The 41573-nt window shown below is 38.6% G+C and carries 35 protein-coding genes and 2 tRNA genes (1 of these 37 only partly in view); 15 read left to right on the top strand and 22 right to left on the bottom strand.

The genetic code is table 11. The annotated features are described in order from the left end of the window. The 7 genes from A6E06_RS20045 to A6E06_RS12790 form a co-directional block, all read left to right on the top strand. Positions 1-381, top strand: a 381-nt coding sequence (locus tag A6E06_RS20045; RefSeq protein ID WP_218066033.1) for a YadA C-terminal domain-containing protein, incomplete at its 5' end; no start/stop codon positions are given. A 116-nt stretch (positions 382-497) separates the two neighbouring features. Then, positions 498-749 (top strand): hypothetical protein, encoded by a 252-nt coding sequence (locus tag A6E06_RS12815; RefSeq protein WP_065593344.1) that lies wholly within the window; start codon positions 498-500, stop codon positions 747-749. 488 nt (positions 750-1237) lie between these two features. Continuing rightward, positions 1238-2092 carry an MIP/aquaporin family protein gene (locus A6E06_RS12810; RefSeq protein ID WP_065593345.1) on the top strand — a complete coding sequence of 285 codons (855 nt, stop codon included), beginning with the start codon at positions 1238-1240 and terminating at the stop codon, positions 2090-2092. A 77-nt stretch (positions 2093-2169) separates the two neighbouring features. Further along, the gene (glpK, locus tag A6E06_RS12805) at positions 2170-3684 is read left to right on the top strand and encodes a glycerol kinase GlpK (RefSeq protein ID WP_065593346.1); all 1515 of its coding nucleotides are present in this window, start codon (positions 2170-2172) and stop codon (positions 3682-3684) included. Between the two features lie 191 nt (positions 3685-3875). Further along, positions 3876-4643 carry a DeoR/GlpR family transcriptional regulator gene (locus A6E06_RS12800; RefSeq protein ID WP_065593347.1) on the top strand — a complete coding sequence of 256 codons (768 nt, stop codon included), beginning with the start codon at positions 3876-3878 and terminating at the stop codon, positions 4641-4643. Between the two features lie 181 nt (positions 4644-4824). Further along, positions 4825-6372, top strand: coding sequence for a glycerol-3-phosphate dehydrogenase (glpD, locus tag A6E06_RS12795; protein ID WP_065593348.1), 1548 nt, complete (start codon positions 4825-4827; stop codon positions 6370-6372). 159 nt (positions 6373-6531) lie between these two features. After that, positions 6532-7614 (top strand): linear amide C-N hydrolase, encoded by a 1083-nt coding sequence (locus tag A6E06_RS12790; RefSeq protein ID WP_065593349.1) that lies wholly within the window; start codon positions 6532-6534, stop codon positions 7612-7614. A 177-nt stretch (positions 7615-7791) separates the two neighbouring features. On the opposite strand, the gene A6E06_RS12785 is transcribed toward A6E06_RS12790, so the two are convergent. From A6E06_RS12785 to glpA, 5 genes are all read right to left on the bottom strand, one after another. Next, positions 7792-10617, bottom strand: a complete 2826-nt coding sequence (locus A6E06_RS12785) for a PAS domain-containing hybrid sensor histidine kinase/response regulator (protein ID WP_065593350.1) — start codon at positions 10615-10617, stop codon at positions 7792-7794. After that, on the bottom strand, positions 10614-11645 hold the full coding sequence (locus A6E06_RS12780) for a cytochrome-c peroxidase (protein WP_255312088.1): 1032 nt from the start codon (positions 11643-11645) through the stop codon (positions 10614-10616). The genes A6E06_RS12785 and A6E06_RS12780 overlap by 4 nt, the downstream gene beginning before the upstream one ends. Before the next feature lie 170 nt (positions 11646-11815). Continuing rightward, positions 11816-13087, bottom strand: a complete 1272-nt coding sequence (gene glpC / locus A6E06_RS12775; protein ID WP_065593352.1) for an anaerobic glycerol-3-phosphate dehydrogenase subunit GlpC — start codon at positions 13085-13087, stop codon at positions 11816-11818. After that, a complete protein-coding gene (glpB, locus tag A6E06_RS12770) occupies positions 13084-14454 on the bottom strand; it encodes a glycerol-3-phosphate dehydrogenase subunit GlpB (RefSeq protein WP_065593353.1) in 1371 nt (456 codons plus the stop codon). Before glpB ends, glpC begins: the two co-directional genes overlap by 4 nt. Beyond that, positions 14451-16166 (bottom strand): anaerobic glycerol-3-phosphate dehydrogenase subunit A, encoded by a 1716-nt coding sequence (gene glpA, locus A6E06_RS12765; RefSeq protein ID WP_065593354.1) that lies wholly within the window; start codon positions 16164-16166, stop codon positions 14451-14453. Before glpA ends, glpB begins: the two co-directional genes overlap by 4 nt. A gap of 294 nt (positions 16167-16460) precedes the next feature. Between glpA and fdhF the strand changes: the two genes are divergently transcribed. Further along, positions 16461-20621, top strand: a complete 4161-nt coding sequence (gene fdhF, locus A6E06_RS12760) for a formate dehydrogenase subunit alpha (RefSeq protein ID WP_065593355.1) — start codon at positions 16461-16463, stop codon at positions 20619-20621. A gap of 82 nt (positions 20622-20703) precedes the next feature. Here fdhF and pepT read toward each other — a convergent pair whose 3' ends face one another. Both pepT and A6E06_RS12750 read right to left on the bottom strand, forming a co-directional pair. Beyond that, a complete protein-coding gene (gene pepT, locus A6E06_RS12755) occupies positions 20704-21933 on the bottom strand; it encodes a peptidase T (protein ID WP_065593356.1) in 1230 nt (409 codons plus the stop codon). A gap of 140 nt (positions 21934-22073) precedes the next feature. Further along, the gene (locus tag A6E06_RS12750; RefSeq protein WP_065593357.1) at positions 22074-22454 is read right to left on the bottom strand and encodes a helix-turn-helix domain-containing protein; all 381 of its coding nucleotides are present in this window, start codon (positions 22452-22454) and stop codon (positions 22074-22076) included. Between the two features lie 589 nt (positions 22455-23043). Here A6E06_RS12750 and A6E06_RS12745 point away from each other — a divergent pair. Next, positions 23044-23832: a helix-turn-helix domain-containing protein gene (locus A6E06_RS12745; protein WP_065593358.1), complete on the top strand. Its 789-nt coding sequence runs from the start codon at positions 23044-23046 to the stop codon at positions 23830-23832. Positions 23833-23845: 13 nt separating this feature from the next. On the opposite strand, the gene A6E06_RS12740 is transcribed toward A6E06_RS12745, so the two are convergent. Next, entirely contained in the window at positions 23846-24037 is a 192-nt protein-coding gene (locus A6E06_RS12740; RefSeq protein ID WP_065593359.1) for a hypothetical protein, read from the bottom strand. A gap of 63 nt (positions 24038-24100) precedes the next feature. On the opposite strand from A6E06_RS12740, the gene A6E06_RS12735 reads away from it, so the two are divergent. Beyond that, positions 24101-24466, top strand: a complete 366-nt coding sequence (locus tag A6E06_RS12735) for an MmcQ/YjbR family DNA-binding protein (RefSeq protein ID WP_141676964.1) — start codon at positions 24101-24103, stop codon at positions 24464-24466. Between the two features lie 87 nt (positions 24467-24553). Here A6E06_RS12735 and A6E06_RS12730 read toward each other — a convergent pair whose 3' ends face one another. After that, positions 24554-25117, bottom strand: coding sequence for a malate synthase (locus A6E06_RS12730; protein ID WP_065593360.1), 564 nt, complete (start codon positions 25115-25117; stop codon positions 24554-24556). Positions 25118-25278: 161 nt separating this feature from the next. Here A6E06_RS12730 and A6E06_RS12725 point away from each other — a divergent pair, with 161 nt between their 5' ends. Continuing rightward, a complete protein-coding gene (locus tag A6E06_RS12725; protein ID WP_065593361.1) occupies positions 25279-26793 on the top strand; it encodes a DUF3612 domain-containing protein in 1515 nt (504 codons plus the stop codon). Between the two features lie 88 nt (positions 26794-26881). On the opposite strand, the gene A6E06_RS12720 is transcribed toward A6E06_RS12725, so the two are convergent. From A6E06_RS12720 to A6E06_RS12690, 7 genes are all read right to left on the bottom strand, one after another. After that, a complete protein-coding gene (locus A6E06_RS12720) occupies positions 26882-28798 on the bottom strand; it encodes a monovalent cation:proton antiporter-2 (CPA2) family protein (RefSeq protein ID WP_065593362.1) in 1917 nt (638 codons plus the stop codon). Then, a complete protein-coding gene (locus A6E06_RS12715; RefSeq protein WP_065593363.1) occupies positions 28795-29421 on the bottom strand; it encodes an NAD(P)H-dependent oxidoreductase in 627 nt (208 codons plus the stop codon). Before A6E06_RS12715 ends, A6E06_RS12720 begins: the two co-directional genes overlap by 4 nt. A 72-nt stretch (positions 29422-29493) precedes the next feature. Beyond that, positions 29494-29727: a multidrug efflux SMR transporter gene (locus A6E06_RS12710; protein ID WP_255310591.1), complete on the bottom strand. Its 234-nt coding sequence runs from the start codon at positions 29725-29727 to the stop codon at positions 29494-29496. Between the two features lie 134 nt (positions 29728-29861). Further along, positions 29862-30269: an RNA-binding S4 domain-containing protein gene (locus A6E06_RS12705; protein ID WP_065593364.1), complete on the bottom strand. Its 408-nt coding sequence runs from the start codon at positions 30267-30269 to the stop codon at positions 29862-29864. Between the two features lie 87 nt (positions 30270-30356). Continuing rightward, positions 30357-31529: a YcbX family protein gene (locus A6E06_RS12700; protein ID WP_065593365.1), complete on the bottom strand. Its 1173-nt coding sequence runs from the start codon at positions 31527-31529 to the stop codon at positions 30357-30359. A gap of 66 nt (positions 31530-31595) precedes the next feature. Then, entirely contained in the window at positions 31596-32858 is a 1263-nt protein-coding gene (locus A6E06_RS12695) for a HAMP domain-containing sensor histidine kinase (RefSeq protein WP_065593366.1), read from the bottom strand. After that, on the bottom strand, positions 32833-33498 hold the full coding sequence (locus A6E06_RS12690; RefSeq protein ID WP_065593367.1) for a response regulator transcription factor: 666 nt from the start codon (positions 33496-33498) through the stop codon (positions 32833-32835). Before A6E06_RS12690 ends, A6E06_RS12695 begins: the two co-directional genes overlap by 26 nt. An 80-nt stretch (positions 33499-33578) precedes the next feature. Between A6E06_RS12690 and A6E06_RS12685 the strand changes: the two genes are divergently transcribed. After that, positions 33579-34484, top strand: a complete 906-nt coding sequence (locus tag A6E06_RS12685; RefSeq protein WP_065593368.1) for a DUF5666 domain-containing protein — start codon at positions 33579-33581, stop codon at positions 34482-34484. 150 nt (positions 34485-34634) lie between these two features. Continuing rightward, on the top strand, positions 34635-35540 hold the full coding sequence (locus A6E06_RS12680; protein ID WP_065593369.1) for a DUF808 domain-containing protein: 906 nt from the start codon (positions 34635-34637) through the stop codon (positions 35538-35540). A gap of 183 nt (positions 35541-35723) precedes the next feature. Here A6E06_RS12680 and A6E06_RS12675 read toward each other — a convergent pair whose 3' ends face one another. Then, positions 35724-36737 carry an acyltransferase gene (locus A6E06_RS12675; RefSeq protein WP_065593370.1) on the bottom strand — a complete coding sequence of 338 codons (1014 nt, stop codon included), beginning with the start codon at positions 36735-36737 and terminating at the stop codon, positions 35724-35726. Positions 36738-36944: 207 nt separating this feature from the next. Here A6E06_RS12675 and A6E06_RS12670 point away from each other — a divergent pair, with 207 nt between their 5' ends. Further along, positions 36945-37910 (top strand): trypsin-like serine protease, encoded by a 966-nt coding sequence (locus tag A6E06_RS12670; protein WP_065593371.1) that lies wholly within the window; start codon positions 36945-36947, stop codon positions 37908-37910. Positions 37911-37983: 73 nt separating this feature from the next. Here the strand turns inward: A6E06_RS12670 and A6E06_RS12665 are convergent, their stop codons facing one another. After that, positions 37984-39111, bottom strand: a complete 1128-nt coding sequence (locus A6E06_RS12665; protein ID WP_065593372.1) for a fatty acid desaturase — start codon at positions 39109-39111, stop codon at positions 37984-37986. 320 nt (positions 39112-39431) lie between these two features. Here A6E06_RS12665 and A6E06_RS12660 point away from each other — a divergent pair, with 320 nt between their 5' ends. After that, the gene (locus A6E06_RS12660) at positions 39432-39668 is read left to right on the top strand and encodes a DUF3389 domain-containing protein (protein ID WP_065593373.1); all 237 of its coding nucleotides are present in this window, start codon (positions 39432-39434) and stop codon (positions 39666-39668) included. Between the two features lie 130 nt (positions 39669-39798). Here A6E06_RS12660 and A6E06_RS12655 read toward each other — a convergent pair. The 4 genes from A6E06_RS12655 to A6E06_RS12640 form a co-directional block, all read right to left on the bottom strand. Then, a tRNA-Asp gene (locus tag A6E06_RS12655) sits at positions 39799-39875 on the bottom strand. A 38-nt stretch (positions 39876-39913) separates the two neighbouring features. Next, positions 39914-40004: transfer RNA gene (locus tag A6E06_RS12650), tRNA-Ser, on the bottom strand. Positions 40005-40086: 82 nt separating this feature from the next. Beyond that, positions 40087-40584: a RimK/LysX family protein gene (locus A6E06_RS12645; RefSeq protein WP_065593374.1), complete on the bottom strand. Its 498-nt coding sequence runs from the start codon at positions 40582-40584 to the stop codon at positions 40087-40089. A gap of 196 nt (positions 40585-40780) precedes the next feature. Then, positions 40781-41573, bottom strand: partial view of a TerC/Alx family metal homeostasis membrane protein gene (locus tag A6E06_RS12640; protein ID WP_065593375.1) — the 3' portion only. Its footprint extends 152 nt past the window's final position; 793 of the gene's 945 nt are visible here — the last part of the coding sequence; its start codon lies beyond the right edge, outside the window; it ends in the stop codon at positions 40781-40783.

Genomic DNA, 41573 nt, shown 5'->3' with positions numbered 1-41573 from the left:
CATATAGCACTTTCTGCTAATCAAAATACGGTGAATAATGCAGATTTAATCTCATCAAATAGTGATGCAGTAGATAAAAATACAGCTGATATCCAACAAAATACCAATGATATTAAAGATTTAAGAAGTGACTTTAAAGAAATGGGTAAACGTGTAGATGGTACTGCAGCGATGGGAATGGCAACGTCATCATTGTTCCAACCGTATGGCATTGGCAAAGCAAACGTGACTGTGGGGTTAGGTAACTATAATGGAGCAAATGCGGTTGCCTTTGGTTCAGGTATACGTATTGATGAGCATGTTGCGCTTCGTGCGAACGTAGCTTATGTGGATTCTACTAACGATACCGGCTTTGGTGTTGGTGCTTCTTATGAGTGGTAATAGTTAAAATAAATAATCTTATAAAATAGATAGTTATAAAGATACGGACGCAATTTATAATGATGAATTGTGTCTGTATCTTTAAACAGCAGATCAAAAGATTCAAAGGAAAGGAAATGTTACCTACAAAAAAATCGTACTCTATCGCCTTAGTGCTTACGTTATGGTTTGGTCCAATTGGATTAGCCTATTCATCAATTGAGTTATCAATAATTTTAACCATTCTTTCTCTTGCCTTTCTACCCAAAATTATTGTTCTTGTATGTTGTTGGATCAGCTCAATGTTATTAAGCTTTCGCTGTATTGATAAATACAATAATGAAATTGACAAGGAACGTTACCTGATTGAATTTGGGGGAAATTCATAATTGCGATTAAACAAGGTTGAATTTTATGTAAAAAATGCTCGTTTTAATCCGTCATGTTTTAAATCGAGTATTTTTTGTAAAAGATAAAGCAGATCATAATCTAACTGATTATTAACAATTGGTTGCTAAATAGAAATTCATACTTAAGCGCTTAGAGCTTGGCTTAACTAGCATTTATACCTATTTAGGCTTACTTTTTTGTATATCATACCAGCAAATAAAAAAAGCACTCAATCTGGTCTAACCTGTTCGTTTGGTTGTTTTATGCCCTAGATCTTCTTTTTGTTATTCTAACACGCATTTTTTGTGCTCGAACGCTCGTTTCGAATTTACTGGAGTTTAAATTATTAATAAAAGGAGTACATTTCTCGTTGCTTAACGTGAATGCTGTACCTACTTTAATAATAATTTGGCCGTTTATCTTAAGTATATAGAGCGTTTATATACGTTGGATGAAATGAGTACATAACGAAACAAAGGAATGAATCATGGCGAATAATAAACAACATACATTACTTGGACAATGCATCGCTGAATTTATCGGTGCCGGTTTATTAATCTTTTTTGGTGTCGGCTGTGTCGCCGCCTTAGTGTTAACTGGTGCTGAATTTGGCCAGTGGGAAGTTAGTATCATATGGGGTATAGGCGTTGCCATAGCCATTTATTGTACTGCGGGTGTCTCTGGTGCACATCTTAATCCAGCGGTTACCATTGCATTAGCTGCCTTTCATGGGTTTGATAAAGCAAAAATAATTCCTTACATCATTGCTCAAGTACTTGGTGCTTTTTGTTCTGCTGCGTTAGTTTACGCGTTATACAGTAATTTATTTGCTGATTATGAAATTGCGAACGGTTTTTTAAGAAGCAGTGAAGCTGCATTATCAACGGCTGGTATCTTTTCAACTTATCCCCATCCTTCTTTATCGATACTAGGCGCATTTTCTGTTGAATTTGTTATTACTGCGGTTCTTATGTTCGGAATTCTTGCTTTAGGTGATGAACATAATGGCGCTTCTCGCGGCCCTATGAATCCACTTCTTATTGGTTTGCTAATTGCGGTTATTGGTGGTTCTCTTGGTCCTCTAACCGGTTTTGCAATGAACCCTGCGCGTGACTTTGGTCCAAAACTATTTGCTTACTTAGCGGGTTGGGATTACGCATTAACAGGTGCAAAAGAAATTCCTTACTTTATCGTTCCAATCTTAGCGCCAATTGCAGGTGCATGTTTCGGTGGTTGGGCTTACCCAAAAATGATTGGCGCTTATCTACCAACAGCGGGTCAAGGTTGTACCATTCCGAATCAATGTGATTCAGAGGAAGACGCTAAAGCAGCTGAAGCTTAATATAAAAAATAAAAAAACTAACAAATATAACCCTACGAGTTAATACATTATAAACTTATACATAAAAGGATTCCATCATGACTGAGCAAAAATACATTGTTGCACTTGACCAAGGAACTACTAGCTCTCGTGCCGTCATTCTTGACCACGATGCGAATATTGTCAGTGTTTCTCAGCGTGAATTTACTCAGATTTATCCTCAAGCAGGATGGGTTGAGCATGATCCACTCGAAATCTATGCAACACAAAGTTCGACGTTAGTTGAAACCTTAGCGAAAGCGGGTATTCGCAGTGATCAAATTGCTGCAATTGGTATTACTAACCAACGTGAAACGACGATTGTTTGGAACAAAGAAACGGGAAAACCAGTTTACAACGCCATTGTTTGGCAGTGCCGTCGTACTGCGGACACGTGTGAAAAACTAAAAGATGCAGGTCTAGAAGAGTATATTCGTGAAAATACGGGTTTGGTTGTTGACCCATACTTTTCTGGTACAAAAATCAAGTGGATTCTTGATAATGTAGAAGGCGCTCGTGAAGACGCTGAAGCAGGTAAATTGTTGTTTGGTACTGTTGATACTTGGCTTGTGTGGAAGATGACACAAGGGCGTGTTCATGTCACTGATTACACCAATGCTTCTCGTACTATGGTCTTCAATATCAATACATTACAGTGGGATGAAAAGCTGCTGAAAGAACTGGATATTCCTCTTTCAATGATGCCTCAAGTGAAATCGTCATCAGAAGTGTATGGCGAAACAAACATTGGTGGTAAAGGCGGAACACGTATTCCAATTGCAGGTATTGCAGGGGATCAGCAAGCGGCACTTTACGGCCAAATGTGTGTAGAACAAGGTCAAGCTAAGAATACGTACGGCACGGGTTGTTTCTTGCTAATGAACACGGGCAAAGAGAAAGTAACGTCTCGCAATGGTCTATTAACAACGCTAGCATGTGGTCCTCGTGGTGAAGCCTCTTACGCACTGGAAGGTGCGGTATTTATGGGTGGTGCATCAATTCAATGGCTACGTGATGAAATGAAATTACTGGCCGATGCAAAAGATTCAGAATACTTTGCAACTAAAGTGGATTCATCAAACGGTGTTTATGTGGTTCCTGCCTTTACGGGGCTTGGTGCTCCATATTGGGACGCATATGCACGTGGTACGATTGTTGGCTTAACGCGTGGTTGTGGTTCTAACCATATTATTCGTGCAACGTTAGAAAGTATTGCTTACCAAACTCGTGATGTGATTGATGCAATGCAAGCGGATTCAGGTATCAAGTTATCGGCACTTCGTGTTGATGGTGGTGCGGTAGCCAATAATTTCTTAATGCAGTTCCAATCAGATGTATTAGATGTGGCCGTTCATCGTCCACAAGTCACTGAAGTTACTGCTTTAGGTGCCGCTTATCTTGCTGGTTTAGCGGTTGGATTCTGGGGTAGCTTAGATGAATTAGCGGGCAAAGCTGTGATAGACCGTTCGTTTGAACCTCATCATGATGAAGAAAAACGTAATCAACGTTACCGTGGTTGGAAACGAGCAGTTAAATGTGCTCAATCATGGGCAGAGATGCATGACGAAGAGTAAAATCACTCTAATTTGATGATTAAAAAAACAAAAGGAGTGCATTTATTGCGCTCCTTTTTCTTTTCCGAACTTTATTTGATATACATCACGCATATTCACTGCAATTATTTCCAATTTTTATGGCTTCTTTGTACACTGATTTTAGATAAAAAGAATAAGTCGTTGATTGTTCGTAATTAGGAGAGTAATTCGTGAAGCAATTATCAAGACACCAAGAAATCGTAAACCTGGTGCAACAACATGGATATGTTAGTACTGAAGATTTAGTGGAGCAATTCAAAGTCAGCCCACAAACCATTCGTCGTGATTTAAATGAATTGGCAGATGAGAATAAAATTCGCCGTCATCATGGTGGAGCGACCATTCCATTAAGCTCGGTAAACACCGCATACACAACACGTAAAGTGATGCAGTTAAACGAGAAAGACACGATTGCAGAAGCGTTAGCGAAACATATACCAGATGGCGCTACGTTATTTATTGATATCGGTACAACACCAGAATCAGTAGCTAAAGCATTGGTTAAAAATCATAAAGATTTACGAGTCGTAACGAACAACATTAACGTAGCGATGATCTTAATGGCTAACCCTGATTTTAAAGTTATTCTTGCCGGTGGCGAAGTCAGAAATCGCGATGGTGGAATTGTAGGTGAAGCAACGTTAGATTTTATCAAACAGTTCCGTTTAGATTTTGGCATATTGGGGATCAGTGGTATTGATTATGATGGGTCGCTATTAGATTTCGATTATCATGAAGTTCGAGTGAAAAAAGCCATTATTGAAAATAGCCGCAGCGTATACCTTGCGGTTGACCATACGAAATTTGGTCGTAATGCGATGGTTAATTTAGGTAGTATCACTGAATTACAGATGATAATCACAGATCAAGAACCACCAGAAGAGATCGTTGCGATTCTAAAAGATAATGAAATTCCTTATGAAGTAATTTCTAAGTAAGCCTCATTTCTAATAAATAAAAAATCCCTGTTCTTGATTGAGATCAGGGATTTTTTGTATCTCCATCACACTAAATGTTCGTAATCGAAAATATAAAGTGACTCAAAACGAAAGTTAAGTTATCGTTAATTCCCATCAACTAATGTTCGTTCGCTCATTATGAGTCTTTGAGGTCACTACTATGAATAATGGAAACCAAACACACACAGACTGCGCTGTTTTAGATTTAATCGTAGTTGGTGGTGGTATTAATGGCGCTGGAGTTGCCGCTGATGCTGCTGGACGAGGCTTAACTGTTGGCCTATATGAAGCCGCTGATTTTGCTTCTGCCACTTCATCTGCAAGTTCGAAATTAATTCATGGTGGGTTGCGTTATTTAGAGCATTACGAGTTTCGTTTAGTATCAGAATCATTAGCTGAGCGTGAAGTCCTATTAGCTAAAGCCCCTCATATTGCAAAACCAATGCGTTTTCGCTTGCCTCATCGTCCATTTTTACGTCCAGCATGGATGATCCGAGCTGGTCTTTTCCTTTACGATAATTTAGGCAAACGAACTACGCTTCCAGCAAGTCACTCTGTTAATTTAGCTGCATCGGGTTTATTAAAACCTGAAATGACCAAAGGCTTTGAATATTCAGATTGTTGGGTGGATGATGCTCGGTTAGTCATTTTAAATGCAATGGCAGCTGAGAAGAATGGTGCGGAAGTAAAAAACTATTGTCGAGTTGAAAAAGCAATACGTGTTAATAACATTTGGCATGTCACTATGTTTGATGAGCAAACGAACACACGCTTTGAACGTAAAACTAAAGCGTTAGTTAATGCCGCTGGCCCGTGGGTAAAACAATTTTTTGATGACAGTTTAGAAGACGAGTCTCCACGGAATATTCGCTTAGTTAAAGGCTCTCATATTGTCGTGCCAAAAATTCATAACGAAGAGCAAGCGTACATTCTACAAAATAAAGACAATCGCATCGTCTTTGTTATTCCTTACATGGAAGACTTTTCTATCATTGGCACAACCGATGTTGAGTATAAAGGTGACCCAAGAAAAGTTGCAATATCTGAAGATGAAGTAAATTACTTAATTGATGTTGTGAATCAGCATTTTGTTGATCAAATTCAACGTGATGATGTTGTGTGGACTTACAGTGGCGTGCGTCCATTATGTGATGACGAATCTGATTCACCACAAGCAATCACTCGTGATTACACCTTAGAGTTAGAACAAGAATTAGACCAAGCACCGTTATTGTCTATTTTTGGTGGGAAGCTAACGACGTACCGAAAACTAGCAGAAACGGCAATGAAGATGTTAAGCCCATACTTTATGAAGATAGGGACTCCGTGGACCAAAAATGTTGCATTACCAGGTGGTGATTTTGATTACCCACGTACACAATTAGTGAATAACATTTGCAGTAAACATATTTGGCTAGCAGAGAAAACAGCAACACGTTATGTGAATCAATTTGGTACTTTGGTTTGGACATTATTAGAGAACATTACTTGTGAAGCCGATATGGGGCAAGTGTTCGGCGAAGGCGTATATCAAGCTGAAATCGATTATTTAATGCACCATGAGTTCTCACAAAAAGCAGAAGACGTATTGTGGAGAAGAACTAAACTTGGTCTGTATCTAAGCAAAGAAGAACAAGCAAAAGTAGCTGATTATATGAATAGTTCAATAGCATCAAAGGTTGAAGTTACATTAGAACAAGTGAGTTAAATAAGAGATAAAAAGCACTCAGATAATTCAATAAATGAAATGCATCTAATTCTAATTAGGTGCATTTTTTATTATCTGAATTACGAATGAACCAAGATTATTCTTGGCATTATTATCGATAAGAGTACTATCTGAATGTCATTAAAATGAGATAGTAAAATGAAAATTAAATTCCTCTCAATGCTTATTGCATCTTGCGTAGCCTATTCTGCTAGTGCCTGTACTGGTATTTCTCTTTCAACAACAAATCATGATTATATTCAAGCACGAACGATCGAATGGGGCCAAAATGACCTCAACAGTAAATTGATTGTGTCTCCTCGTGAATATACATATATATCGACCATGCCAGATCAAAAGAAAGGGCTTGAATGGAAGTCTAAATATGGTTTTGTTGGTATTTCCGTCAGTGATGATCGTTTTATTGCTGATGGGGTTAATGAGGAAGGATTAACCGCGGGTTTATTCTATTTTAAAAACTACGGTTCATTAGAAACATACGATCCTAAAGACACAAAAACAACCATTACGGATATGGATTTTAATCGTTGGATGTTATCGAAATTTAAGACGGTTGCTGAAGTAGAGCAAGCGCTAAATCAAATCAAAATTATTCCTGTTTATATTGATGCAAAAGGTGTCCCATCGCCAACGGCACACTGGCGCGTTGCAGATAAAGAGGGAAATAACATTGTTATTGAAATTATGAATAACGGTGAAATTAGTATCCATAAAAACACAGCGAAAGTACTAACCAATGCCCCTGATTACCAATGGCAGGTGACAAACTTGAACAATTACATTCATCTAACGCCAGGTGTTAGCCAAGGGCAGAAGATTAATGATGTTGATGCTTTCTCATTCGGTGTCGGTTCTGGTTTCTTAGGGTTGCCGGGTGATATTACGCCACCTTCTCGATTCGTGCGTGCGGCTTTTTATGTGAACGCAGCTCCAACAATAAAAGAGAGTAATGATGCCGTTTCTCAAGCCTTTCATATCTTAAATAATTTCGATATTCCTATTGGCAGTGAGTTTAATAGCAAAGCGCATATTCCTAATCTACCTAGTGCAACTCAGTGGACTTCAGTTGTTGATCAGACTAACGGATTGTTTTTCTATAAAACGATGTATGACAGTACAATTAAAAAAGTGGATCTAAACAAGCTTACTTTTAGTGGTAAAACAGAAGAAAAGCGCCCATTAGATGCAGGCAAGTTCCATGTTGAAGAGATCACGCCTTAACATTAAGTCAATATACGATTAAAAAATAAGCCTCGGAATGAGGCTTATTTTTTATCTTTACTGTCCGCAAAAAATGTATAGATAATTAATTAGAATGCCTGAATCTTAATCATGCTTCATAAGAAACAATAAACCCTTACAAAGTATAACTATTGATGATATCTAGTTTCATTTAAATTAAGAGTTAATGCTAGCATCACCTTGATTTATATCAGAATTGTTTTTTATTAATCGAGTGGCTTGTTGAATATTTACTTCTAATAAATTAATTAATTGTTGTATATCGTCTAAATTTGGCATGGTGTTATTTTTAGCCTGTTTTTCAATGTTGGTAGCACTCTCTACAAGACGATGGGCGTCAAAATTACTCGCCATTCCTTTTACTGAATGTGAATGCAGGCGAATATTATCAATTTCCTTTTTATCGTAAGCGGTAATTAAAGAAGTAATGCAGTCTTCAGAGGTATTAATAAATGAGGTTAAAAAGTCATTTAATATATCAACATCATCACCACAAATAGCAATTAAAGGAACTAAAGTTAATTCAGCTTCGGTAAGTGCTAATGTAATTTTTTCTTTAGAATGCCTTTTTAATTCAATCACATTTGTTTTTTGTTCTATGGCCGTTTTATTCTTTGTCTGATTGCGCTCAATGCTGGTTTTATAATGATTAATAGCATCAAGAAAACTTTGTTCTTGAAGTGGTTTTGTTAGTACATAATTGGCACCCGCTGCAATAAAATTATCATGAGCTTCTTGGAACACATCTGCGGTACAGGCAAAAATGACGGTTGAAAGTTTTCGTTCATTTCGGATAATTGTGGTTGCACTAATGCCATCCATTACTGGCATATGATTATCCATAATAATCAAATCAAATGCACTTTCTTGTAATATATCGAGAGCGATTTGCCCATTCTCGGCTATGGTCACTTGGTGACCTAAACGTTGACAGAACATTTTAGCGACTAACGCATTTACCTTATTATCTTCTGCTATCAAAATAGATAGATTTTTAGGCGCGTCATCTTCTTCTATATCCACTATTGGTAAATGTTCAGTACTTGGTTTTTCTGGCAGCTGTATACGGCTTTTAATAGGGATCACAATGGTGAATTCAGTGCCTTCACCTTTGACACTGTGAACCGAAATATCACCTTGCATCACATTAATTAGCTGTTTAACAATGGCTAAACCTAATCCAGTGCCACCATATTGTCTTGTTGTGGACGACTCAGCTTGAATGAAAGGGTCGAAGATTTTCTCTAAACGTTCCTGACGAATACCAATCCCACTATCTTTGATTTGAAGAATGAGTCCACTTTCATTATTGGCTTTGTAAGTAGGCTTGAATAATAACGTAATGCTTCCTTTATGAGTAAACTTCACAGCATTACTAATTAGATTAAAAATTATTTGTCGGATCCTCGGCTTATCCCCATTAAATATGGCGTTAGGATTGATATCATTTTTTATAATCAGATTAAGGCCTTTATCTTCGCAAATTGAAAAGTAAGTATGCGTGATAGGGCTTATTACCTCTTTGAAGTAAAACTCTTCATAATTTAGCTCAAGCTTATTTTGTTCAATTTTAGAAAAATCAAGAATGTCATTAAGTAAAGAAAGTAGGTGATCTCCTGATTCGAGTAGAACGTTAATCTGTGTGTGTTGTTCGGGATCTTTTATATTACTTTCGATGATCTGTGCCATGCCTAAAATACCGTTAAGTGGCGTTCTTAATTCATGGCTCATGGTTGCTAAGAAGGTTGATTTGGCTTTATTGGAAACTTCCGCTTGTTCTGCTGCATTGAATAAATCAATTTCAAGGGCTTTACGTTTGGTGATGTCTCTTTCTACGGCGATGAACTGCTCTACTGAACCATCCGAATTGAAGGTTGGGGTAATGGACATATCTATCCAGTATTCAGATCCGTCTTTATGATAATTGATTAATTCTGATTCAATCGATATCCCTTCTTTGATGGCGGAAGAGATGCGTGCAACGTCGTCTTTTGATGTGTTTTTACCTTGTAATAGTTCACCCGGTTTTTTTCCTATCACTTCATTGAGTGGGAATCCTGAGAGTGTAGAAAAACTTTGGTTTGCCCAAGTAAGTATGCCATTTTTATCGGTGATAAGAATGGCATCGTGCGCGTGTTCGGCAACAAGGGCGAGCTTTGATTTTTCTTTTTCTGAGCTTACGAGTTCTCTTTTTATAATTAAGGTTTGTTGTAAGCGTTCTCGTAATTGAAGGTAGAAATAAGCGGCAATCGCGCAGATAAACAGTATTACAGTAATGAACATGTGATTTTTTATTGATTCTGATTGAGATAACCAATAATTATTTTGCTGTGTGAGCCTTTTTTTTACGTCGTTGGTAAAGATGTCTTTTTCTTTGTTTTGACTTTCTATTTTAATACGTTCACGAAAGGAGATGTAATTAGATAAACTGTTAAAATCAGGGTGTTTTTTTAATTCATTACTCGGGGGGGATTCCATTAAACCCATCAGTGTGAATTGTGAAACATACAATTTATCTTCTAGTCTGGCTAAGCTAGATAATAGCTTCTTTTCTAATAGTAAGGTTGTGAGCGTTGAGTATTCGTATGAGACTTTTAATCTTAGCAACGTTTCTAGATCGTTTACTAAAGCAGAGACACTGACTTGAGTATTTTTTGCATAAGTAGCGGCTTGTTCGGTATTGATAAGTAAACTTGATAACCACTGATTTTGGTCGTTTTCTAAGTGTTCAGAGAGAAAGGAGGCTTTTAGATCGGCATTAACGAGTTGAGACGAGTAAGTGTCATAGGCTCTATTGTCTTGATGATTAAAATAATAAAGACTTTCTCTAGATTGAATGATGCTGTCAGATAATGATAAATAAGCGCGTTGATATTGCTCGACTAAATGGCTTTTGGTGACAATCAATGACAAATACAGAGCTGCACAGGTGATAACCGCGATCAGTATAAGGCTGAGTTTGTTGGTATTAATTAATATCATTGAATTAACTCCTCTAGTGCTGCGGGTCTTGGTGCCGTTAAGGTATTTAAAAAGGCACTTATCTCAACAACGGTCATAGGATTTAACTCTTGCCCTAATTGCACCCTAGCCATAATGATAATGGCTTCTTCAAGGGTTGCTGTTTTTCCATGATGGAAATAAGGAGCGGTAATGGCGACATTGCGCAGGCTAGGGACGCGGAAGACGTGGCGATCATTATTGTCTCCTGTGATATCAAAGCGACCAAGGTCGTTATTTACAGAATCGCCAAATTGCGTTTCTAATTCAGTTAAATTACCAAATTTCTGAAATAGATTACCGCCTACGTTTTGTCCTTGATGGCAAAATACACACCCCAATTGTTGGAATTTATCCCAACCATTGGCTGCTATTTTGGATATGGCTCCTTTGTCGCCCTTTAAATAGTGGTCAAAAGGAGCGTCTGGTGTATTGAGAGTTGTCATGAAAGTGACTAAGGCGTTTTTGATTGTTGCTTCTGTGATGTCGCCGTTGTATTCCTGTTTGAAACGATTTGAATAGTGCTTAGAAGTACTAAGAAATTGAATGATGTCAGTCCAATTACTGTCCATCTCTAATGGGTTATGAATAGGGCCATCAAGTTGTTGCTCTAAACTTGCGGCTCTTCCATCCCAGAAAAAACGAGTATTTAAACTGATATTAAACAGTGTTGGAGAATTGCGTAGCCCTTCACCATTAACCCCAATCGAAGCGGGAATAGATTCGGCGCCATTCGTAAATATGTGGTGGCAAGATTCGCAACTGACTTGCCCGTTAGAGGATAACCTTGGATCAAGAAAGAGTTCTAAGCCTAATTTAGCTTTGCTTTTTTCTTTGATTTCAACGTCGTTGATGACGGTGATGGCGTTAGAAAAAAGTTCATTGCTTTTGGTGGGTTGAGTCATCGTATCAGGATCCCAAATAGGCTCTTGAAAAGACACATATAGATAGATACTACAGACACTTATTATAATAAGTGGAATAACCCAGCGAAGTGGTAAAAAATGCACGGTAATTTCCTTGTGTGTATACACTCTACAAAAAAGTATAGTACAAGGTAACTCGATTTAAAGTGCCCAGATTAAGGCGTCTTAATGTTATTAGTATCATTAGATTTAGAATTTAAAGGGCAAAGACGGTGGGGAGTCTTTGCCCTGTATAGCGATGTCGTTACAGTTGGTTATATTAGTGCTTCACACAATAACGAGATTGGGTGAATAGTCGTGATATTGGTATTCTCTTCTATTTGCCATTTACAGGTTTCACAATCGGTAATGGCATAATCTGGCTTAGCCGCTTTTATTTGGTCAAATATGTTTTTACCAATAGCAATAGAGGTATCGTAGTTTTCTGTTTTAAAACCGTAAGTTCCTGCTAAGCCGCAACATTCACTGTCCAGTACTTGCACTTCTAAGCCCGGTATCGCTCGTAATAATTCAATGGTGTAAATGTTGCCGCCACTGCGCTCTAAGTGGCAAGGCGTATGATATACAATTTTTTTATTTAAAGGTTTCATTTTAGGGCCGCGACCGTTCATGATCTCTTTTAATAAAAAGCGAGTTACGTATTCTATTTTCTTCGCTACTTTGCTGTTATCTACATCCAGTACGTGTGGATACTCTTGCTGTAAGGTGAAGGAGCACGTTGAAGAGGTCGATAAAATCGGTACATCTCTACGTTCAATGGCTGCTTCTAAGTTAGCGACATTAAATTCTGCATTTTTCTGTGCTTTTTTATGGTATCCATTTGCGATAAGAGGCACGCCACAGCATTTCTCTTTATCTAATAACTGAACCCCAATGTGCATGTTGTTCATTACTTTAATAAAATCTTTCCCCAGTTGTGGGTGGTTATAATTTACAAAACAGCCATGAAAATAATGAACTTGTTGTTGGTAGATAGATTGATCATTAACTTCTTTTTTATACCATTTACGAAAGGTGCCGTGAGAGTATTTTGGCAGAGATTTATGATCATGAACGCCAATGGTTTTGTGCATCACTTTTTTAACTAATGGCACGCTCGTCATTGCGTTAACAATAGGGGCAATCGGCGTTGCGACTGAGCCAAATAGGTCAGTATGACTTAATACAAAATCTCGGATCCCCTTCATGTTATACGCGGGTCTTCCGTGTATTCCACGAGCGACTGCTATCATGTCACCAATTTTAACCCCTGACGGACACGCGGTTTCACAGCGTTTACAGTTGGTGCAGAGTTTTAAGGTTTCATCATAATATTCTGGGCTTTTAAAGCGTAAACGCTCGCCATCAGGTCCACATTGTTTTGGACCGGGGTAATCAGGGTTCTCTTTAGCAACCGGGCAATACACGGTACATACGGTACATTTTAGGCATTGATCAAAGCTCGTATTTGCTGGCGCTCTAAAAATTAAGTTATCTTTTGCAAACTTGTCTTTTAATAAGTTTGAATTAAATAGTGGGCTGCTCATAATGCGACCTCTTGTTGTGTTTTTATTTTATTGCCTGATAAAAACTCAGGATTTATTTGTTTGATAATAGACTCTGCAGCATGAAAGCCAGAGCTAATTGCAACGCCACTGCCACTGCCTTCTAATACGGGGTTATAACCAGATAAAATGGCACCGGCGCAATAGACGTTATCAATAACATGACCTGATTTTATAGCTTGCAATTGTGGCGTTGTTTTTACGCCCATACTTAAAAACGGGTGTGATTGTGGACTAAAAAAAGCAGAGCTATACCAATCGGTGCGAGACGCGGTTTGGTCCATATCTAAACCAAAAATAGGTTCTTCCATTGAATCAGCACTTGCTTTTAAGCCTTGGCTAAAGAAACTGCCTGTTGCTAGTACAAACTGTTTTGCTTGCAGTGGAAAGTCACCATGATTTTTAGTGAAAATTCGATTTAGTCGGTAATGTGAATGCTCAGGGTCTTCTTTATCAACATACGAGAACTCACCTTGAATGACATGATCTCCATTGAGTAATGCTCCCCCTTGAGTAATGAAAGCGTGTTTCATCGTTTCTTCTAATCGAATGCCCAATAAAGAAGGTGGCATCGTTGGGACTTCACATAAAGTTAATTGGGTTAACGCTTCAATTTCTTTTAAAAATCCCAATCCTTTTCCGTTACCAAAAATGGCAGGGATTACGACAAGATCGCCGGGGTTGGCGTGTTGTTGCAGAGCATGCGCAAACTCTTGTAGGTTGGCTCGTTTTGCTAATAATCGAGAAAGATCAATGGAGCGTAATTCACAGTGATTACGTTGAATGTCATTAAACGCAGACAAAGAGACGGTTGCTGTTGAAATTTCAATATCAGATAATTGAGTGATCTGCTTTAGGTTATCTTGCGCTAATTTTGGTTGAAAATCACGAAAGCCATCAATCGTCACTAATACGATTTTTTGCACTGTATTGCTTTCTAATGCCATTGGGAATTGATGAACAAAAGGCTGTGATAACCAGGTTGATTTCATTGTACCTAAAGGCGTTAATCGATAATGATTGCATCCATTTGCTTGTGAGGCGAGAGGGACACCGATAGTCGATAACGTTGCTTGGTACCAATCAATCGCGCGATTTACCGTTTCTCTTCCTAGTGTGCCGTAAGGATGTTCAGGATAATGAGTCGAAAAGCCATCAATTGCCGCCATTGGGTCGACAACATGCGTACCATCTGGTGTTTTTGCTAATACGTCGACAGAGCCTGATGAGAAATGCAGAGCGCTTTGACCAGAGGCTATCACCGCTGTTTTTAATCCAGCTTCTAAGCAGCGTAAAGCACAACTTAAGCCAGCCATGCCACCGCCAATGATAATGGTATCGAAATTCATAATGTTGCCTCTTGTTTTTCTTTGGATTGAGACGTAGTTATTTGAGAGCCGTCTACGTGGTCTTTTTCTAATTGAGTATTCGGCGTTGGCATATTACTTGTTGGAATGTCACTTGCGCCAAACAGACCTTCATAAATCCAATAACTGAATTCTGCTTCACGTAATGCATCACCCCAAAAAACGGGTTTAATGCCTTTCCAACGTTCTTCTAAAAAGTGCGTTAATAATTGGCTTGATTGATTGCCAGAGACTTGGCCGCATTCTTCAAAAAGCCCCGCAGCACGGTAAGTACATAGTTCGCCTTGGCAAGGTCCCATACCTAAACGAGTACGGCGACGAAGATCCACCAGATTGTGAACATCTAATTGATTGATGGCGTAGTTAATTTCGCCTTGAGTTACCATTTCACATTCACAGATCACCGCTTGATCTTTGGCGTTATCAGTCAAAAATTGCTGCGCCCGTTCACCATGACGATATACCGCACTTTGATAAACAGGTTTTGCCAGGCTTGCGGTTTTTTTCGCTGCGATAGAAGCACTATTTGAACCTGGGAGTGGACGGCTATGTGTTGTACATTCTTGGTTGTTATTTAGTTTTTTCGCCACGAGATCGGTCGTCATTTCTGCCATCAAACGAGAGGTCATTAACTTGCCTCCGGTAATGGTTGTGAAACCATTGAGGCCATCTTTTTCACCATGATCAAGCAAGACAATGCCACGGCTTATATTTCGACCCGAGCCATCATCATCAACAGCGACCAACGGACGAACACCAGCATAAGCACGAAGTACACGAGTGTTGGCCATTATTGGGGCTAATTTCGCGCCTTCACTTAATAGAATATCCACTTCTTTAGCGCTGACATGTAAGTCATCAATTTTATCGTAGTCAATGTGCTCAGAGGTGGTTCCTATCAGTGAAATTGTGTCACCGGGAACTAAAATGTCAGCATCTGATGGCTTACGGCAACGGTTTATTACTAAGTTATTAATACGATAATCTAAGATCAGTAGAGAGCCTTTCGCTGGGAACATCTTGATACTCAAATCAGCGTATTCACAAATATTTTGTCCCCAAATACCTGCGGCGTTAATCACTTCTGAAGCAAATATTTCAATCTTTTGATTAGTTCTCACATCAATGCAATTAACCCCAAGCACCGTATCTTGATGGCGAATAAGCGAGGTTACGTGAGTGTGTGTGAGCAAACGCGCACCATTTTCTTTCGCATCAAGTACATTTGCCGCACATAAACGAAAAGGGTCAAGTGTTCCATCGGGTACTTGAACCGCGCCAATTAGATTAGGGTTGACGTTTGGCTCAAGTAATAAGGCTTCTTTAGGGGTAAGTTGTTTTGCTTCAATACCAGCAACTTGGCATGATTCAATAAACTGCTTTTGAAAATCTAAATCATCATCAGGAAGAGAGATAAACAGGCCTTGTGTATCCTCAACACAATGTTTTGCGATATTTTTTAGAATTTTATTTTCATGGATACATTCTTTAGCTGATTCGTTATCAGTCACCGCATAACGCGCGCCAGAATGAAGTAAGCCATGATTTCTACCTGTGGTTCCAGAGGCTAAATCGTCCTTCTCGATCAAAATACAATCGATGCCACGCAGTGCACAATCACGCATGATGCCAGTGCCAGTTGCTCCCCCTCCGATGATGATTACAGAGGTGTCTAATCGAGAAGTTTTGTCCATAATGTGGTCTCTTTTTTACTACTTTTGATGTATGAAACCATCATGATATGAATGTTCGACACTTTCTTTGATTTAGCGCAATTATGCTCGTTCGCGCTTTCGTTTTGTTTTCGTAATGGTGCATGAGTCACACGTTTTTCATTATACGAACGTGTTTTCGGTACTTTTACGCGACGGATGATGGAATAATTTGCGCGTTTTAGATTACGCTGACAGCAGATTTGCGAGTGACATCAAAAACACTCGAAATGAGGTGATATAATCGAGAAAATTATAAGTCAATCTGGGTATTGAATGATGAAAATAACTATAGATAACCAAACATTCACTATCGATGAAGAGATAACACTGTTAGCAGCTGCAAAGGAATGCAATGTCGAGATCCCTTCACTGTGCGGAAACAATATTAATGGTGAAAAATTGCCATGTGATTTGTGCGTAGTAGAAATCGAGGGACAAGGAATTCAACGCGCTTGTGAAACAAAAGCGGTTGATGGAATGCAAGTGATCACTTCGTCTGAAGCGTTAGCAAAACGTCGTCAAAGTGCATTAAATAAAATACTTTCTGATCATTACGCAGATTGCGAAGCGCCGTGTCAAACCGCGTGTCCTGCTGGCGTGGATATACAGTCATATCTGTATCATATTTCGCAGAATGATCATCAAAAAGCCATTGAAGTCATTAAACGAACATTACCAATGCCATTATCGATTGGTCGTGTGTGTCCTGCTTTTTGTGAAACCGAGTGTCGTCGTGGCTTGGTTGATGAGCCATTGGCTATTCGTCAGCTAAAACGTCACGCGGCTGATGCAGATTTACATGCTCAAGAATCGTATGTACCGCCAAAAAAAGCAGACAAAGGTAAATCCATAGCTGTTATTGGCAGTGGCCCTGGTGGATTAACCTGTGGTTATTACCTAACCAATGAGGGTTACAACGTCACGGTGTTTGATTCGATGCCTAAAGCAGGTGGTTGGTTACGCTATGGTATCCCTGAGTACCGTTTACCAAAATCGATTCTAGACAAAGAAATTGAGTTGATGTGCCGTAATGGTATGGAGATCAAAACCTCGGTTAAATTAGGTGAAGATTTCTTATTATCACAGTTAAGTGATGATTATGATGCGGTGTGTTTGGCTGTTGGTGCGTCTAAAGCGGTAGAAATGCAGTATGAAGGCAGTGGGCTTGGTGGTTGTTATTTAGGTGTTGATTACCTAAAAGATTACGTAATGGAATCTAAACTCATTACCGGTAAAAAAGTAGCGGTTATTGGTGGTGGTAACACAGCGATTGACTGTGCGCGTACTGCGGTGCGTGATGGTGCTGATACCACGCTTATTTATCGTCGTACTCGTGAAGACATGCCCGCTGAAGATTACGAAGTGGTTGAGGCTGAACATGAAGGCGTTAAATTCCATTTCTTAACTAATCCTGTTGAGAATATTGCAGATTCAGAAGGGCGTGTTACCCAAGTTCGCTTAGAGAAAATGGCATTGGGCGAACCGGATGCATCAGGCCGACGAAGCCCTAAAGCGACAGGTGAATTCTTCATTGAAGACTTTGATACCGTAATTTCAGCCGTATCTCAAAAACCAGATTTAAGCTTTCTAGAAAACGACACGATTGATTTCCCGTTGACGCGTTGGAACACGGCTGATTCTAATAGCTTAACCATGCACAGCGGTGTGAAAAACATCTTTAGCATTGGTGATTTTCGTCGTGGCCCTGCAACAGCGATTGAAGCCGTTGCTGATGGTCGTATTGCCGCAGAAGCGATTGATCGTTTCTTTAAGGGTGATATGGAGAAAATACCGACTAAACAGTTTAACTCTCAAAAAGAGAAGAAGACGAAGCAGGTTGATCCTAAATATTTCGAGCACATCCAAAAAGCGATGCGCGTTATCATGCCTGAATTAACGGCAGAGCAGCGCGAGCAAAGTTTTGAAGAAGTCGAAACGGGCTTTGATAATACCGATGCGATCCGTGAAGCAGAGCGCTGTTTAGAGTGTGCGTGTCAGGCGAACACCAATTGTGGTTTGCGTGATTATGCGACGGAATATAAAGCGGATGAGACAGATTTAAGCAACGAAAGTAAACAGAAGTTTGCTATCGATACCAGCTCTGAATTTATCGTGTTTGATGCCAACCGCTGTATCAGCTGTGGTCAGTGTGTTGATGCCTGTAATGAAAAAGGCGTACATGGCGTATTGAGCTTCATGAAAAATGAAGACGGTACCAATGCCTCTCGCCCTGAATGTCGTGCTGGTTTTGAACACGGTTATGACATGGGTAACTCCAATTGTGTGCAATGTGGTGCGTGTGTTCAAGCGTGCCCTGTTGGTGCATTGGTTGATTCTCGTGATAAGTCTCAAGGCCGAATTGAAATTTTAAAACCAGTAGATACCATTTGTACTTATTGTGGTGTGGGTTGTAAGTTAACCATGATGGTGGATGAATCAACAAACAAAATCAAATACGTGCAAGGGGCGAAATCGTCTCCGGTGAACGAAGGCATGTTATGTGTTAAAGGTCGTTTTGGGTTTGATTTTGTCAGCAGTGAAGAGCGCTTAAAAACACCGTTAATTCGTAAGAATGGCGAACTCGTTCCTGCAAGTTGGGAAGAAGCGATCACGCTGGTTGCTGATAAGTTTAATGCAATTAAAACGCAACATGGTGGCAATGCATTAGCGGGCTTCTCTTCAGCGAAAACAACCAATGAAGATAACTACGCATTCCAGAAACTGGTTCGCTGTGAGTTTGAAACAAATAATCTCGATCACTGTGCACGTTTATGTCACTCAACCACGGTAACGGGTTTAGAGGCCTCTATCGGCAGTGGGGCAATGACCAATGATATTCCAAGTATCAAACATTCAGATCTGATCTTTATTATTGGTTCAGACACCACATCGGCTCACCCGATCATTGCGTCTCATATTAAACAGGCCATTCGCCATCACGGTGCGCGTTTGATTGTTGCCGATCCTAAGCAAGTGGATATTTCTGATCATGCTGAGTTGTATGTAGCGCAGCGTCCGGGGACGGATGTGATGTTACTTAACGGTATCATGCAGCAGATCATTAAAAATAACTGGCATGATCAAGCGTACATAACAGAACGTGTTGAAGGCTTTGATGAGCTGAAAGCAGAAGTAATGTCAGAGACGTATTCGCCTGAGAAAATTGAATTAATCACTGGCGTGAAAGCGCACGATGTGATTGAAATGGCGCGTTATATCGGAACAGCCGAGCGCACAGCTATTTACTATTCAATGGGTATTACGCAGCACACGACAGGTCATGATAACGTTCGTTCTATTGCTAATTTACAAATGCTGTGTGGCAACATTGGTATTGAAGGCGGTGGTATTAATCCACTTCGTGGTCAATCAAACGTACAAGGTGCGTGTGATATGGGCGCGTTGCCAACGGATTTCCCTGGTTACCAAAAAGTGGAGAATCCAGCGGTTTACGAGAAGTTTGTTAAAGCATGGAATAAGCCAAACTTACCAAATAAGAAAGGCTTAACGTTAACAGAAATCATTGATGCAGCATGCCATTCAGAAGTGAAGGGCTTATTCATTATGGGTGAAAATCCAGTATTGAGTGATCCTGACCAAGCGCACGTTATTCACGGTTTAGAGACGTTAGATTTCTTAGTGGTACAAGATATCTTCATGACGGAAACCGCCGCATACGCAGACGTGATCTTGCCTTCGTGTTCGTTTGCTGAAAAAGCGGGGCATTTCACTAATACAGAGCGTCGTGTTCAGCGTATTTCTCCGGCAGTTAATCCTCCGGGTGAAGCGAAAGAAGACTGGTGGATCATTCAAGAAATTGCGAAAGCGATGGGCGGAGATTGGAGCTATCAATCGGTTGAGGAGATCACAGAAGAGATCACTCAAGTTACGCCGCAGTATCAAGGCATGCATTGGGATGCTATTGGTAAAAATGGACTTCAATGGCCATGTAATGATGCGAATCCAGAAGGAACGCGCATCATGCATAGTGAGAAATTCATTCGTGGAAAAGGTCAGATGGCCGCTGTACCATTCAGATACGCCGCAGAACTGCCTGATGAAGAGTATCCATTAGTGCTGACTACGGGTCGCTTATTAGAGCAATACCATACTGGCACCATGACTCGTAAAACCAAAGGATTGAATAATCTAGCGGGTCCACGTGCCATGATGAGTGTGGCAGATGCTGAGCGTTTAGGTATTTCAAACAGTGAGATGGTTCGAGTATCAACACGCCGTGGCACGATTGAAGCACCAGCGTTTGTGACTAAGCGTATGCAAGAAGGGGTGATATTTGTACCGTTCCATTTTGTGGAAGCGGCGGCGAACAAATTGACCACAACTGCACTTGATCCTCATGCCAAGATCCCTGAGTTTAAAGTCGCAGCGGTGAAGGTTGAAAAGGTATTACAACCAGAACCTGAAATGTGCTAAATAACGGTTAAGACAAATAAAATGCCCGATGATTTGAGTTAATCATCGGGCATTTTTTATGTTTTAGAAATAGTGTAATGAATTACTTATTGTTGATTGCGTTTAACTCTGCAATTTTCACAATCACATCAACCGCTTGTTTCATGCCATTAATGGTAATGAACTCATGAATACCGTGGAAATTGTAACCACCAGTAAAGATATTCGGACAAGGTAATCCCATGAATGATAAACGAGCGCCGTCTGTTCCGCCACGAATAGGCTTGATGTCTGGTTGCACATCACACGCCGTCATCGCTTGTTTTGCTAACTCAATGACGTGTGGATGAGGCTCTACCATTTCACGCATATTGAAGTAACTGTCAGTTAAAATCAGCTCAACACGGCCTTTTTCTAGTTTTTCGTTCAGTTCATCGACTTTTTGTTGCATAAAGGCTTTACGCTCTGCCATGCCTTCACGACTAAAATCACGCACAATATAACCAAGTTCAGTTTTGGCAACACCTGCATTCATTGATTTTAAGTGGTAGAAACCTTCGTAGCCTTCAGTGCCTTCCGGTGTTTCTTCAGCAGGCATCATCAATTGAAATTGTGCGGCAATGTTCATTGAGTTGATCATTTTTCCTTTGGCTGTGCCCGGGTGAACGTTAACCCCGTGACAAATCACATCAGCGCTAGTGGCGTTAAAGTTTTCATACTCCAATTCACCAACGGGACCACCATCAATGGTATAAGCCCACTTAGCATTGAATTTTTCTACATTAAATAAGTTTGCACCACGACCAATTTCTTCATCTGGCGTAAAGCCAATGCAGATATCACCGTGAGGGATCTCTGGGTTTGCTTGTAAGATGGCGATTGCAGTTAAGATTTCTGCAATGCCCGCTTTATTATCTGCACCTAATAGAGTAGTGCCGTCGGTGGTAATTAAATCATGACCGATAAGGTTTTTTAAATCAGGAAATTGGGTTGGATTTAACTCTTCACCGCTGGTGCCTAATGTGATTGTTTCACCTTGATAGTTTTTAATAATTTGTGCTTTTACATTTTCACCAGATGCATCTGGCGCCGTATCCATGTGGGCAACAAACCCGATAGCAGGCACGTCATAATCAACGTTTGAAGGCAAGCGAGCCATGACATAGCCATTTTTATCTAAAGAGACATCAGAAAGCTCTAATTCGTTTAACTCAGCGATTAATTGTTTTGCTAAGTTGAATTGCTTTTCTGTACTTGGGCACTGTGGTGCTGCAGGATTTGATTGGGTATCGATACTTACATAAGAAAGAAAGCGTTCTACAAGGTTTTTCATGATAGTCACTCTGTATAGTTGAAAAGAAGGCAAGGAGTGAGTATGGATCAAAAAGGAAAATTAGAAATTGCGATGGGTCATAAAAAAGGAAGGTCTTGATAGCGCATATTTTATCTATATGCGCTAAATAAATTCGATGTTTACTTTGTCCCTTTTGTTTTTAAAATAAAGCCAAATTGCTGAATTAAGCTACTGATTGACTTAAACAACATGGTTCGTTCAGATTTTGAGTACTTTGATAGTTGCTGATGAAATTCGATCACATCAGACATGGTTACGCCTAACCAATCAGAAATGTCATTACTTCCTGATATGATCCAATTGATCTCTTTTTTAAGAACAAAACTTAACGGAACAAGCTTGGATATATGCGGACTAGAAAGTCCGCTAGTCCAGTTGATCACAGTCCTGGTGGATACATCACACGCAGTAGCAATTTGGATGTTGGAAAGCCCTAGTTCTGCTTTTCTTACCTCGATCCGTCGAGAAATGCTTTCCATAGAGGTGTTTTTTTCTAACACAGTCGACCTCGGAAATAGTGATTTTATAATATAAAAGAAATGAGGTTGTCATTTTTAATGAAATAAATTCTCGCTTTGCTTTTAAACCGAATGAAATAAACTTCATGATGTTAATATAATTAAATAAATGGGTAAGATGTTTTACACCATGATATTTATTTATTAATTACATTTAAATAATCGTGACACTGTCAATTTTCTTATTTTAATATGAATATGTTCATTATAATTAACCATAATAAATGGAACGCAGTTAACAATAAATCTAATTAGCCAAATCATTATTACTGTTACTCGATATGCTTTTGATTTAAAACAAATAAAGACAAGTTATAGATTAATTGGCTGCATAGTAATCATATTGATACTCTAATGCAAATGGTTTGTAGGTAAAATTATTTTTATTTTTTCTTCATTATAACAAGAATGGTAATATGTTTTAAAATGTGAATAAGCAAAGTGTATTTAAGTTGGTTTTCTTTTTTTCTATTAATATGCTTGTTAGTGCTAAGTAACTATGCTTATATGGTTTAGTTACAAATTATTAGTTGATATTCAAACAGTTATACACCGTGAATTAGGAAGATAGATGGCAGTTAAACGGCACATACAAGCATCAGTCACTTTTGAAACTCTGCCGTCAGATATTTATTTATTATTTGACGCGTTTCGGTCAAATACTGAAACTCGTTCCCATTCCCATTCATGGGGGCAATTACAAATTATAAGTGGGGGAATTTTAGAGTTAAAAGCGGAAGGCCATCGCTTTCTTGCTCCTTCACATTTTGCTATTTGGGTTCCTGCTGGAATGCAGCATCAAAGTTATAACCGTAAACCTATTGCCTATTGTTCCGTAAATATTATTCCTGATTTAGCAAAGAAGCTGCCTTCTCATACGTGTTTATTGGAAGTGAGCCCTTTAGTGGAAGCTCTTATTGCGGAGTTACGTGAGCAAGGTATACAGCAACCAGAAAATGAGCAAGAAGATAGGTTGATCCGCGTTTTATTTGATCAACTATTAGTTGCAAAACAGAGTGAACGTTTTTTACCAACATCAAAAGATAAATTATTAAAGCCAATTTTAGAAACGTTAGAATCCAATCCTGCTGATGAAAGAACGTTAGCTGAATGGGCTGCCCGGAATCATACAACAGAGAGAACGTTAGCACGTCATTGTCAAAATGAATTAGGAATGAGTTTTACGGAATGGCGGTTACGTATTAGATACCTTTATTCATTAGAATTATTGCGTAAAAAAATGTCAATTAAAGAGATCGCATTTAGTTTAGGTTATAGTCAAACTAGCCCTTTCATTACTATGTTTAAGCGATATGCCGATTGCACTCCTGAACAATATAAATTGAAGCACTCAATTTAGGGCAGAAAAAACGTTATCGGTCATCATTTTTAGCGGCAAATTGAAAAGCAAAATAAACAATAATAATCATAAGTAATGGAATAAATGCCGCAGTGTATTCAAGCCAACTCGCATTAGAAAAAAGGCTGCTAAGAATAATATGTCCTACAACTGAAAGAACCGCGCATAGAATTGCAATAGGAATAAGCTTAAGTTCTGATGACATTACTGTTTCTTCACGGTAAATTAAAGTACAAAGATATTAACATAAAATAGGACGGAGCTATTGATGGAGAGCAACATTCAAGAAAAGGAATGGATCAATTATCTACTTGCCAAACCATGCAGTGAAGATTCATTTCCATTTGGACCAGAAGCTCATGTGTTTAAAGTTTTTGGTAAAATGTTTGCATTAATTGGATATAGAAAAGATCAGCTAGAGATTACGCTTAAAGCGAAACCAGAAGACGTAACGTTCCTTACAGAAGAGTTTAAAGAGATTCAACGTGGCTACCATATGAGTAAAAAACATTGGATTACAGTAAGGTGCTCAGAAGATGTCACAATGAGCATGATAGAGTCATGGATAGATAATTCTTATGATCTTGTTGTTTCAAAACTTACAAAAGTAGAAAAAATGAAGATTAAAGAATGAATCGGATCATAATAAAAATTGAAAGATTTAGATGGAAATGGACCATTATTAAAAATCATATAATGGTCCATTCTATTGATATTTTGTTTAAAGACTAAAACAGCAAGCAAGTTGGTAATCGTCCCCATTCTTTGCTGTGTATTCTTTATCTTCACGATGAGCTTTATGATGCGATTTCTCATCACGTTTTAGTAAACTAATCCAATGACGCATTGCTGCTAAACTGAAATCTTGACTAAACGTAGTACACGTCTCCATTTCAATATCTTCAATCGTTACTAGTGTATTTTTCCCCGGCTCATGATGACCAAAAATGATTTCAACATGGCTGCCACTGTTGTCTTTTAAAAGAATGGTGTCTGGAGAAGAACGATGACCTGTAAATGCCACAAACTTCCCAGGGTTACGCAAACCACTGCAACCGCCATCTTTAAAAAACACCACTAAATGATGATAATCTAATAGATAGTTGGTTACCTCTTGATGCGATCCTTTTGTTAAAGGGAACAGTTGGTCGAGTAAATTTTTAATGTTGTGTTGTTTTTCTTCTGTATGACCTGCATCCATGTTTTCCACGGCATAGACAGCTTCAGCCATAAACGGAGTTTCTTGTTGTGCATTGTTTGTGTTGTTTATATTTGTGATAGCCATAGTCTTGCCCTCGAATAAATAGTCCTTAAGTAATGCCAATTTCTTATCGACATTGGTAAGTAAGTCACACTGGTCAGAGTTGTTTGCTTACTTGTATTGAAGCTTAGCTTAATATTGACTACAATTTCACAACAAAAACTTAACAGTGTGAATTTTACAAGATGCGTCAGTCAAAAAGTATAATTAGACAAAGTCATTTTCTTGGGACTAAAATTCGAAACCTGAGAAAACGCAATCACTTAACGATGGAAGATCTCTCTACGCGATGCATTCGTGTGGATCCCGAGAATTCACCATCAGTGTCTTATCTTTCTATGATAGAGAGAGGAAAGCGGGTTCCCAGCGCTGATATGTTAGAAGTTATCGCTACTGTGTTCCAAAAAGAATCATCATGGTTTTTAGACAGTGAACCTGAGTCTCAGGCTATTACGCCTGATAAAGGCAGAAAAGGTGGGATCAGTGGAATGGCATTGGAACCGAGTTTTCTGTTCTCTAATGACATCCTTCAAATTGCTATTCCTGAAATGCTCAACCAAACAGGGGTTACTGGCCGTCAATTTGCACACCTTCTTATTCGAGCCCATCAAGAAAACAATCAAAATCACTTTCCTGATTTAGAGCGTGCAGCAGAAGAGGTTGGGTTAAAACAACTGCCACTCAGTGTTGAGCAGATGATGGATATTGCGGCTAAGCATGGCTTGATATTCAAATGGGTAAAAGAAACGCCTAAATCAGTCGTAGATGAATTCGGTGTTAATGGTAAAGAGCTCTTGACCTCTTTTTTTGAGCCGCCATGTACTGTGTATCTGAATGAGATCTTAAAGAATCACCCAACGCGATTAAAGTATGATTTAGCCGTTTATATTGGGCACTGTGTTTTACATAACAAAGAAGGGTTAAAGAGCTCATTATCTGTGGGCAGTCATCGTGTATTTGATGATGAAATACACCACACAGATAGCTCACTAAACGCACAAGACATTTTGAATGCATGGCGTGATTTTGAATCCAGTTTTTTCGCTGGTGCTCTATTATGTCCACGAGTTCCATTTAGACAATTACTTGATAGACATGGGTATGAAATAGATGCTCATCGCTTGGCTGGCGTCTCTCCTTCTGTTGCTATGAGGCGAATGACGGTCGTTTCTCCTTACCCTCATTGGCATTATTTTGATGCGTATGCTCCGGGCAAGCTTAAAGCGGTGTATCGAGGTAATGGTATCCCTCTGCCTTGGGGAAATATGAAACAAGTGAATGACCCTTGTCATCATTGGGCGGTATTTCGCCGATTATCAGAACCAAAAGAGGGGAGTTCGGCTCAGATATCCATTCTTAATGTCGATAATGAACCGCGTATTTATTGTTGTGAATCGGTGAATATGACCGATCCTGCGGGTAATAATCGAGTGTTGTGTGCCGGAATTGATTTAAACCCAGCCATTGAAGCACAAGGTAAAGATGCTGTTTCATTAGCTCGTGATTTACAAAAAGCGTGTGTCAAAAATGGTGGAGAAAGCCCGATAGCCAAGAGTATAAAAAGAGAGTTGATCAGTGTCGCTAAGATATTAAATATTAATTGGATTGAGCGTGGGTTAGAAACGGATGCGAGAGTGATTTGTTCTCGTGGTGCGGTGTGCCCGAGAAAGCCAAGTTGTTATTCTGAATGCAAAGAATAAGGAGTGTATAGTTCCAAAGTAAAATGCCCTAGTCAGTAATGAGTAGGGCATTTTTATGTGTGGATACTTGAGTTATTTATTCACGTGATTACTCATCAAGATCATCAGCATAGCCTTTTGGTGGTGGAGTCCAAGCACGCTCTGATTGATTGTGTTTATCAGAGCGATCTTTACTCATGGCATGTTTAATGGTGCTTTCAAGCTCAATGAAAAGTTTACGATAGTTATTATCAAATCGTTCGCCTTCGGAGTCATCTAACCACGCTTGATATAATTTATCAGAGCTTTGATTCTCTACCTTTTTGTAGGCCAATTTTTGTTGTTCAACATGGAATGGATGTTGGCCAAGTTCACGCATTGCTTCTGCTCCCATCTCAAGCGCAGAACGAGTCGTTTCAGATTCAATAAAATCGGCACCTGCACAACGAAGCATATAAGAATGGCCTCTATCGTAAGCACGAGCGAGCACTTTTACTTTTGGATAAGTGTGCTTAACGTATTTTACCAATTCGACACTGCTTTCTTGGTTATCGATGGCAACAACCAACATTGCTGCATGTTCGATTCCAGCGGTATGCAGTAGGTCAGGGCGAGTCGCATCACCAAAGTAACTCTTTGTATTTACTTGTCGTAATGAGTCAACCTGATCTGCCTGGTGGTCAAGCACAATGGTTTTTACATGATTTGATACTAAGAAGCGATTGACTACTTGTCCAAAACGACCTCCACCCGCGATAATTACCGTGCCTTTCTCATCAATACTGTCGGTTTCACGATCATTCGATTTTTGCTCAAATCGAGGTAAGATCACTTTATCAAATAAGATGAATAGCCCTGGAGTTAAGAACATCGAAAGTGCAACCACTAATGATAACGGTTGTGCAATTTCAGGAGGAAGAACATGACTTTGAACGGTAAAGCTTAATAGTACAAAACCAAATTCACCAGCCTGAGCCAGACTTAATGTAAACAACCAACGATTGCTGTTTTTAATCTTAAAAATTAAGGCGAGAACGTATAATATCAAGGCTTTTAGAGCCATAACACCAAGGGTAAGACCGATAATAGTAAAGAAGTCGTCAAACAGAATACCAAAATCGATGCCTGCACCTACTGTGATAAAAAATAACCCAAGCAATAAGCCTTTAAAAGGATCAATATTAGATTCTAGTTCGTGCCTAAACTCTGAGTTCGCTAATACTACGCCGGCTAAAAAAGTCCCCAGAGCAGGAGATAGACCCACTAAACTCATCAGTGCTGCGATACCAATCACAAGCATTAATGCCGTGGCAGTAAAGATCTCTCGTAGGCCTGAGCTTGCGACAAAACGGAATAACGGACGACTTAAGTAGTGACCACCGACAACGACGATAGCAATAGACGCTAAGATCACCATACCATAGGCCCAACCCGGAAGACCGACGACTAAGCTGATTTCGTCATGATGCTCTGCTGCACTTGCTGCGGCTAATTGGGCTTTTTCAACCAACTCGGGTAATGCTAATAGCGGAATGAAAGCGAGCATTGGAATAACGGCGATATCTTGAAATAACAACACAGAGAATGCGTTTTGTCCGCCTTCTGTTCTAGCTAGTCCTTTTTCATTGAATGTCTGCAACACGATAGCGGTTGAAGAAAGCGCAAAGATTAAACCAATACTCAATGCAATGGTCCAAGGTTGACCAAAGAATAGGGCAATAGCCATAACAATGGCAGTAGTACCTCCGACTTGTAATCCACCTAGTCCCATTAAGCGATGACGCATTCCCCATAGCATTTTAGGTTCAAGCTCAAGACCAACAAGGAACAGCATCATTACAACACCGAATTCAGCAAAGTGCTGGATCGTTGTAGTCTCTTCGCCAACTAATCCAATAATTGGACCAATCACGACACCAGCAATTAAATAACCAAGTACAGAACCAAGGCCAAGGCGTTTAGCGATAGGTACGGCTACGACGGCGGCAAACAGGTAGATAAAGGCTTGTAGAAAATATCCTGTCATGATGCTGGGTCCTTAATAAATTTATCAAACGAATGATTTAATTTTGGCAGTGTTTTTGCGATTTCAATATCAACACGATCTTCAATTAATGCAGAGAGTAAATTTTTAAAACGGTCAGAGTGTCTTTCTATGCGGTCATCTTCCAACGCAGTACGTGCACCAAATAAAACAAGTGGGGCAATGTATTCCATACTTGTTAAAGAAGCCATTTGCTCAAGGGGATGAAGGAGTTCACGAATGGTAAATTGATTATAGCCATTGGTTTGGTACGCTTCTTCTTTGCCACCAGCAGTAATCGCACATAGGAAGGTTTTATCTTGTAATGCTTTTCCTTCTGTCCCATAAGCAAAGCCATATTCTAATACCATATCTTGCCATTCTTTGAGAATGGCAGGTGTAGAATACCAGTACAGAGGGAATTGAAAAATAACCACATCATGGGTTAATAACAGTTGTTGTTCTCTATCAATATCTATATTGAATTTTGGGTAGTCATGGTACAAGTCAACCACAGTAACATGATCAATTTTCTTTGCTGCCTTTAAAAGTGACACATTCACTTCAGAACGATGCTGGGAAGGGTGAGCAAATAATATCAACACTTTCTTAGGTTGTTTGGTCATAAAACCTCTTTGTTTTTATTCTGTTTATAAAGTAAAAATAGCTTCCTTTTCTATCATAACAATAAAAAGAGATTAATGGGTATGTGGAACAGATGAAAGATTTATGATCGCAATTCCGATACTAATAAATCCAATACCGAGCCAAATTTTGCTGTCTAAATGCGGGTGATAAAATAGGCTTGAAATTAAAGTAACAGCGATAATAGCCAGTCCTGCCCAAGAAGCATGAGCAATACCAACAGGTAGGGTTTTCATTGCTTGGCTAAGAAAGTAAAAGGCACCTAAGTGTCCGGTAATAACAATCACATTAGGTACAAGGTGTTATTAAGTTGGGAAGAGTATATCTTTTGCATATTTGTAATAATAAAAGGCGGAAGGATGCCATGCTATTGGGGTAATAAATAAGCCCCTGAAGATAGGGGCTTATTATTGAAACTGGATTAGAAGAAGTTAATTGAACGTCGACCGCTTTCTGGATCAATCGTAGTTGGTATTTCTGGCTTTTGCTTTTTCTTTTTTTCTTTCTTAGGTTTTGGCTCTGTATACTCAGGTTCTACTGGAATAAATTGAGGTTTCTCTTCAACTTCTGGCAGCTCACCAACTGGAGTGTCACAGATAACTACGTAATATTCTTCATTAAACTCAATCACATCACCATCGTACATTTTACGACGTTTGCGTTGTTCTAATTCACCATTGACGCCAACATAACCTTCGCCAATCATGTGCTTAGCTTCACCGCCACCATTCACAACATTGGCAATTTTTAATACTTTGTATAGTTCAATTGGTTGCATGTTAACTTCAACACCAATCGCTTCTACTTCAAATTCTTCTTGGTCTGACATGACGATCTCTTTAATTACGAATTGGCGCTATTGTAACTGAGAGAAGGGCATCGTCCTATGCCTTTCTCTTTTTAGCATCAGTTTAGGTTAATCAACCACTTCAATGTCGGTTTTAGGTACAGAGCAGCAAGCTAAGATCATTCCTGCATCTCTTAACTGCTGATTTAAGGCCGGAGAATCTTCTTGTTCAACATCTCCAGATTCTAAAGTAACTCGACAGGCACCACATAAACCAGCACGGCAGCTGTTATTTATATTAAGTCCTGCGGCCTCAGCTTGTTGAAGTAAAGGCTCAACAGTATTTCCTGTAAATAAATTGCCGTTTAAGCTAATGGTGATCTCTTCTGATACCGCAGCACGTTGAGGTGTTGTTTTATGATCTGTTGTTTCTGAAGTATCTGTATTTTTGCTTGAATCGACGTAAAACTCTTTTTCTTTGGTTTCTAATACTTCAATTACGTCACCAACGTTAATCGTGCCTTCATTTTTAGCAATGAGGTTTTGACCAAAATAGACATTGCCAGAATCGTCAGCACGGAAAGTCGAAAATGTCTTTAGCGGTTCTTTGTTAGGATGGTATTGAGCGGTGTTTGGATTTACCGTCGTTAGGATACAACGTTGGCAAGGTTTAACAATTTCAAATTCTACTTCGCCAATACGGATGCGTTTCCAAGAATCTTCAATGAATGCTTCTGTTCCTGATACAACAAGGTTTGTTCTAAATTGTGCCATCGTTTGGTGGCCAGTACTGCGTTTGTTTAATTCTGCTAGAGAGGCTTCGCTGATCACGAGTAATGGATAACCATCGGCAAAACTTACGTTAGTTTGGATTTTTTCACGAACACGATTAGATTGCTCACCAGAGTAAAGCAGTTGTGTTTGAAGGCCTAAAATTGCAGAGAACCATTGATTGGCTTCTTGAGTGGTACTATAGGCAGAAAAAGAATCACTCCAGACGGTAGTTGTCACCTTTTTCATGTCAAAATCATTAAAAATTAGATGTAAATCAAGTAAGCCAGGATAACAAAGTATCAATCCATCAGGTTCTATAATGGCTTTGATTTTTACCATGTTAGGATGAGTACGTGCAGTAATCATTTTGCCATCCAAGGTTGCGACCATAAAGCGGCGATCGCATTGCAAGCCTTGCTTTTCGACTTTAGCGGCAGACACTGAAATTCCTGAAATTGATTTTACTGGGAATATATTAATGTTTGATAAATTTGAAACTGAATTAATTTCGCTCACAGTGGTATCCATTCTTTGTGTTTTTATTAAGTAAAGTGTATCAAAATCTGTGTTGTTTTACTGTCAATTCTCTGCTTACTACGAGATTGAAAGGTCATAAGAACTAAAGATAACCGTCGTAATAAAGTATTTTTCAGTTTGCTGTATCTCAAACTGCCAGTTCATTCTTTCACAAATTCTTTCAACAATGACTAATCCACAGCCATAGCCTGCGTTGTAAGTATCGTTGCCATCATGGCAATTGGAGATACATAGAGTATTTTCATTTAAGCTTATTTCGATATCACCAACACTGTAACTGAATGCATTTTTAATCAAATTATTTATAACTACAGTGATAAAACTACTTGGAGCAAGGCAGGGTTCTCCTTGTTTTATAGAGAGTTCTGCGCCCATTTCTTGCTTTGCAAATAAAGGTTTCAGGTGTTTCAATTGTGTATTTAATATTTTATCTATTTGATATTGATGAAAATGGTGAGTTTCAATGTCTTGCTTACCGAGTAACAAAAAGGTCTCTGTTAGTAACGTCATTTCTTCACTGGCTTGATGTAAGCGATTGATGGCTTTTAAAGCGACATTGGGTTGATTAGGCACTTTTGCGAGTAAATCAGCAGAGCCTTGAATAACCATGATAGGGGTTCTTAATTCATGTGACGCAAAGCGGCTAAACTCTTTTTCCCGAGTGAAAAATTGAGCAATATGATGTTTATTTTCTAGGAGAGTTCGCTCGATATCTCGCGTTTCTTGGTACTTAGTATCAACTGTGAAGTCATCATACTCTGGAGACATGAGTTCCACTTTATGTTGAATATGGCGAAGCGGTAAGGAAATACTACGAACAAAATAAATGCCGTATAAGATCATTAAAATAGTAGAAATACCACCAAGAGATAAGGTTAATATATGCAAAGTTGCTTCGTATTCATCTAAATAATCATCGGAATCATCTTGAAAGAGAACATACAATAAGCCTGAACCAGATGGATGAGGCTTAACGATAAAATGTTTATCTTCAATACCGAGTTGTTGCTCGTATAGCCCCGGTTTATTATAAGTATTTAACCAAAGAGGGTGTTCTTGTTCGCTCCAATAAGTAGAGAACTCTTCTTCATTAGGCAAAGGTGTTTCTTCGCCTAATTGAGGGTATTTTCTGATGTATTGATTTGCTTCGGTATCAAGCCAATGATGAAGACTAATTATTTCTAATTGATCTTCAGCAATGTAGATAACAGACCAAAATAAAGAGAACATTAAAAACGTCAGTATGCCAAACGTCCAACGTATTTTTTTAAAGAAACTAGGGTGCTTTATTGTGTTATTTAAGTCGGTAACCTTTTCCATGAATCGTCTCTAGTATTGAGGTATCAAAGCCTTTATCAATGGCGTTTCTAATGGTGTATAAATGACTTCGTAATGCATCACTTGACGGGGATTCATCACCCCAAATATGTTCAATAAGTTCATTTTTACTGACTATATCAGGCGCTTTTTTCATTAATAATGCAATAATTTTTAATTGAATAGGGGCCAGTTTTATTAATCGTTGTTGGCGAGATAAGGTGCCTGCTTTGATATCCATTTCCATATCTTTAAACGTTAGTTTTCCAATGTCGGTACGACGTCCGCGTTTGGATAAAGCCAATAAACGTATATGTAATTCTTCCATGGCAAAAGGTTTTACAAGGTAATCGTCTCCACCGACTTCAAAGGCATGAATTTTATCTTCAAGGGTGTCTTTGGCGGTTAAAAATAGAATTGGAGTGCTGCAAGCATGATCGTTTCTTAATGATTCAACAGTACTGATACCATCAAGTTTTGGCATCATAATGTCCATTACGATGACATCGAAGCTTTCTTTTTTTAGAATTTCAATCGCCGCAACGCCATGATACGCACAATCGATATCAATACCGACAAGCTCTAAATAATCGGCAATGGTTTCTGCTACGTGGTGGTTATCTTCAACAATTAATACTTTCATTTCTCTCTTCACGAATCCTTCACACTCTTACCACTATAGTACTCTTAGAAATTGAATTAATTATAAGAATTAGGTTAAAAATGAAGAAAGTCGCTATTTTATTATTAGGAACAGCTGTTTTAACGGGGTGTGGCTCTGAGGATTCAGGTGATTCAAATGATCATCACGCATCAAGCTCATACATTGGCGCGATTGAAGCGGTTGATACGAATACTGATACGATGACAATCAATTCTATGCCATTAAGTTTAGCGAGTACTCGTATTGAGTTAAATGGTCATTATGTCGATTCAACAGAACTTGATGTAGGTATGCAAGTTGATGTTGAATATGATGATGGTATTGCTTATGAAGTGGATATCGACCCTGAAATAGTGGGTATTGCTACGTTAGTGACAGAATCTGAAATAACAGTGAATGGTCAAGTATTTGAACATACCAATATAGCGAAAGATCTTGTAGGTACAAATACGAATCGAGTGATGTTGTTTGGTTATGTAGATCAGGCTGGTAAGTGGATAATTAATGCGATCCATAAAGCGAATTTCTTGCCTGTGGAAGATTTATATGAAGGTAAAATAACTTCAATTGATAAGTCGAATAGCTTTTTTAACATTGGCACAATGAAAATTGATTATTCAAATACGCACCTTGACCAAGAAGATATATCAGAATTACAAGTAAATGCTTGGGTTGAAGTTGAAGGTACTTATGAGACTGGAACAAATGAATTTAAAGCAAATGATGTAGATGTTGAAGATGATCTAGATCTAGCAAATGCAGAAGTAGAAGGCTATGTAACAACACTAGTCCTGAATAATGGTGTTGGTATGATGACTCTAAATGGTAAAACAGTTGTCACTATTACTGAAAATACTCGCTTTGAAGATGGAACGAAAGATCAATTAAAAGTAGGTTCTAAAGTCGATGTTGATTTGATTAATAACGCTGGTCAATTACAAGCATCTGAAATCGAATTTGATTAAATTGATATATGTATCAAGATTAACCACTGCCTTTCCTAAGTCAGTGGTTTTTTGTTTTTCTGCACGATCTAAAAAATAAGCCATGACAATTGATAAATTCGGCTTACTATTTAATGAGAACTCAAAAGAATTAGTTAAAAAGGAAACAAAATGGCTGGGTTAAGTTTATTAACACTTTTAGATGATATTGCATCCGTACTTGATGATGTTGCTCTGATGTCGAAAGTGGCAGCAAAGAAAACAGCAGGTGTATTGGGCGATGATTTAGCGCTTAATGCACAACAAGTGTCTGGTGTTAGGGCGGAACGAGAGATCCCTGTTGTATGGGGCGTTGCAAAAGGCTCATTCAAAAATAAGCTAATTCTGGTTCCGGCAGCCTTGTTGATTAGTTCCATTGCACCTTGGTTAATTACCCCATTATTGTTAATTGGTGGCTTGTTCCTCTGTTTTGAAGGTGCAGAGAAAATTCATGAGAAATTCTTTCACCAGCATGATGCAAACGAAGATCATGACAAAGAGACGCAAACCAATCCAGAAGACAGTGAAGATTACGAGCAGAAGAAGATAAAAGGGGCGATTCGTACCGATTTTATTTTATCAGCTGAGATTATTGTCATTGCACTTGGCACGGTACAAGGGCACCCGTTTATTACTCAAGTATTGGTAATGAGCTTAATTGCGGTATTAATGACCATTGGCGTGTATGGCCTTGTGGCTGGTATCGTAAAAATGGATGACCTTGGCTTTTATCTACAGCGTAAAAGCAAAGGTGAAGGCATTTTAAGCTCTGTTGGTAATGGTTTAGTGGCACTGGCACCAAAGTTAATGAAGTTTCTAACCGTGGTTGGCACTATTGCTATGTTCTTAGTCGGTGGTGGTATTGTCGTTCACAGCCTTCCATTTGTTCATCATGCGTTAGAAAGTGGGTTAACTCTTCTTCCTACTATCCCATATGTCTCTGTGACATTTCCGACAATAGGTAATGGTGTGATAGGGCTAGTTAGTGGCTTTATTCTTCTTGCTGTGATGAGCGTGTATCATAAAATAAGAGCATAATAAAAAACAGCCGATGTGTATGCATCGGCTGTTTGGCTTTTATTTAAACATTGTAATTAGTAGCTCCATTTTCAACAAAGCCAATTAAAGCACATATGATTTGGCCTACTAAATTTGTAAATAAATAAGGCGAATCAATGGCTGCGACAGTTAATTATCGCAGCCGAGAAGAGTTAGTTTATTCTAAGGGACAAGCCATGCCGTCTTCTTGGATTTTGAAAGCAACCAACTTAACCCTAATGCGCCAGCACCACTGAGCACAACCCACACAGGGATCACCCACATAGGATTATGGCCGTCATACCATTGGAAATTCTTCATAGGCCATAGGAATAATGGGTGAAGTAAGTAAATACCTAAGCTGTAGGTACTAATGAAGCCGACGATGGTTCGTGATTTTTCTGATAATGACTCGCCATAGTAACGACACACAAAAAATAGCATTCCAGCCGCTGCAACGGTATTGATGGTTTTATACGATAACCATCTTCCGACAGTGTATTCACCTAATAGCACACTTTGGCTTATCACCATGTAAACGGTTGTCGCTAATGCAGTGATCCCAATAATAAGCGCTATTATTGTGTTTTTCTGGGTTAGTTCTACTCGTTGATATAATGCATAACCCAGTAATAAGTAACCACTGTATAGCCAGATCTCAGTGCTCCACAACCCCTCAAATTTGGCTAGGAAGAAGCAAGTGGTTAGTAACCAGATCCCAATGATTGAAAATAGAGCGGTATTATCCAGTTTTTGCACCATGACTCGAAAGAAAGGGATCACAAAATAGAGTGGAATGAAGTAATAAAAGAAACCTAAATGGTAATAGGTATACTCAAAAGGAAGATCGATAAGGACGCTTTTCGCCGATTCAAAATCATAACCTTGTGCGGTTAGCCCTGAGAGTAAGGCATAAAATATAGACCAAAAAAGAAAAGGAACTAACACCTTTCCTAGGCGTTTTTTTGCATAATAAGGGGCGTTAAATTCTCGTTTGTCACTGAGCATTAATGCACCCGTGATCATAATAAAAACAGGGACAGCCCAGCGACTTAAGCTGTTTACTGATACCGCCGTTGCCCATTGGTCAAATGGAATCACATTAAGCTCGTTTCTGTAAGGGGCAAGCACATGAATAGCGACTACCGCAATAGCTGCAATGCACCTTAGTAAATCAAAAAAGAAGACTCTTCCCATCGTACGTTCCTACCTATCATTTATTTTGGTTAGCTTAGTTGTACTTTAAATAGTGCAATAAAGTGTCTGATTCATGTAAGGAGTTGAAATACGTTAACTGCAACGTAAAGTATTACTGAATATAATAAAGAAACAAATATAAACTAAAATTAAAACAACATATTGGTATATTATTAACATATATTATCTGTGTATCAAGGAATAAAGATGAAGACAGTTCTTGGGGTGTTGTTACCATTATCATTGTTTTCTTCTGCTCTACAAGCAGAGGAAGTTAATATTGCACCATATATTGTTGGAGGGGATCCTGTAAATGTTGCGGGTTATCCTTTTATGGCATCGCTTATGTTTGAATATGAGAGTCAACCAGGAAGCGTTTATCCATTTTGTGGCGGTTCAATATTAGATAGCACTCATATTTTAACCGCAGCCCACTGTGTTTATGATGTCGCTTCTTACCGTATTGGAAATATGAAAGTAGCAATAGAAGCGAATGATGGCCAAGGCATGTTGGCAGCACAAAGAGTATCAGTAAAAAATATTTATTATCCGAATAATTACAATGATTTAACGTTACTTAATGACGTAGCAGTACTTGAGCTATCTCAGCCTTTATCGACATATACACCATCACATGCTGCCATATTAGGTGATTTGACAGTTGAAGGGCAGGGATATAGAGCTGCTCCAGTGAAAAACTTTAATATTATTGGTTATGGTCGATTAAGTTCAAGTACAGCAAATAGCCAAGTCGATTTTATGCAAGCAACGGTTGAATACGTTGCTCCTAATGTATGCGATATATGGACTAATTTTACCACATCAAATAAACAGGTTTGTACAACGGGTAGTTCTTTTGATAGCAGTCATTTAGTGACTGCAACATGCCAAGGTGATTCTGGCGGTCCGTTGGTTTGGGATAACAACGGTGTAAAAACACAAATAGGTATTGTAAGTTTTGGTCCTGGTGTTTGTGGTGATGGTTCTCTGGTTGCACAGTCAGTTTTTACCGATGTCAGTCAATATGCAGATTGGATACGTAAAGCGCAGAATGGTGAAATAGCAGCAACAAGAACTGCGACAGATTTAAGTGATAGTTCTGGTGGTTCTTTGGGTTTTGGTAGCTTCTTTTCATTGGTTTTGTTTAGTTTATATCGTCGTAAGTTTTCTTGATTTTTGTATTCACATCAATAGAGAAAAAGGACAGCTCATTATGGGCTGTCCTTTTTATTTACGTTAAAAAAAATTAAACATATTGTAAAACAAGACTGTTCCATGCTCTTTTTTGTTGTTCAAACTGCAATTTAATTTGCTTATGTTGAACACTAAGTACTGCCAATTCATATTGTTTTGATAGTGCATTTTTTTTGTTTTCAATAAGCTGTTTTTTTGAATCATAGTATTCAGACATACGCTCAATTAAAACATCGTATTCTGCTTCTAAGTGTTCTTTTATGGCTTGATAATTTTGTAGTGTTGCAATTTTATCTTCGGCTTTTTTTCTCAACATTAGAGCTTTGGCTTTTTCAATTTTATCTTGTGGGCTAACTCGTAATTTATTAGTTAATCCTAACCATGAGCAGCTTTTAATTAGCCATTTTGTTGGATCGTATTGCCACCAATAAATACCATTGCGGTAATCGTTTTCAAAAATATGATGGTAATTATGGTAGCCCTCACCAAAAGTTAATATGGCAAGAATACCGTTATCGCGTGCTGTGTTTTTTTCGGTATAAGGTTGAGAACCCCAAATATGTGCTAACGAGTTAATAAAGAAAGTGGTGTGATGGCTTAAGGTTAAACGAACAGCACCAATCATTAAAAACATACCGATTATATCACCATAGATAACACCTAATAATAAAGGTATGCCAAAGTTCATTAGTAGAGCAAGAAGAACGTAATACTTATGCTGCCACATTACAATCTTGTCTTTTTGAAGATCTCGACAATTTGCATAATCATTATAAGCGGCAGGTTGGTAATGACGTAGCATCCAACCAATATGAGAAAACCAAAATCCACGTTTAGCAGAGTAAGGGTCTTTATCATTATTATCTACATGACGATGGTGAATTCGGTGATCAGAAGACCAATGAAGGGCGCTATTTTGAAGTGCAAACGCGCCACCTAAGGCAAAGATAAATCGTAAGGCTGGGTGTGCATTATAGGTTTTATGTGACCATAAGCGATGATAACCAGCGGTAATTGAAAGATTACAAAAGCTAAAAGCCAATAGAAGCCATATCCAATGTTCGCCATCTAAGCCATGATAGTAGGCATAAATAGGAGTAGCGACAAAAGCAAGCAACAAACTTGATGTAAAAACAAATACATTTAACCAAATAATTGGTGGTTTCGATCCCTTGTTCATAATTAACGTTCCATCTAGGCGTACAGTTGTGCGCTAGAATAATTTGTGTGATTCTTTTAGTCAAGAAGAGTAAGGGAAGAATATGTAACAAATGTGATGAGGTAATCTCAATTTTATTCATGATTCATTGCTTAAACAAATAAATAAGATCGAGGTAGTTATACCAACCCCAGTTATTATCTTGTTTATTCTTACTTGTAAGTTACTTTTTGACGTCATAAATATATTGTCGAGTTAATGGAATAGGTATGGTATTACTTTGAAGTGAAGGTAAAGAGGGTATAATTTGAAGCTATCAAACAGTGTAGAAGAAAATTAGAATGAAAATTACTTTTTCAGAAGGCGATATCATTGCAACTCAGCATGAGATTGTTGTTCGCTTAAAAAATAATTCGAGAACCACAATGCAGGCAGAAATTGATGCGCTAACTTTAATTGGTGGGGCAAATGTGATTAGTGCTGTTGGCAGTGGTATGAAATGGTCGCTGAAATTAGATGATGAGATCCAATTAAAGCAACTATCTCAAGAAATAGGCATAGCTATCGAATTTTATTGATATATATGGGTAGTAATCAGGTAGAGCAATTCGGTGTCTGCCTTGTTGTTTTGCTTGATACTGCTTGTTGAGATTTCATATTCGACAGATACAAAAAAGCCTCGTCATTTCTGACAAGGCTTCGTTGTATTGGCGGAGTGGACGGGACTCGAACCCGCGACCCCCGGCGTGACAGGCCGGTATTCTAACCAACTGAACTACCACTCCAATTTTTAAAACTCAGACTCTATCTGAATTTTGAAAAGTGGTGGAGGGATAGGGATTTGAACCCTAGAACCGCTATTAACGGTTGCCGGTTTTCAAGACCGGTGCTTTCGACCACTCAGCCATCCCTCCAGTGCGGTGAATAATAGTCAGCTTTGATTTTTATGTAAAGCATTTTTTTAAAATAAATCGTTAAGCGTTTAAAAAATAAACGTTATTCTACATTTTTTTCAACATCGACTAAGTAATCACCTTCTAACCAGTTGCGTCCGATTAATAATTTGTAATCTAGCTTACTTCTATCTCGAAGGTTTACGGCAATTTTCTTTTCTTTTCCATCGAACTGTAAATGCATTCTTACTGCATAACGACGTTCAACACCTTGAGCATTGCGAATTTTACTGACTTTTATAATACGACCAGTGTGTTTAGAGGCGATGTTTTCTTCGTTATAAGTCGTAAATGTAACGGTATCTCCTAAATGATCTCGCATATCATTACTTTCATCGTCCTGCCCAAGGATCTCAATATTCGTTGCATGGATAGAGGTTGTAGCTGCGCCTGTATCAATACGAGCTTTGTAGTTTGTATCAAGCTCTTTGATATGAATCGTTTCTATTTGCCCAACAATGGTTTTGTTTGAACAACGTTCACTAGCAAAGCTCGGTGCCGCGAGTAATAAAAAGCAGAGAGAGATAATGAGTTTTTTCATGATAACCTTTAATAATTAAATACAATAATAAAGCATAGACGCTTTAATGCTCTGTGAGTTCATTTATATGTAAAAGGTAGGACAAATTTATGCAAACACCTAATATCAATCTAAATAGATAATTGAAGATGTATTACTCATTTAGATTGAAATGATAGAAAATGGCGATGCTCAAATTAGCATCGCCGTTGCGGTGTTAAGCCTTCAAAGAGCGATTTTTAATAACCGATCCAATAATAGCTAATGAAATAATACCAATAATAGTTAGTAGTGAAATTACTGTTGGGACTTCATATGCAGTACCTACCAAGAACATTTTAATACCGATGAAACTTAGTATAAATGCCAATGCTGGTTGTAAGTAACAGAACTTATCTAACATACCTTGAAGAACAAAATACAAAGAACGTAAGCCTAATAGTGCAAATACGTTAGCTGCAAATACCAAGAATGGTTCTTGAGTGATGGCAAATATTGCAGGAATTGAATCTAGCGCAAACATAATGTCGGTAAACATAATCACAATAACAACCAACAATAGTGGGGTTGCGATTCTTTTACCGTTTATTTTTGTAAGTAATTTGTGGCCATCGTATTTGTCATCAAATGGAATGTATTTCTTTGCAAATACGACCAATTTTGATGATGAAAAATCACTGGTCTTTTCGGTATTGGCAAACCATAATTTCACACCGGTAATGATTAAGAACACAGCGAAGATATATAAAATCCAATGGTATTCAGCGAGCAACCCAGCCCCGACAAAAATCATCACAGCACGTAATGCAAGAGCACCAATAATACCCCATAACAAAATACGAGGACGGCTTGATTCAGGAACCGCAAATTGACTGAAAATTAAAGCAAAAACAAATAAGTTATCTACGCTTAGCATTTTTTCGAGTAAATACCCGGTAATGAAAGCGATGCTGGCATCTTTAGGCGAATAGCTGCTGTTTGGTGCCATTAATGGCCAATAAACATAAATA

This window comes from Aliivibrio sp. 1S175, from assembly GCF_001690985.1.
GTDB lineage: Bacteria > Pseudomonadota > Gammaproteobacteria > Enterobacterales > Vibrionaceae > Aliivibrio.
The sequence above is the reverse complement of the archived record's forward strand: the minus strand, read 5'-3'. Positions and strand labels throughout refer to the sequence as shown.

Coding starts and splice junctions, on each gene's coding strand:
- A6E06_RS12680 (WP_065593369.1), top strand. CDS start 34,635: ATGGCTGGGTTAAGTTTATTAACACTTTTAGATGATATTGCATCCGTA.
- A6E06_RS12815 (WP_065593344.1), top strand. CDS start 498: ATGTTACCTACAAAAAAATCGTACTCTATCGCCTTAGTGCTTACGTTA.
- glpK (WP_065593346.1), top strand. CDS start 2,170: ATGACTGAGCAAAAATACATTGTTGCACTTGACCAAGGAACTACTAGC.
- A6E06_RS12695 (WP_065593366.1), bottom strand. CDS start 32,858: ATGGAAAAGGTTACCGACTTAAATAACACAATAAAGCACCCTAGTTTC.
- A6E06_RS12735 (WP_141676964.1), top strand. CDS start 24,101: ATGGAGAGCAACATTCAAGAAAAGGAATGGATCAATTATCTACTTGCC.
- A6E06_RS12675 (WP_065593370.1), bottom strand. CDS start 36,737: ATGGGAAGAGTCTTCTTTTTTGATTTACTAAGGTGCATTGCAGCTATT.
- A6E06_RS12690 (WP_065593367.1), bottom strand. CDS start 33,498: ATGAAAGTATTAATTGTTGAAGATAACCACCACGTAGCAGAAACCATT.
- A6E06_RS12645 (WP_065593374.1), bottom strand. CDS start 40,584: ATGAAAAAACTCATTATCTCTCTCTGCTTTTTATTACTCGCGGCACCG.
- glpA (WP_065593354.1), bottom strand. CDS start 16,166: ATGGACAAAACTTCTCGATTAGACACCTCTGTAATCATCATCGGAGGG.
- A6E06_RS12670 (WP_065593371.1), top strand. CDS start 36,945: ATGAAGACAGTTCTTGGGGTGTTGTTACCATTATCATTGTTTTCTTCT.
- A6E06_RS12740 (WP_065593359.1), bottom strand. CDS start 24,037: ATGTCATCAGAACTTAAGCTTATTCCTATTGCAATTCTATGCGCGGTT.
- A6E06_RS12715 (WP_065593363.1), bottom strand. CDS start 29,421: ATGACCAAACAACCTAAGAAAGTGTTGATATTATTTGCTCACCCTTCC.
- A6E06_RS12790 (WP_065593349.1), top strand. CDS start 6,532: ATGAAAATTAAATTCCTCTCAATGCTTATTGCATCTTGCGTAGCCTAT.
- fdhF (WP_065593355.1), top strand. CDS start 16,461: ATGATGAAAATAACTATAGATAACCAAACATTCACTATCGATGAAGAG.
- A6E06_RS12810 (WP_065593345.1), top strand. CDS start 1,238: ATGGCGAATAATAAACAACATACATTACTTGGACAATGCATCGCTGAA.
- A6E06_RS12665 (WP_065593372.1), bottom strand. CDS start 39,111: ATGAACAAGGGATCGAAACCACCAATTATTTGGTTAAATGTATTTGTT.
- glpC (WP_065593352.1), bottom strand. CDS start 13,087: ATGAGCAGCCCACTATTTAATTCAAACTTATTAAAAGACAAGTTTGCA.
- A6E06_RS12685 (WP_065593368.1), top strand. CDS start 33,579: ATGAAGAAAGTCGCTATTTTATTATTAGGAACAGCTGTTTTAACGGGG.
- A6E06_RS12700 (WP_065593365.1), bottom strand. CDS start 31,529: ATGGATACCACTGTGAGCGAAATTAATTCAGTTTCAAATTTATCAAAC.
- glpB (WP_065593353.1), bottom strand. CDS start 14,454: ATGAATTTCGATACCATTATCATTGGCGGTGGCATGGCTGGCTTAAGT.
- A6E06_RS12705 (WP_065593364.1), bottom strand. CDS start 30,269: ATGTCAGACCAAGAAGAATTTGAAGTAGAAGCGATTGGTGTTGAAGTT.
- A6E06_RS12720 (WP_065593362.1), bottom strand. CDS start 28,798: ATGACAGGATATTTTCTACAAGCCTTTATCTACCTGTTTGCCGCCGTC.
- A6E06_RS12660 (WP_065593373.1), top strand. CDS start 39,432: ATGAAAATTACTTTTTCAGAAGGCGATATCATTGCAACTCAGCATGAG.
- glpD (WP_065593348.1), top strand. CDS start 4,825: ATGAATAATGGAAACCAAACACACACAGACTGCGCTGTTTTAGATTTA.
- A6E06_RS12745 (WP_065593358.1), top strand. CDS start 23,044: ATGGCAGTTAAACGGCACATACAAGCATCAGTCACTTTTGAAACTCTG.
- A6E06_RS12785 (WP_065593350.1), bottom strand. CDS start 10,617: ATGATATTAATTAATACCAACAAACTCAGCCTTATACTGATCGCGGTT.
- A6E06_RS12725 (WP_065593361.1), top strand. CDS start 25,279: ATGCGTCAGTCAAAAAGTATAATTAGACAAAGTCATTTTCTTGGGACT.
- pepT (WP_065593356.1), bottom strand. CDS start 21,933: ATGAAAAACCTTGTAGAACGCTTTCTTTCTTATGTAAGTATCGATACC.
- A6E06_RS12730 (WP_065593360.1), bottom strand. CDS start 25,117: ATGGCTATCACAAATATAAACAACACAAACAATGCACAACAAGAAACT.